Origin of the sequence: Streptomyces sp. NPDC101152, assembly GCF_044768275.1 — a bacterium.
Taxonomy (GTDB): Bacteria; Actinomycetota; Actinomycetes; order Streptomycetales; family Streptomycetaceae; genus Streptomyces.
On sequence record NZ_JBIWPO010000043.1, the window covers coordinates 1 to 55,634 of the forward strand.

The 55,634-nt window shown below is 68.6% G+C and carries 53 protein-coding genes and 5 pseudogenes (1 of these 58 running past the window's edge); 32 read left to right on the forward strand and 26 right to left on the reverse strand.

All coding sequences use genetic code 11. The annotated features are described in order from the left end of the window. Window positions 1-215 precede the first annotated feature (215 nt). The 4 genes from ACIRVK_RS35255 to ACIRVK_RS35270 form a co-directional block, all read right to left on the reverse strand. On the reverse strand, window positions 216-2,972 hold the full coding sequence (locus tag ACIRVK_RS35255; RefSeq protein ID WP_404254444.1) for a SpoIIE family protein phosphatase: 2,757 nt from the start codon (window positions 2,970-2,972) through the stop codon (window positions 216-218). 142 nt (window positions 2,973-3,114) lie between these two features. Continuing rightward, a protein-coding gene (locus ACIRVK_RS35260) for an IS5 family transposase (RefSeq protein WP_404254445.1) occupies window positions 3,115-3,932 on the reverse strand; the annotation gives its coding sequence in 2 pieces (ribosomal slippage) (window positions 3,115-3,590 and window positions 3,590-3,932; 819 coding nt in all). Window positions 3,933-4,422: 490 nt separating this feature from the next. Next, window positions 4,423-5,292, reverse strand: a complete 870-nt coding sequence (locus tag ACIRVK_RS35265) for a PhzF family phenazine biosynthesis protein (RefSeq protein WP_404254447.1) — start codon at window positions 5,290-5,292, stop codon at window positions 4,423-4,425. Between the two features lie 66 nt (window positions 5,293-5,358). Next, window positions 5,359-5,655, reverse strand: coding sequence for a winged helix-turn-helix transcriptional regulator (locus ACIRVK_RS35270; protein ID WP_404254547.1), 297 nt, complete (start codon window positions 5,653-5,655; stop codon window positions 5,359-5,361). Between the two features lie 139 nt (window positions 5,656-5,794). On the opposite strand from ACIRVK_RS35270, the gene ACIRVK_RS35275 reads away from it, so the two are divergent. Then, window positions 5,795-6,379, forward strand: a complete 585-nt coding sequence (locus tag ACIRVK_RS35275; protein WP_404254449.1) for a carboxymuconolactone decarboxylase family protein — start codon at window positions 5,795-5,797, stop codon at window positions 6,377-6,379. Window positions 6,380-6,516: 137 nt separating this feature from the next. Here ACIRVK_RS35275 and ACIRVK_RS35280 read toward each other — a convergent pair whose 3' ends face one another. The 6 genes from ACIRVK_RS35280 to ACIRVK_RS35305 form a co-directional block, all read right to left on the reverse strand. Beyond that, window positions 6,517-6,669 carry a hypothetical protein gene (locus ACIRVK_RS35280; protein WP_404254451.1) on the reverse strand — a complete coding sequence of 51 codons (153 nt, stop codon included), beginning with the start codon at window positions 6,667-6,669 and terminating at the stop codon, window positions 6,517-6,519. Window positions 6,670-6,914: 245 nt separating this feature from the next. Further along, a complete protein-coding gene (locus tag ACIRVK_RS35285; protein WP_404254453.1) occupies window positions 6,915-7,616 on the reverse strand; it encodes an alpha/beta fold hydrolase in 702 nt (233 codons plus the stop codon). 117 nt (window positions 7,617-7,733) lie between these two features. Then, entirely contained in the window at window positions 7,734-8,345 is a 612-nt protein-coding gene (locus ACIRVK_RS35290; protein WP_404254549.1) for a DsbA family protein, read from the reverse strand. A gap of 209 nt (window positions 8,346-8,554) precedes the next feature. Then, window positions 8,555-8,941 carry a VOC family protein gene (locus ACIRVK_RS35295; protein WP_404254455.1) on the reverse strand — a complete coding sequence of 129 codons (387 nt, stop codon included), beginning with the start codon at window positions 8,939-8,941 and terminating at the stop codon, window positions 8,555-8,557. Window positions 8,942-9,081: 140 nt separating this feature from the next. Next, on the reverse strand, window positions 9,082-9,432 hold the full coding sequence (locus ACIRVK_RS35300) for an antibiotic biosynthesis monooxygenase family protein (RefSeq protein WP_404254457.1): 351 nt from the start codon (window positions 9,430-9,432) through the stop codon (window positions 9,082-9,084). A 181-nt stretch (window positions 9,433-9,613) separates the two neighbouring features. After that, window positions 9,614-10,060 (reverse strand): anthrone oxygenase family protein, encoded by a 447-nt coding sequence (locus ACIRVK_RS35305; RefSeq protein WP_404254459.1) that lies wholly within the window; start codon window positions 10,058-10,060, stop codon window positions 9,614-9,616. A 91-nt stretch (window positions 10,061-10,151) separates the two neighbouring features. Here ACIRVK_RS35305 and ACIRVK_RS35310 point away from each other — a divergent pair, with 91 nt between their 5' ends. Continuing rightward, entirely contained in the window at window positions 10,152-10,730 is a 579-nt protein-coding gene (locus ACIRVK_RS35310) for a TetR/AcrR family transcriptional regulator (protein WP_404254461.1), read from the forward strand. A gap of 569 nt (window positions 10,731-11,299) precedes the next feature. Here the strand turns inward: ACIRVK_RS35310 and ACIRVK_RS35315 are convergent. Next, on the reverse strand, window positions 11,300-11,692 hold the full coding sequence (locus tag ACIRVK_RS35315; RefSeq protein WP_404254463.1) for an ester cyclase: 393 nt from the start codon (window positions 11,690-11,692) through the stop codon (window positions 11,300-11,302). Window positions 11,693-11,989: 297 nt separating this feature from the next. Next, on the reverse strand, window positions 11,990-12,211 hold the full coding sequence (locus tag ACIRVK_RS35320) for a hypothetical protein (protein ID WP_404254464.1): 222 nt from the start codon (window positions 12,209-12,211) through the stop codon (window positions 11,990-11,992). 109 nt (window positions 12,212-12,320) lie between these two features. On the opposite strand from ACIRVK_RS35320, the pseudogene ACIRVK_RS35325 reads away from it, so the two are divergent. Beyond that, window positions 12,321-12,488, forward strand: a pseudogene (locus ACIRVK_RS35325) (IS5/IS1182 family transposase); the annotation flags it as partial. A gap of 136 nt (window positions 12,489-12,624) precedes the next feature. Here the strand turns inward: ACIRVK_RS35325 and ACIRVK_RS35330 are convergent. Next, entirely contained in the window at window positions 12,625-14,310 is a 1,686-nt protein-coding gene (locus ACIRVK_RS35330; protein WP_404254465.1) for a PucR family transcriptional regulator, read from the reverse strand. Window positions 14,311-14,535: 225 nt separating this feature from the next. Here ACIRVK_RS35330 and ACIRVK_RS35335 point away from each other — a divergent pair, with 225 nt between their 5' ends. The 3 genes from ACIRVK_RS35335 (at window position 14,536) to ACIRVK_RS35345 (ending at window position 18,306) form a co-directional block, all read left to right on the forward strand. Beyond that, the gene (locus tag ACIRVK_RS35335; protein WP_404254466.1) at window positions 14,536-15,804 is read left to right on the forward strand and encodes an aspartate aminotransferase family protein; all 1,269 of its coding nucleotides are present in this window, start codon (window positions 14,536-14,538) and stop codon (window positions 15,802-15,804) included. Window positions 15,805-16,289: 485 nt separating this feature from the next. Continuing rightward, window positions 16,290-17,177, forward strand: coding sequence for a LysR family transcriptional regulator (locus ACIRVK_RS35340; protein WP_404254467.1), 888 nt, complete (start codon window positions 16,290-16,292; stop codon window positions 17,175-17,177). A gap of 70 nt (window positions 17,178-17,247) precedes the next feature. Further along, entirely contained in the window at window positions 17,248-18,306 is a 1,059-nt protein-coding gene (locus ACIRVK_RS35345) for a tartrate dehydrogenase (RefSeq protein WP_404254469.1), read from the forward strand. A gap of 163 nt (window positions 18,307-18,469) precedes the next feature. Here ACIRVK_RS35345 and ACIRVK_RS35350 read toward each other — a convergent pair whose 3' ends face one another. Next, window positions 18,470-20,092 (reverse strand): PucR family transcriptional regulator, encoded by a 1,623-nt coding sequence (locus ACIRVK_RS35350; protein ID WP_404254471.1) that lies wholly within the window; start codon window positions 20,090-20,092, stop codon window positions 18,470-18,472. A 278-nt stretch (window positions 20,093-20,370) separates the two neighbouring features. On the opposite strand from ACIRVK_RS35350, the gene solA reads away from it, so the two are divergent. The 9 genes from solA to ACIRVK_RS35395 all read left to right on the forward strand — a co-directional run bounded on the left by solA (window position 20,371) and on the right by ACIRVK_RS35395 (window position 29,304). Further along, window positions 20,371-21,507, forward strand: a complete 1,137-nt coding sequence (gene solA / locus ACIRVK_RS35355) for an N-methyl-L-tryptophan oxidase (protein WP_404254473.1) — start codon at window positions 20,371-20,373, stop codon at window positions 21,505-21,507. 118 nt (window positions 21,508-21,625) lie between these two features. After that, window positions 21,626-22,306 (forward strand): haloacid dehalogenase type II, encoded by a 681-nt coding sequence (locus tag ACIRVK_RS35360; RefSeq protein ID WP_404254475.1) that lies wholly within the window; start codon window positions 21,626-21,628, stop codon window positions 22,304-22,306. Window positions 22,307-22,396: 90 nt separating this feature from the next. Continuing rightward, complete coding sequence (locus ACIRVK_RS35365) at window positions 22,397-23,416, forward strand: ABC transporter substrate-binding protein (protein ID WP_404254477.1); 1,020 nt, start codon at window positions 22,397-22,399, stop codon at window positions 23,414-23,416. A 1-nt stretch (window position 23,417) separates the two neighbouring features. Next, entirely contained in the window at window positions 23,418-24,377 is a 960-nt protein-coding gene (locus ACIRVK_RS35370) for an amino acid ABC transporter permease (RefSeq protein WP_404254479.1), read from the forward strand. Beyond that, entirely contained in the window at window positions 24,374-25,141 is a 768-nt protein-coding gene (locus ACIRVK_RS35375; RefSeq protein ID WP_404254481.1) for an amino acid ABC transporter ATP-binding protein, read from the forward strand. The genes ACIRVK_RS35370 and ACIRVK_RS35375 overlap by 4 nt, the downstream gene beginning before the upstream one ends. Window positions 25,142-25,299: 158 nt before the next feature. Next, complete coding sequence (locus ACIRVK_RS35380; protein WP_404254483.1) at window positions 25,300-26,580, forward strand: NAD(P)/FAD-dependent oxidoreductase; 1,281 nt, start codon at window positions 25,300-25,302, stop codon at window positions 26,578-26,580. A gap of 41 nt (window positions 26,581-26,621) precedes the next feature. Further along, the gene (locus ACIRVK_RS35385; RefSeq protein WP_404254485.1) at window positions 26,622-28,073 is read left to right on the forward strand and encodes an NAD-dependent succinate-semialdehyde dehydrogenase; all 1,452 of its coding nucleotides are present in this window, start codon (window positions 26,622-26,624) and stop codon (window positions 28,071-28,073) included. Window position 28,074: 1 nt separating this feature from the next. Next, on the forward strand, window positions 28,075-29,058 hold the full coding sequence (locus ACIRVK_RS35390) for a D-2-hydroxyacid dehydrogenase (RefSeq protein ID WP_404254487.1): 984 nt from the start codon (window positions 28,075-28,077) through the stop codon (window positions 29,056-29,058). A gap of 48 nt (window positions 29,059-29,106) precedes the next feature. Continuing rightward, the gene (locus ACIRVK_RS35395) at window positions 29,107-29,304 is read left to right on the forward strand and encodes a hypothetical protein (RefSeq protein ID WP_404254489.1); all 198 of its coding nucleotides are present in this window, start codon (window positions 29,107-29,109) and stop codon (window positions 29,302-29,304) included. 18 nt (window positions 29,305-29,322) lie between these two features. On the opposite strand, the gene ACIRVK_RS35400 is transcribed toward ACIRVK_RS35395, so the two are convergent. After that, window positions 29,323-30,255: an RICIN domain-containing protein gene (locus ACIRVK_RS35400; RefSeq protein ID WP_404254491.1), complete on the reverse strand. Its 933-nt coding sequence runs from the start codon at window positions 30,253-30,255 to the stop codon at window positions 29,323-29,325. 175 nt (window positions 30,256-30,430) lie between these two features. Here ACIRVK_RS35400 and ACIRVK_RS35405 point away from each other — a divergent pair. Continuing rightward, window positions 30,431-30,550: pseudogene (locus tag ACIRVK_RS35405) on the forward strand (IS5/IS1182 family transposase); the annotation flags it as partial. A 70-nt stretch (window positions 30,551-30,620) separates the two neighbouring features. After that, window positions 30,621-31,040 carry a hypothetical protein gene (locus ACIRVK_RS35410; protein ID WP_404254493.1) on the forward strand — a complete coding sequence of 140 codons (420 nt, stop codon included), beginning with the start codon at window positions 30,621-30,623 and terminating at the stop codon, window positions 31,038-31,040. A gap of 354 nt (window positions 31,041-31,394) precedes the next feature. Here ACIRVK_RS35410 and ACIRVK_RS35415 read toward each other — a convergent pair whose 3' ends face one another. Further along, window positions 31,395-32,753 (reverse strand): alpha/beta hydrolase, encoded by a 1,359-nt coding sequence (locus tag ACIRVK_RS35415; RefSeq protein WP_404254495.1) that lies wholly within the window; start codon window positions 32,751-32,753, stop codon window positions 31,395-31,397. Window positions 32,754-32,971: 218 nt separating this feature from the next. Between ACIRVK_RS35415 and ACIRVK_RS35420 the strand changes: the two genes are divergently transcribed. Both ACIRVK_RS35420 and ACIRVK_RS35425 read left to right on the forward strand, forming a co-directional pair. Further along, window positions 32,972-33,379 carry a hypothetical protein gene (locus tag ACIRVK_RS35420; protein ID WP_404254497.1) on the forward strand — a complete coding sequence of 136 codons (408 nt, stop codon included), beginning with the start codon at window positions 32,972-32,974 and terminating at the stop codon, window positions 33,377-33,379. Between the two features lie 15 nt (window positions 33,380-33,394). Next, complete coding sequence (locus ACIRVK_RS35425; RefSeq protein WP_404254551.1) at window positions 33,395-33,877, forward strand: DUF6248 family natural product biosynthesis protein; 483 nt, start codon at window positions 33,395-33,397, stop codon at window positions 33,875-33,877. A gap of 151 nt (window positions 33,878-34,028) precedes the next feature. On the opposite strand, the gene ACIRVK_RS35430 is transcribed toward ACIRVK_RS35425, so the two are convergent. Continuing rightward, window positions 34,029-34,523 carry a TetR/AcrR family transcriptional regulator gene (locus tag ACIRVK_RS35430; protein WP_404254553.1) on the reverse strand — a complete coding sequence of 165 codons (495 nt, stop codon included), beginning with the start codon at window positions 34,521-34,523 and terminating at the stop codon, window positions 34,029-34,031. 142 nt (window positions 34,524-34,665) lie between these two features. Between ACIRVK_RS35430 and ACIRVK_RS35435 the strand changes: the two genes are divergently transcribed. Together ACIRVK_RS35435 and ACIRVK_RS35440 are read left to right on the forward strand one after the other, a co-directional pair. Beyond that, the gene (locus ACIRVK_RS35435; protein ID WP_404254499.1) at window positions 34,666-35,637 is read left to right on the forward strand and encodes an SDR family NAD(P)-dependent oxidoreductase; all 972 of its coding nucleotides are present in this window, start codon (window positions 34,666-34,668) and stop codon (window positions 35,635-35,637) included. Between the two features lie 550 nt (window positions 35,638-36,187). After that, window positions 36,188-36,337 (forward strand): hypothetical protein, encoded by a 150-nt coding sequence (locus ACIRVK_RS35440; protein ID WP_404254501.1) that lies wholly within the window; start codon window positions 36,188-36,190, stop codon window positions 36,335-36,337. A gap of 353 nt (window positions 36,338-36,690) precedes the next feature. Here ACIRVK_RS35440 and ACIRVK_RS35445 read toward each other — a convergent pair whose 3' ends face one another. The 5 genes and pseudogenes from ACIRVK_RS35445 to ACIRVK_RS35465 form a co-directional block, all read right to left on the reverse strand. Then, a complete protein-coding gene (locus tag ACIRVK_RS35445; protein ID WP_404254503.1) occupies window positions 36,691-37,062 on the reverse strand; it encodes a toxin Doc in 372 nt (123 codons plus the stop codon). A 1-nt stretch (window position 37,063) separates the two neighbouring features. Further along, window positions 37,064-37,321 (reverse strand): YlcI/YnfO family protein, encoded by a 258-nt coding sequence (locus ACIRVK_RS35450; RefSeq protein WP_404254505.1) that lies wholly within the window; start codon window positions 37,319-37,321, stop codon window positions 37,064-37,066. Between the two features lie 879 nt (window positions 37,322-38,200). Next, window positions 38,201-39,521, reverse strand: a pseudogene (locus ACIRVK_RS35455) (IS1380 family transposase); the annotation flags it as partial. Window positions 39,522-39,617: 96 nt separating this feature from the next. Continuing rightward, window positions 39,618-40,109, reverse strand: a complete 492-nt coding sequence (locus tag ACIRVK_RS35460; protein WP_404254507.1) for a GNAT family N-acetyltransferase — start codon at window positions 40,107-40,109, stop codon at window positions 39,618-39,620. Window positions 40,110-40,723: 614 nt separating this feature from the next. After that, window positions 40,724-41,767, reverse strand: a complete 1,044-nt coding sequence (locus ACIRVK_RS35465) for an NAD-dependent epimerase/dehydratase family protein (protein ID WP_404254509.1) — start codon at window positions 41,765-41,767, stop codon at window positions 40,724-40,726. A gap of 44 nt (window positions 41,768-41,811) precedes the next feature. Here ACIRVK_RS35465 and ACIRVK_RS35470 point away from each other — a divergent pair, with 44 nt between their 5' ends. Continuing rightward, complete coding sequence (locus tag ACIRVK_RS35470; protein WP_404254511.1) at window positions 41,812-42,468, forward strand: TetR/AcrR family transcriptional regulator; 657 nt, start codon at window positions 41,812-41,814, stop codon at window positions 42,466-42,468. Between the two features lie 107 nt (window positions 42,469-42,575). On the opposite strand, the gene ACIRVK_RS35475 is transcribed toward ACIRVK_RS35470, so the two are convergent. Both ACIRVK_RS35475 and ACIRVK_RS35480 read right to left on the reverse strand, forming a co-directional pair. Then, window positions 42,576-43,013 carry a hypothetical protein gene (locus ACIRVK_RS35475; RefSeq protein ID WP_404254513.1) on the reverse strand — a complete coding sequence of 146 codons (438 nt, stop codon included), beginning with the start codon at window positions 43,011-43,013 and terminating at the stop codon, window positions 42,576-42,578. Next, on the reverse strand, window positions 43,003-43,578 hold the full coding sequence (locus ACIRVK_RS35480; protein WP_404254515.1) for a hypothetical protein: 576 nt from the start codon (window positions 43,576-43,578) through the stop codon (window positions 43,003-43,005). Before ACIRVK_RS35480 ends, ACIRVK_RS35475 begins: the two co-directional genes overlap by 11 nt. 143 nt (window positions 43,579-43,721) lie before the next feature. Between ACIRVK_RS35480 and ACIRVK_RS35485 the strand changes: the two genes are divergently transcribed. Continuing rightward, window positions 43,722-44,933, forward strand: a complete 1,212-nt coding sequence (locus ACIRVK_RS35485; RefSeq protein ID WP_404254555.1) for an MFS transporter — start codon at window positions 43,722-43,724, stop codon at window positions 44,931-44,933. 18 nt (window positions 44,934-44,951) lie between these two features. On the opposite strand, the gene ACIRVK_RS35490 is transcribed toward ACIRVK_RS35485, so the two are convergent. Beyond that, the gene (locus ACIRVK_RS35490) at window positions 44,952-45,389 is read right to left on the reverse strand and encodes a hypothetical protein (RefSeq protein WP_404254517.1); all 438 of its coding nucleotides are present in this window, start codon (window positions 45,387-45,389) and stop codon (window positions 44,952-44,954) included. An 805-nt stretch (window positions 45,390-46,194) separates the two neighbouring features. Between ACIRVK_RS35490 and ACIRVK_RS35495 the strand changes: the two genes are divergently transcribed. The 9 genes and pseudogenes from ACIRVK_RS35495 (at window position 46,195) to ACIRVK_RS35535 (ending at window position 54,807) form a co-directional block, all read left to right on the forward strand. Then, window positions 46,195-47,985, forward strand: a complete 1,791-nt coding sequence (locus tag ACIRVK_RS35495; protein ID WP_404254519.1) for a diguanylate cyclase domain-containing protein — start codon at window positions 46,195-46,197, stop codon at window positions 47,983-47,985. Between the two features lie 72 nt (window positions 47,986-48,057). Further along, window positions 48,058-48,225, forward strand: a complete 168-nt coding sequence (locus ACIRVK_RS35500) for a hypothetical protein (RefSeq protein WP_404254521.1) — start codon at window positions 48,058-48,060, stop codon at window positions 48,223-48,225. A gap of 522 nt (window positions 48,226-48,747) precedes the next feature. Beyond that, window positions 48,748-49,351 (forward strand): annotated as a pseudogene (locus tag ACIRVK_RS35505) (GntR family transcriptional regulator). Between the two features lie 35 nt (window positions 49,352-49,386). Beyond that, a complete protein-coding gene (locus ACIRVK_RS35510; protein ID WP_404254557.1) occupies window positions 49,387-49,614 on the forward strand; it encodes a cellulose binding domain-containing protein in 228 nt (75 codons plus the stop codon). Window positions 49,615-50,046: 432 nt separating this feature from the next. Next, the gene (locus ACIRVK_RS35515) at window positions 50,047-51,240 is read left to right on the forward strand and encodes a glycoside hydrolase family 3 N-terminal domain-containing protein (RefSeq protein ID WP_404254523.1); all 1,194 of its coding nucleotides are present in this window, start codon (window positions 50,047-50,049) and stop codon (window positions 51,238-51,240) included. Between the two features lie 345 nt (window positions 51,241-51,585). Further along, the gene (locus ACIRVK_RS35520) at window positions 51,586-53,178 is read left to right on the forward strand and encodes a hypothetical protein (RefSeq protein WP_404254525.1); all 1,593 of its coding nucleotides are present in this window, start codon (window positions 51,586-51,588) and stop codon (window positions 53,176-53,178) included. Between the two features lie 306 nt (window positions 53,179-53,484). After that, window positions 53,485-53,715: a hypothetical protein gene (locus ACIRVK_RS35525; RefSeq protein ID WP_404254527.1), complete on the forward strand. Its 231-nt coding sequence runs from the start codon at window positions 53,485-53,487 to the stop codon at window positions 53,713-53,715. Between the two features lie 125 nt (window positions 53,716-53,840). Beyond that, window positions 53,841-54,458, forward strand: a pseudogene (locus tag ACIRVK_RS35530) (DDE-type integrase/transposase/recombinase); the annotation flags it as partial. 58 nt (window positions 54,459-54,516) lie between these two features. Continuing rightward, window positions 54,517-54,807 carry an integrase core domain-containing protein gene (locus ACIRVK_RS35535; RefSeq protein WP_404254529.1) on the forward strand — a complete coding sequence of 97 codons (291 nt, stop codon included), beginning with the start codon at window positions 54,517-54,519 and terminating at the stop codon, window positions 54,805-54,807. A gap of 313 nt (window positions 54,808-55,120) precedes the next feature. Here the strand turns inward: ACIRVK_RS35535 and ACIRVK_RS35540 are convergent, their stop codons facing one another. Then, window positions 55,121-55,634: the 3' end of a hypothetical protein gene (locus ACIRVK_RS35540; protein ID WP_404254531.1), read on the reverse strand. The gene runs 788 nt beyond the window's last position; the window shows 514 of its 1,302 coding nt (coding positions 789-1,302); its start codon lies beyond the right edge, outside the window; its stop codon occupies window positions 55,121-55,123.

Genomic DNA, 55,634 nt, shown 5'->3' on the forward strand with positions numbered 1-55,634 from the left:
CAGCGCCATCCCGAACTCATTGACGGCTGCCTCACCGAGACCGGACTGACCATCACTTCACACCAACCGAACCCAACCTGAAAAGCTCAGTAACGGCAAGGGACGTTGGTACGCCCAGCAGTCTTACGCCAGCTCCACAGACCTGACATCCCGCCAGCCCGGCGGTAGCCCCGGCCAGCTTGGTTATCGCCGACCGGGCGCCATATCCGCAACAGTCAGACCTCGGTCCCGGGGAGGCACTGTGCGGCCCAGATGACCTTGCCGCGCGCCGTGTAACGGGTGCCCCAGCGGTCGGCCAGCTGGGCGACCAGGAACAGACCGCGGCCGCCTTCGTCATCGGCGACTGCTTGGCGCAGGTGGGGCGAAGTACTGCTGGCGTCGGAGACTTCGCAGATCAGGCTGCTGTCAAAGATCAGCCGAACCCTGATGGGTTCGGTGGCGTAGCGGATGGCGTTGGTGATCAGCTCACTGAGAATCAACTCTGTGACGAAGCCCGCCTCCTCCAGACCCCATTCGGCAAGCTGTCGACTGACATCGGCACGTGCCACCGCCACAGCGGAGAAGTCGGCCGGAATGTCCCATCCGACGATCCGGTCAGGCGCCATGATGCGGGTGCGGGCGACGAGCAGAGCGATGTCGTCGTTCTGATGGGCGGGCAGCAGGGCGGCGAGTGCGGCATCGCAGGTCTCCTCCGGGCTGCGGCCGGGATGGGCCAGCGTACTGCTGAGGAGGTCCAGCCCAGCGGCGATGTCGCGGTTCGTGCCCTCGATGAGGCCGTCGGTGTAGAGCACCAGGCTCGTTCCGGCAGCCAGGTGCAGGTCGATGGTCTCGAAGGGCAATCCGCCCAGGCCCAGCGGCGGGCCGGCGGGCAGTTCCGGGTGTTCGACGGTGCCGTCGGGATGGACCAAGGCAGGCAGTGGGTGCCCCGCGCGGGCGAGGGTACAGATACCGGTAGTCGAATCGTAGATCGCGTACAGACAGGTGGCACCCACGACGGCGGGCTCGCTCTGGGCGGCGGCGCCCTCCTCGTCGATACGGAGGACGAGCCCGTCGAGGTGGCTGAGAAGTTCGTCCGGCGGCATGTCGAGTGCGGAGAAGTTGAGGACGGCGGTGCGCAGCCGGGCCATGGTGACGGCGGCATGCAGGCCATGGCCGACCACGTCGCCGACCACGAGCGCGACACGTGCACCGGGCAATGGGATCATGTCGAACCAGTCCCCGCCGACCCCGGCCTCAGCGGGCAGGTAGCGGGAGGCGGTGTGGAGGGCGTTCTGCTCAGGCAGGCCGCGTGGCAGCAGGCTGCGCTGGAGAGTAACGGCCAGCGTGTGGTCGCGGGTGAACCGGCGGGCGTTGTCGATGCATACGGCAGCGCGGGCCGCCAACTCCTCCGCGAGCGACAGGTCGTCCTCCTCGAACGGATCGCTCTCCCCGGCGCGCCAGAAGTTCGCGATCCCCATCAGGACGCCGCGGGCCTTGAGCGGCACGATGATGAGCGAGTGGAACCCGTCGTCCAACAAGGCCTGGACGCGCTCCGGATCCTGAGTGTGCCAGGTGCTGTCGGCCGCCAGATCAGGCACCAGGACCGCCTGCCCGCCGAAGCCGATCGCCTGCGAGGTCAGGGAGGAGAAGGTGAGCGGCTCGTCCACGGGGAAGAGGTGATGATCCGTCCTGGTCCCGGCGAGCGCCACCCGGCACAGCACCGCTGCCTCCTCGCTCACCGGGGTCAGCGGTTCCTCGCCGCGCAGTACCGGCTCCGAGAGGTCGACGGTCGCGAAGTCGGCGAGCCGGGGCACAGCCATTTCGGTGAGCTCCTCGGCGGTGCGCCGCACGTCGAGGGTGGTCCCGATGGCCAGGCTGGCCTCGTACATCAGCCGCAGCCGACCGCGCGCCACCTCGGCTTTTCCGGCGAGGGCGAGCAGTTCGGTGGAATCCCGGAGCGTGGCCACGCTGCCAGAGGAGCCGCCATGCTGGTCGGGAAGCCGGCTGTTGACAGCCAGCAGACGGTTGCCGACTGGGATCACCTCGTCGGTTGTGACCCGGCCGGAGACCAGTAGTTCAGCGATACGCGGATCGAGACCGAGCTGGGCGACGGGCTGGCCCTCGACGTCCTCGGTCAGGTTGAGCAGACGGCGCGCCTCATCGTTGATGAGCAGCAAGTGCCCGTCCTCACCCACAATCACCACACCCTCGCGCACCGCGTGCAGCACGGCGTCGTGGTGCTCGTACATCTGCGTCATCTCAGCCGGCCCGAGGCCATGGGTCTGGCGACGCAGCCGTTTGCTCACCAGCGCCGTACCGCCGGTCGCCAGGCCCAGCGCCGCAGTACCTGCCCCCAGCATCACCGGCAGCTGTCGACCGACGGCACTGCTTACCTGGCTGACCTGAAGCCCGGCGGAGACCATACCGACCACTGCGCCGTTCGCGTCCTTCACTGGTACAACCGCCTGTACGTCGTGACCGAGGGGCCCACCGGTGACCTCCTCGACGGTGACTCGACCGTGGAGCGACGGCCCGATCGTGCCGACGAAGTGCTTCCCGATCGCCCACCGGAGAGGATGCGTGTACCGGATGCCGTCCCGGTTCATGACCACGATGAACCTGACCCCGGCCTGCTTTCGCGCAGCCTCGGTGAGTGGCTGAAGCACCGCGGTGGGGTGAGGGCCTTGCATTGCGGCCACCAGGCCGGGGCTGTGGGCGAACGCGGAGGCTGTGGCGAGCGACCGGTCGCGCGCTCCCTGGAAGCGGTCACTACGTGCCATGAGAAGTAGCGTGACCACGGAGGCGACCACGAGTAGGAGCACGACAAGGACCTGGAGCAGGAACAACTGCCCGGCGACGCTGCGGATGCCCGCCACCGAACGCTGCCGCCGCCGTGATGGCTCTTGTGTGGCCGACGGAGACCGTTGCCGCTGGCGGTCGTCGCCTCTCCGGTGCCGGATCGGCCGGAGGTATTGACTCTTCAACCGGGCCATACTTGATTTTAACCGTCTTATCTAGTTATTTTACATATGATGCAATTAGCTCTGAAAAGGGATGGCGGATCGGTCAGATCACCGCAGGGCGCGGTGATTTTAGGAACTTCTCGCAACGTCGTCGACGCACTTAGAGGGTGTCTCACGTGGTGAGCTTTGCGAGTTTCTTGTAGCAGGTCAGGGCGGCGGCCAGGCCGAGGAAGGCGAGGAAGTGAGAGCCCTTTCGCTCGTATCGGACGGTGAGACGTCGGTAGCCGAACAGCCAGGCGATTGACCTCTCGATCTTCCAGCGGTGCTGGCCGAGTCGTTCGCCGGACTCGATTCCTGGCCGGGCGATGCGCGGGACCAGTCCCTGTTCACGCAGCCAGGAGAGGTGGTGGGCGGAGAAGTACGCCTTATCGGCACGGAGTTTGACTGGACGGCGCCGACGAGGTCCACGCCGGGAGCGGATGGCGGGTATGCCGCGGATCAGCGGTTTGAGGGCGAGGCTGTCGTGCACGTTCGCGCCGGACACGGCGACGGCGAGGGGGATGCCCTGGGCTTCGGACAGCACATGCAGCTTGCTGCCCTTCTTGCCGCGATCGACCGGGTTCGGCCCGGTCAGCGAACCCCCCTTTTCGCCCGCACCGACGCGGCATCCACGATCGCCGAGGTCCAGTCGATCTCGCCCTGGGCGCCGAGTTCGTCCAGGACCGCCCGGTGCAGTTGGCGCCATAACCCCGCCTCGGTCCACGCTGTGAACCGGCGGTGTGCCGTCGCGGGCGACACCCCGAACGTCTCCGGCAGATACCGCCAGGCACATCCGCTGGTCAGCACGTATACCACCGCCGTGAACACGGCACGCTCGTCCAGCGGCGCGGTCCCGCCGCCCTGTGGACGGGAGTTGAACGACGGCAGCAGCGGGGCGACCAGTTCCCACAGGCCGTCAGGAACCAGCCTCTGCGACAGATCAGCACCCACGAAGAGACATCATGCCGCAGCTCGCACCATCACCACATGAGACAAGCTCTTAACCGAACGGGAGGACAAGAACAGCGTCGCTATCGACTCCAACGAAAGTTTCGGCGGTCAGGGAGGGTTGAGCGACGGCGTCGGCCGCCTGTCTCCAGTGTGGCGTACCGGAGGCGGCCAGAAGGACGTCCGTCACTCCTGGGCATGACGCGGCCGCGAGGACGCACGCCTGTGCAGGGGTCAGGCCCGGCCGGATGAGGTCGGCGAGCTCCTGGTCGACCATGCCGGGCAGCTCGCCGCCGTGCAGCGGCGCGGACGCCGGCACCCGCAGTCCCGCGCCGACGGCGGCCGGAAGCGGGCCCCGGCCGTCTAGACTAGGGCCTGGACGGCCGGCGTCATCATCACCAGGGTGGGAGCCGCTTTCGTCGCTTGTTGCTGCGGGAGGACAAGGCGGCTGACGATCGCCTGACGTGCCCGCCGCTGATGAGCTCCGGACCGTTCATGGCAGGCGGATGCTGCGTGTGACTTCCGCGGCGCCGCCCAAGTGGACCCGCGGCCCCGACGGGTCGGGGTGTGCGATGGCAGTGATCGTGGAGGGACTGCCGAGGGAGTCACCCATGTCGACCGCGATGTTGCTGATGCCCTGGCCGGCAAGGTGCGCAGCGAGGCAGGCGGTGCTGTTGGCGTTGGCGATGTCTTCCGCGACGCCGATCGACGGGGCGAACATGCGGGCTGCGACGCGGCCGGTGGACGCCGGCACCGAGTAGGCGTAGCAGCCCAGGAAACCGAGACGGTCGCAGGCGGCACGGAGTCGCTCGAAGTCCGGGCTGAGGGTGGTGAGAGCGGACCGCGTGGTAAGGGGAACCAGCAACCGCGACCGCCCCACTGAGGCGACGCGGGTACCGGGAGCGAGTGTGCCCGAGGTGACACCGAGTGCGGGCAGGACAAGGTCGCACTCGATCGCTGTGGGCCTACGGAGGTCCACGGGACCGGGGTCGAAGGCGGCATGGACATGCGCCTTCTCACGTACGGACCAACCAGGGAAGACACGTCCTGACGCATGGATGGTGGCTCGATTCTCCTGGCTCCCGGCGCGCTCGGCCAGGAAGGCCAGAGCGGCAACCGTCCCATGACCGCACGCGGGCAGTTCTCCCTCGGCGGTGAAGAAGCGGAGGGAAACGATCGGGCCGCGTCGTCGGCTGCCGTGCACCGACACGAAAACGGCGTGCGACGTTCCCGTCCGAACCGGCACACGACGGCGTTCATCGTCACTCAACGACGCCTCGTCCAGTACCGCGGTGGGACTACCGCCCTGGCCGTCGCGCATGCACGCGCGGACGATCGTGACGGGCAGGCCGTGCCTACTCATCGCAGTGCCGTGACCCCCTTGTGCCGGACCGGCGTCTGCTTCCCCCGTCCACCGCCAGCTCCACCTTCATGCCTCCGCAGGATTCTGATCGTCCTGTTCCTGCGCCTGTGCCCAGGTGATCGCCCATTCGTTGAGCGGTCGGAGGGCGTGGATGAGTGCTGCACCCAGGCGAGTGAGCTCGTAGCCGTCGACCGAGGGAGCGATGATCCCGTTTGTCGTGAGTTCACGAAGCCGCTGGTAGAGGACGCTGGATGAGAGTCCTTCGCACCTCGCCAGCAGCGTGCGGGCGCCGAGCGGACCCGCACGCAGCTCCCAGAGAATGCGCAGCGCCCACCGACGGCCGAAGAGGTCCATCGCGGCCATGATCGGACGACCGGTCGTCGATCCACGAACCGGTGTTCCTGGGCGCGGTGTCGGCATGACCCTCCTTGCGTTTCGTTATTCGAAACACTAACATCCGTGCCGTGTTTCGAATTTCGAAACAACCTCAACGGGAGCGCCGATGTCGCGAATAGCCCTGCTGGAACCGCCGTACGCCGACGAGGCCGGCGCGCTGCTCGCGCGCATGATGCCCGGGGACGTCTCGCCGATCGGGCTGTTCCGGATGTTCGCCAGAAACCTCCCGATGGCCGGCGCCATGCACGGATGGGGGCGCTATGAGCTGGGCCGACAGCTAACCCTGACCATGAGGGAACGCGAGATCGCCATCGACCGGACATGCGTGCGGTGCGGCTGCGAGTACGAGTGGGGCGTGCACATGATGACGTTCGCCGAGCGGGTCGGGCTCACCCGCGAGGAGGCGGCATCCCTGGTGCACGGCGGCCCCGCTGACGAGTGCTGGACGTCCGAGCGGGAACGGCTGCTCATCCTCGCCGTCGACGCGCTGCACGAGCGTTCCGACATCGACGACTCGCTGTGGACCCAACTCGTGTCGGTCTTCGACGAGCTCCAGCTGCTCGATCTGCTTCTGCTGTGCGGGTGGTACCACGCCGTCAGCTTCGCCGCGCGCGCCACGCGCGTGCCGCACGAGCCCGGTGCGCCTCGCTTCGCCGACCTCCTCCCCATCACGACCGCGACCAAACGGTGAACACTACCCGGGAGCACTCCGAGGCGCAGCAACCAACCCCCTCCCTGATGTTCATCACCCTGGCCGCGGCGGCAGGCGCCAGCCTCGGGGCACCGCTCATCACCAGCGTGGCGACAAGATTCCACGCACTCACCGTATTACCGCTGCCGTTCGCGTGGCTGCTTGTCGGCAGGGCCGCCCGAGGCGTCGGACTCGGTCTGACGGCGCTGATGAGGGGCGTGGCCCGTGACCATCTTCCCGAGGGGCCGCAGCGCGGCCACGATCGCCCTGATCTCGATGGTCTCCGTCATCGGGGTCGGCTACCCCCTCACCGGCCTAGTCACCGAGTCCGGCGGGGCGGGGTGCGCGCTACCTACGGCCTCGGCCTGTTCGTCACCGCCATTGCCTTCCTGGCCGCCTGGCGCTTCATGTCCGTAGCTCCCGAAGGCCGCTCCGCTCACGTGGACCGAGCGGGCGCACTCGTCCTGGCGGGTGGACTGCTCCTCGCGCTCGCGCAACCCAGACGAGTCTATGGGCGAGCACGACCGCGCCTAGACTAGGACCTGTTGGAGGAGGCCCGCGCGACGGCGTTGGCGAGGACGTCGGCTACCTCGTCGGCGTGCGACAGGTGCGGGGAGTGCCCGGAGGGAACACGAACACTGTGGGCGGCACGCGCGGCCCACTGTTCCTGTACCGCGGGCGGCAGTGCCGGATCCTCGGTGGCCACGACATACGTCAGGGGAACGTCGGTCGGCGCGGCGCCCAGCTTCTCGGTGAAGGCGCGCATGCCCTGCCAGTTGAGGCGTTTGACGGCCTCGGCGGTCAGGGCGGGATCGACACCGCTGAAGATGGCCTCCTCGGCGTCTCCCGCCTTGACGGCCAGGCCGTCGGGCGAGCGGTTCCAGGTGGGCGGGAAGTCGCCGCCCATCCACTCGATCATTGAGGTGCCCGCTTCGAGGGCGAAGGCGGCGATGTAGACGAGCTCCGCGACCTGGTCCAACTCTGCGGCGGCCCAGGTCGCCGGTACTCCTCCGTAGGAGTGCGCGGCGAGCACCACAGGTCCGTCGGCAGCCGCGACAGCGGCGCGCACAACCTCGACGTCCTCGGCCAGCCCCTGGGTGGCCGCACTGTCGGGACTGCTGCTGGGCAGTTGGACGGCCCGGGAGGTGATGCCACGGGCGCTGAGCCTCTCACGCAGGGGTTCGAAGATCCACGGGGTGTGCATCGCTCCGTGCACGAGAACGACATTGGGGTTCATCTGAGCTGTCCTCAAGTAGCGGGGGGTCAGTCGGTCATGGCGTCGTGGACGGGGGCGGGGGCGGTGTCCACGAACTGCTCATGGTTGGTACTCGTTGCGTGGATGGGGATTACGCAGTCAGGAGAGGGCGGCGAGTCGCCGGTCGACCTCGTCGGCCGTGGCGTGGCCGTGAGCCAGGACGGCCACGCGGTCGCCGTCGACGGCGAGCAGGGTGGGGAAGCCGGTGACGTCCAGCTCGGCACAGCGGCGGAAGTCGTCCGCCGCCGCGTCGTACGCCTCGGGGGACTCGAAGGCGGAAACGACGGCGTCGGCGTCAAGGCCAGCCTCTTCGGCGATCTTCCGGTACGTGGCGGACTCGGACAGGCTGAGGCCGTCGACGTAGAAGGCGCGCTGGAGGGCGCCGGCCAGCTCGGCCGCCCGGTCGGGGGCCACCCGGCGCAGGGCGGTGACGCCGCGCGCGGCGGCCTCGGAGTCCATCACGAACGAGCCGTCTGCGATCAGCCGGTCGTATCCCTCGCCGAACTCGGCGCCGGTGAGTTCGGCGATCTGGGCGTTGGCGCCCTGGACGTAGCCGAACTCTCGGATCGGGACCCGGCGCGAGCCGGTGAACAGGCCGCCGGAGATGACCTCCACTGGTATGTCCGGGTGGCGGGAGACGGCCTCGCGCAGGGTCGGGGAGAACCCGTGCGACCAGCCGCAGTAGGCGTCGAAGGCGTAGACGAGCTGCATCGAGAACCTCGGCATCGGGGTGGGGTGCTCGCCTGGTGCGAGCGGTTCACCGAGGACAACAGTATCTGACCAGTCAGGCATTCCTCACTTCGGCTGTCAGACGATTCATCCTGGTCCAACCGTCGGCACAGCTCTTGACTTCCTCTCCTCCCGCGCTGCGACCGTTCCAGGCAGTCCTTAAGCCGTGATCCGCTGGGCCGCCATCGGCCTCACGACCCAGCGCCGCCGCGGGTGAGGATTTCCATGAGGTGTCCGTCGGGGTCGTGGAAGTAGGTGCCCCTGCGGCCCTCGGTGTGCTTACTGTGATAGATCTGCCCGATCTCTTGGCATGCGGGATCACCGAAGTGGGTGATCCCGCCGTGCTGGATGCGGGCGAGGGCGGCATCGAACTCCTGCTCGCTGACCATGAACGCGTAGTGGTGCGGCTCGAAGTCGTCCAGCTGGTCGTAGTCCAGGCTGACCCGGTTGGCCAGCGTGACCGGTGTGAAGTGCGCCACCGGCGGATCGACACTCAGACCGAGGATGTCGGCCACGAACTGCGCCGAGGCCTGCGGGTCACGGGCGGGGACGATGGTGTGAATCAGTTCCACGGTCATAGCGAATCCTGTTTCAGGGGCGGGCTTACGCGTGGTGGGTGCTCGGCGGCCTTGGCGACCCGGCATGGTGGGTGGATGCGTGACTGCCCGGGGAGGGCAGGGCTTCTCCGGCCCGCCCTCCCCCGGCTACAGCTGCCGTGTCATACGTCGATCTGCTCGAAGATGTGCGGGTAGGACACGACGTCGTCGGGAGACTCGGCCACCATGCACTGGAACTCCGGCCTGCCGAACGCCGTGGCGAGCGCCTCGGTCGACTCCCAGACCGCGACGTTCATCAGAAGCTGACTGCCCGCCGTTCCCCTGTGCATCTGCAGGGAGACGAATCCCGGCTGAGCCTTCATGAACTCGGCCTGCCTGTGAAAGAGGGCGAGGAAGGCTTCGGTCCTCTCCTTCGGGACGACGAAGGTGTTGGCCAGGACGATGGGCCCGGTCTTCTCCTTGAACTGCGCGAACATCGGCGTATTCGGGTCGAGACTCTGCAGCTTGGTCATTTTCGGTACTTCCTGTCGCTAGCGGTCAGTGGTGTCACTGGCGCCCCGCGTCGCGGGGATGCCGGCGGAGTTCGAGGGTGTTGGTCTCCGGGTCCTGGATGTGGAGGGCGGTGGCGGTGCCTCACTTCGGGCGCACGGCCGAGCGGTTGCGGCCAGCGCCCGGGCGGGTGAGCCCGTGGGCTCAGGTGAGGGCGGTGACCAGCAGGGCGAAGGCGGCGATGATGACGGCGACGCGGGCGTAGTGCCATCGCTCCCAGCGGTGCAGCTGCTCCTTCCAGTCGGCGGGACGGTTCTCGGGGGTCCATGTCTTGTTCCGGTTGTTGATCGGGACGAGCAGCAGGATCGACATGATCACGCTGAGGAGCAGCAACGCGCCGGCGGTGACGACGAGGCCGGTGCCGTGGTCGTGCCGTCCGGCGATGGCCCAGATGCCGGCGAGGACGAGCGAGCCGATGTACCAGACCGGCATCACGGCGCCGAGCATCCGGCCCCCGTGGGCGTGGCCGAGTTGGCGACTGTCCTCCGGAAGGGCGTTGAGGATCGGGTTCATGACGAAGAGGACGGAGAACTCCACCCCCACCATCACGCCGACGAGCACGGTGGTGACGACCTCGAGTGCGCTGAGCATGATGACCTCTCCCGTGATCTAGCGTCGCTAGGTGATGAGGCAACGCTAGCTCTGCTGCCGCTCTCTTGTCTAGCGATGCTAGGATCGAATCATGTCGGTACAGGAACGCAAGCAGCGCGAACGGGCGGAGCGCGAGCGCCTCATCGTGGCGACGGCCCGCGAACTCGCCGAGCAGCAGGGCTGGGACGCGGTCACCACCCGCCGGCTCGCCGAGCGCATCGAATACAGCCAGCCCGTCCTCTACAGCCACTTCCGCGGCAAGCGCGAGATCATCGGTGCCGTAGCCCTCCAGGGCGCCACCGAGCTGGCCGCGGCGGTACGGGCCGCGACCACCGCCGCGGACCGCCCGCGCGCCCGGGTGTACGCCCTCGCCCGCGCCTACCTCGACTTCGCCGTGCGCAACCCGGCGGTCTACGACGCCCTCTTCCAGCTCGACGGGGGTCTCGCGTACGCGCAGGAGGACACGCCGGAACCTCTCAAGGACGCCTTCGCCGCGCTGCTGGAGTGCCTCGGCGAGGTCGCCGGGGACGGTGTCGAGCCGGGGCTGTTCACCGAGGTGTTCTGGGCGTCCCTGCACGGGGTGGCGACCCTGACCCGGTCGGGACGGCTGCCGCCCGAGTACGCCGAGCAGAGGGTGGAGCTGCTGGTGGACCGGCTCGCCGTCGTCTGACACACCGTCCCGGCAGGCACACAGCCGGGACCCTCGGGCCCCGCCGCTGCCTGCCTGCGGCATCGCTTCCGGCCACGCGCGCCCACACCGCGCAACCGCAGACCGCCGGGCCCCGTACCCCAGACGAGCCCCGACCCCGCAAGCTGCTGACGGCGGCGCGCTGCCTGCTGTCCAGCTGCGCGGTCTGGGCGAGGGTGCCGTCCGGGAGCCGGATGACGAGGTAGGCGGGGCGGGCCGGGGAGCCCGCGATCGCCACGATCTCCGTGTCCACCGTGTGGACATGCCACTGGTGAAGCGTCGGTATTCGAGAGTTGCAGTATTCGCCGTAGAGCGAGCAGTTCCGTACCCGGCTCGGTCACGTCAGCGGTGACAAGGTGTAAAGCTCTCGCCGAACGGGCGCTGTCTGCGCGAAGACGCCGGAGCAAGACGAAGACGGGCCTCTTGCGGTGAACCCGCGCCGGCCGCCCGCGCTCCGGTGCGGACCTTCGCCCTCTGCCACCGCGCCGTACGGCCCCCTCCCGGCAGCGGCAATCCCGCGCAGCAGAAGGCTCACCCGGCGCTTACAAGGTTTATGGCGCCGGTACGGCACCGATCTGCTGCATCACCCCGAGGAGATCGGGCTGGCCCCGTTCGCCGACGATCCGGCCGTCGGCCAGGTAGTAGAAGTTCATGGCCTGCACCGAGATCTTGTTAGCGCTCGCCGGGATCCCGAAGAATTCACCGACGTGGGTTCCCCGCATGGTGAACCGCGCGGCCACGGTGTCGCCTTCGGTGATCTTCTCCTCCAGCGTCCACTGGACGTCGGGGAAGGCACAGCGCATCATCCCGAGGACTTCCGAGTACCCATCGGGCCCCCGCAGTGGTTCCGGGTGGCTTGGCGCATGGAACACCGCGTCCGGAGAAATGACCTCGCGGGCGAGATCGTCGTTGCCCGTGTTGATGAACTCGACGAAACGGTTCATAACTGACTCGGTGGATTGCGATGGCATCTTGCTGTGCCTCTCCAGAGACGTTTGCCGGCACTGACCGGCCGCGTATAGCCAGTCAGCTGTGAGATGCGGCGGCGCAGCTCGTGTCCAGGCAGGGGTCCCTCGGCGATGAAGCCGAGTATCGATCCATGCAGGGGAATTGCTGGTCATCTTTCCCCTGGTGCTCCACCGGCCGGAGCCGCTCCAACGGCCGGGGGCAACTGCGATGAGGCGCGTCGGCCCGGCTCTTGACTTGTTCAATCGAGCAACTGGCGTGGCAGGATCACCAGGTCATAGAGGAGTCCCGCGGCGGCCACAGCCGCGTAAGGCGCGCAGCACGTCCGGGCGGGGGTCAGCCAGTCGGATCCACCTCAGCCGCACCTGGCGGCGGATGCCCGCCAGGAACTCGCCGCCGAGCAGCGCCCGCAGCCGGGCCGGCTCCGGGGCGATACCCGGCGCGGTCAGATCGGTCCAGCCGACGACGGCGCCGATCGGATCCGTGCAGGCTGCCATGGCCAGGAGCTTTGAGGTCTGCCCCTGTACTGTGACGGTCTGCACGGGAGCCGTGGCCACGACTACTCCGGCGCGGGCGGCAGGCTCAGAGCTCCCAGACCACGGCTGCCAGAAGCTGTCCAACGCAGCACTGGCCGCGGTGCGCGCCCCGGTCGAGCACGGCTTCACGCACTTGAAGAACTGGCGCGTCCTGGGCAAGGTCCGCACGGATCCGAAGTGGGCAACCGCGCTGGTGCGGGCCCTGCCGGTCCTCACGAACAAGGAAGTTGCCCGATGACCGACGATCTTGTCGCTGGACCATCGCCCCGGACCTGGCCGAGCATCCCGACGCCCACGCACACCAGATCATCCGACCTGCAGTTTTCACGATGCACACTGCTCGTTGTGGGCCCGGACTGCTTCGTCCTTCCGGCTCACCTGGCCCGTAGGACGTCGAGCGCTGTGAGTGCCACGTGTAGTTCGGCGCGGTGTTCGCCGGACTCGAGATCGCAGTCGAGTATCCGCTCGATGCTGCGCAGACGTTGGTAGACGGTCTCGCGGGACAGACAGCCGGAGCGGGCTGCCAGGGTCTTGTTGCCTGCCGCGTCGAGGTAGTGGCGCAAGGTCGTCAGCAAGTCCGTTCCGTGGCGGGCGTCATGGTCGAGGAGCCGGCTGAGCCGGCGCTCGGTGAAGTCCTGGATCCGGGTGTCCTCCCTGAGCGCGAAGAGCAGGCGGCGCAGGCCGATGTCGGACGGCTTGTGGTAAGAGCGTCCCGGCGGGAGCGGCTGGCCGGGCTCGGTGGCTTCGGTGACGCGCGTCGCCTCCCGAAAGGATCGGGCGACATCGAAGAGGTCCGTCGCCTCGCTACCTGCGCTGACGGTGGCCCCCGGCGCCACCTCGCGTACGGTGCGGCTCAGGTGTTCCACCACGGGTGGGCAGGGCCGGCCAGGGCGCAGGGGCAGCAGGATGCCGAGGCGCGTGGGGCCGAGGGCGCCGACGAGGGCCTGTGTCCCTTGCTTCTTCAGCTCTTCGCAGAGGAGTGCCTCGCATTTCGTCGCGTCGGTCTCCTGAGGGAGGTCCGCGAGCACGGCCGCGAAGCTGCAGTCCTTGGTGGGCAGACCCAGTGCGGCGACCCGGGCCTCGGCGTCCGCAGGAGAGTGGTGACGTTGTCCGACGAGGTCGCGCAGGAGATTGCGCTGTGCGGTGCGTTCCCAGGGCACGGGCTGGATGACGCGGGCGATGGTGAGGGCCATCGCAGCTCTCTCCAGGACCGTCACGACCGTGGGGCCGAATGCCGAGGGGGTGGGCTGGCCCGAAGGGGCGGGCAGCATGACCACCCGGCCCCAGCTCTCGCCCTGGTACTCCACGGATGTCACAAGCCAGCCGTCCGGTCCGGACACGGATGCGTGACCGGCGGGAGGTGCCGCTCGTGAGCGCCGTTCCCAGTCGCTGAGCGCTGTCTCGACCGTGCCTGCGGAGGGCGCGCAGATCAGTGCCTGGTGGGCCAGGTTCTCCAGTACGACGGTGTGACCGCTCATCTCAGCGGCGGCACGTACGACCTCTTCGAGCACAGCGCCGCGCAGGGTGAGGACGGTGAACGCCTCGTGAATGCGCTGGGTCCGGCGCATCTCCTCGACCTGGTTGCCGAGGATGAGAGCGTGGACGACCTGGGTGACCTCAAGGAAGTTGACGTCCTTCGCCAGGGTCACGAGGGGGAGCCCGCGGGCCTGGCAGGCATGGACCAGGGCGTCCGGCGGGCGGTGGTAACGGCGGACCAGTTCGATGACCAAGGCCGCCGCGCCGATGTCGGCGAGTTCGTTGACGTAGCGGCGTACACCGGTCGGCTCCTCGGGGAGGGGCATACCGGTGGTCAGTACGAGCTCGCCGCCCTTGAGGAAGGAGGCAGGGTCGGTCAGCTCGGTCATGTGAACCCAGCGGACGGGGCGGTCGAGCAGGTCTGCGCCGGTGAGGACCTGCGGCTGTCCGGCGGACAGGACGGGCAGGGCCAGAACGTCGGCCACGGTGAGTGGATGGCCGACGGTGGGCATGTCCGGCCCTGTCAAGGAGGGATCAAGACCGTCGGTGACGGGCCTCGCAGTCGTGTGGTGTTTCTCGCGCATGGGACCTCCCTTGGTGCTCCGTCACCCTGACAAGCCTCACTGACCTGCGCAAGAGCTCTGAAAGGGCCGCTGTGAGCAGGGTGAGCGGGGCATGGTGCCCGGTGCGGCTGACACAACGTCCAGATGCCGCGGCGCGGCCGGACAGATCGGGCGTTGGCGTCATCGAGGAACGTGGAGATGCTCGACCGGACCGGAGCCAGACCGACGATCCGCCGGGAGACGAACATGACTGCACTGTCACCGCACCTTCGCCAGGCCACGCCCGTGGTGGCGGTCCGGGGAGAGGGCGTCCACCTCTACGGTGATGACGGCCGCCGCTACCTCGACTTCACCGCCGGCATTGGCGTGACCAGCACCGGGCACTGCCACCCCAAGGTCGTGGCGGCTGCCCGGGAACAGGTGGGCACCCTCGTCCACGGCCAGTACACGACAGTCATGCACCAGCCCCTTCAGCGCCTTGTCGGCAAGCTGGGCGAGGTCCTTCCCGAGGGGCTCGACAGCCTGTTCTTCACCAACTCCGGCAGCGAGGCGGTGGAGGCGGCGCTGCGGCTGGCCCGGCAGGCCACCGGTCGGCCGAACATCCTGGTCTGTCACGGTGGCTTCCACGGCCGTACGGTGGCCGCCGCCTCGATGACGACCTCCGGCACCCGCTTCCGGTCGGGCTTCTCCCCGTTGATGAGCGGTGTCGTCGTCACTCCCTTCCCTTCGGCCTTCCGCTACGGCTGGGACGAGGAGACCGCGACACGATTCGCCCTGCAGGAGCTGGACTACACACTCCAGACGATCTCCTCACCTGCTGACACGGCCGCCGTCATCGTCGAGCCGGTGCTCGGCGAGGGGGGTTACGTGCCAGCGACCCGCGCCTTTCTGGAGGGCCTGCGGGAGCGGGCCGACCGGCACGGCTTTCTGCTGATCTTCGACGAGGTGCAGACCGGAGTGGGCCGCACCGGCCGGTTCTGGGGACACGAGCACTTCGACGTCACACCCGACATCCTCGTCACTGCGAAGGGCCTGGCCAGCGGCTTCCCGCTGGCAGGCATCGCCGCCTCCGAGGCGCTGATGGCCAAGGCGTGGCCGGGATCGCAGGGCGGTACGTACGGCGCCAACGCCGTCGCCTGCGCCGCAGCCTGCGCCACTCTCGACATCGTCCACGACGAGAAGCTCGTCGAGAACGCCGAAGCGATGGGCAAGCGCCTTCGCCAGGGCCTGGAGGCGGTGGCCGACCGGACCGCAGGCATCGGCGACGTACGCGGCCTCGGCCTCATGCTCGCCACCGAGTTCGTCACCGAGGACGGCAGTCCGGACCCCGAGACCGCCGCCCGCGTGCAGCGTGCCGCCGTCAACCAGGGCCTGCTGCTGCTTCTGTGCGGCGCCTGGAACCAGGTGGTGCGGATGATCCCGGCCCTGGTGATCGACGAGACGGCGGTGGACCACGGACTCCAGGCATGGGCGGCCGCGGTGGAGGCCGGCACATCGGGAGCGGCGCGGCGATGACGCGGTCGGGCCGGGGTGCCGTCCCTCGCGTCTTGAGTCAGGAGCTTGCGGAAGTCGCGCATGTGAGCGGCCAGGTTCTCCGGCGCTGCTGTAGGTCCAACAGCTAGGTGGCACGGGCCATTACCGCGTCCGCGCCGTCGCAGTCGCAGTCGACATACCACCAGGCACGTCCCTCGGGGCGGGCCCGCATGGTGGCGACGATCGCCTCGTCCATGCCCATCACCGCGGTGAGAAGGGCGCAGCGCCTGCAGCATGGCGCTCATTGAACGCTGATCTACTGTCGGTTTTCGGACCTCCGCCGGGAGACGGCTGTGACTCAGCACCTCAGCCGGCCATTGAGCGCCTCGATCAGCTGTGACCGCGCTTCGGTGACAGCAACGGTCAGTGCATCGGGGGTCCGTGCTTCGTCGAGACTGTCCTTCACGCAACCGGGGTCGGGACCAATCGAGTCGTCGGCTGCTTTATTGAGGGGCAGAGTGTGCGTAATGGACATTCGGCAGCTGGAGTACTTCCTTGCGATCGTTGATCGTGGGGGGTTCAACCGTGCGGCCTCGGCTCTGTACGTGTCGCAACCGTCGCTGTCGCAGGCCGTGCGTGCACTGGAGCGTGATCTCGGATCCGAGTTGTTCCATCGCATCGGGCGTAGGGCAGTGCTGACGGAGGCCGGAAGGGCTCTGATCGAGCCTGCCCGGGAGGCCGTGAGGAGTTTGGAGACGGCGCGGGCGAGTGTTGTGGCGGTGCACGAGTTGCGTGAGGGGCGCCTGGACGTGGCATCCGTGCCGTCGCAGGCGGTGGAGCCGCTGACGCGTCTGGTGAGTACCTTCACCCACCGGTATCCCGGCGTCTCCGTGGCCATCAAAGCGGCGTTCACCGCGCGTGAGGTGACCGACATGGTGCGTACGGGTGCCGTGGAACTGGGGCTCTTGGCATCCACCGGGCCGTTCTCCGACAAGGAGGTCGTCTCCCACGCGCTGGAGCGGCAGCGCTTCGTGCTGATGGTGCCGGCCGACGGCCCGTTCGCTGGTCGGACGGCGGTGGAGTGCCAAGAACTCGCAGGACAGCGGCTGATCGTCGGACAGCCGGGTACCGGGATGCGCGCCTACGTCGACGCGCTGCGGGAACAGGGCATCGAGTTCACCATCGCCGCCGAGACGGAGCACCGGGTGTCGCTCATGCCCCTGGTGCTGGCCGGGGTCGGGCTCGCGGTGGTCATGGATTCCTGGCGGGACCTCGCCCGGCAGCTGGGCGCCCGCGTCCTGGACATCGAGCCGGAGACCACCTTGGACATCGCTCTCGTCAGCCGCCGCGGCAGCCTGTCGCCGGCGGCTGCCGCGTTCGTCACGGCCGCCCTCTCGGCCGCCGACAGCTGGTAGGCGCCGCTTATAAGGGATATCCGCTTTGCGTCTTGGACGCCCCGCGGACCGCCTTGCTGCAATCGTTGGCATGACGACCAACCACCGCATTGCCCTGATCCCCGGCGACGGCATCGGCGCCGAGGTACTGCCCCCAGCACAGCAGGTGCTCGACGTTCTCGGCCGCCGACACGGGTTCAGGCTGTCCTACACGTCGTACGACTGGTCGTGCGAGCGGTACCTGCGGGAGGGCGCGATGATGCCCGCCGACGGCATCGACCAGCTGCGCGACAAGGACGCGATCCTGCTGGGCGCCGTCGGCTACCCGGGGGTGCCGGACCATGTCTCGCTGTGGGGGTTGCTGATCCCGATCCGGCGCAGCTTCCGCCAGTACGTCAACCTCCGGCCCGTCCGGGTCTTCGAAGGCATCGACAGTCCGGTGCGCGGCGCGCAACCGGGCGAGGTCGACCTCGTCGTCGTGCGGGAGAACGCCGAGGGCGAGTACAGCGAGATCGGTGGACGGCTGAACCAGGGCACGCCCGAGGAGCTGGCCGTCCAGGAAGCGGTGTTCACCCGGGCCGGGGTCACCCGTATCGCCGACTACGCGTTCTCGCTCGCCGCCCGCCGCCGAGGGAAGCTCACCTCCGCAACCAAGTCCAACGGCATCATTCACACCATGCCGTTCTGGGACGAGCTGATCGCCGAGCGGGCCGCCGAGCACCCCGGCGTCACCTGGGACCAGGAGCACATCGACGCGCTGGCGGCCAAGTTCGTCCTGGACCCCGCCCGCTTCGACGTCGTCGTCGCCTCCAACCTCTTCGGCGACATCCTCAGCGACCTCGCGGCCGCGGTCGCCGGATCGATCGGCGTCGCCCCGGCGGCCAACCTCAACCCCGAGGGCGAGTTTCCCTCGATGTTCGAGCCGGTACACGGCTCAGCGCCCGACATCGCAGGTCAGGGCATCGCCAACCCGTTGGGCGCAATCTGGTCCGCGGCCATGATGCTCGACCACCTCGGCCATCCAGCCGCGGCCAAGGACATCACGGACGCGATCGCGTCGGTCCTGGCCAAGACCGATACCCGCACCCGCGACCTGGGCGGAACCGCGACCACAGCCGAGTTCACCGACAGGCTGATTGAGTTCCTCTGAACCATGTTGTTCCGCGGTGGGCGGCAGGGACGAGGCCGTCCACCGGTCACTCCTGTGCGCCCTGGCCATGAGGCCGAACTTGACGTCGGACAGGACGCACGTACACAAGGCGTCTCCTCGGGCACCGGTCGCCGCAAGGCGACGCGGGTGGCCGACGTTCTCGTCACACGCCGGGAACAGTTGCTTCTCCCGCATCCAGAACCAGCACCGCGACGTGCAGGTTCGTGCGCTCCAGACCTGATTCCAGGTCGCAGCCGAGGAGCCGTTCGATGGTGTGCAGACGCTGGTAGTACGCCTGCCGGGACATGCCGGCGCGTTTCGCCGCGACCGACTTGTTCCCGGCCGCCGCCAGATAGGCGCGCAGTGCCGGGAGCAGGTCGCCGTTGTTGCGGTCGTCGTGCTCGATGAGGCGGGTCAGTTGCCGTTCCGCGTACCGCTGAAGACGGGTGTCCTCCCGAAGGACGCCCAGCAACTCCGGCAGCCGGACGTCGGCGGGGACGTAGAACCACTGCTCCGGGGAGGCCGGTGTGATGGCCTCGGCCGTCTGCTCCGCCTCCTGCCACGACCGGGCGATCCCGCCGAGGTCGGTCACCCCGGGGCCGACGGCGACGACGGCCCGCGGTCCGAGCTCTTCTCGGGCCAGGCGGCCGATCCGCTCGGCGACCGGCTGCCAGGCGCTCGCCTGCGCCAGAGCCATGAGGACGCCGATCCGGCCCGGGGCCGTCTCGCCGACCAGGGCGCGGACACCGGTGTGCGTCAGCGCCTTCGCGATGCGTTCGTCGAGGTGCTCCCCCTCGGCGCCGGTGTACGGGTGGCGGATGACCACGGCGAACAGGCGGTGTCCGAGGGTGGGCAGTCCCAGTGCCTCGGCGCGGGCGCGGGCGTCCGCGGGGGAGCGGAAACGCCGTTCGTACAGGTCCCGCAGTACGGAGCGGTGGGCCCGGCGCTCCCACCAGGCCTGCCCCGCCAGACGCGCCATGGTCAGCGCGATCGCGGCACGTTCCAGCACCAGGACGTGCTCCGGGTCGGGCTCGGCGCTCAGCCGGTCCTCCAGCAGGACCAACCGCCCCCACGGGCCGTGGTGGTCCTGCACCGGCGCGATCAGCCACCCCTCCGGGCCGCTCGGCGTGATCCTTTCCGGCGTCGGGGCGGCCCGTGAGCGCCGTGACCAGGCCGACACCACCGGCTCGTACGGCCGGCCGAGCAGCTCGCACACCAGGACCCGGTGGGTGAGATCCTCCAGCACCACGGGGGTTCCGGTGAGCTCCGCGGTGGTGTGCACCAGTTCCTCGGGATCCGCGCCCCGCAGCGTCAGGGCCGTGAAGATGTCCTGGATGTCCCGCCCACGGCGCAGCAGGGCTCCCTGGGCGTCGAGGATGAGCGCGTGCACCGTCTGCGTTACGTCGATGAACCGGACGCCACGGGCCAGCTCGACCAGCGGCACGTCACGAGCGCGGCACGCCGCCACCAGTTCGTGAGGCACCTTCTGGTACCGGTAGCCGAGCTCTACGACCAGGCCGGCCGCGCCGACGTCCGCGAACTGGTCGACGTAGCCGCGCAGCTCGGAGGCGTTCTCGGGATGCGGCACACCGGTCGTCAGGATCAGCTCGCCGCCCTCAAGGAAGTCCGCGGGGTTGAGCAGCTCGGTGACATGCACCCAGCGCACCGGGCTGTCCAGCCGTGACTCGCCCGCCAGCACGCGAGGCATCCCTTCGGCGAGCACGGGCAGGCGCAGTACCTCCCCGAGCGTGGGGAAGTGCCCGGTTGCGTGACGTCTGGGCGGCATAGGTGGTGCTTTCATCCGAGGGGAATCGGGCTCACCTTCGCATCGGCCACTCATCGTGACAAGAGGCGGCCCGTCATTCGGGCAGTCCGGTCGTCCGCCGTGACAGACCGTCTCAAGAAGGCCCCGAGGCGGAACACAGTGTGGGTTGCCCTGCGGGTTCACCCGGGCGGAGAGTGAACGCCATCCTCAGCAGGAGGCGAACCGGAAAGGTCCGCACGGTGTCCGCACAGTGCTGGGGCCCCACTGCCACCCACCACACCATCGAGAGGAGCGACCTCATGCGCATCCCGAAGCGCGTCGCCGTGATCGGTGCCGGCAGCATGGGCAGCCAGGCCATGTGGCGACTGGCCGCCCGCGGAGCCGAGGTCATCGGCTACGACCGGTACGCACCGGGTCACGACCGAGGCGCGGCCGGGGGCGAGAGCCGGATCTACCGGGCCGCCCACCTCGGCGAGCCCGCGTACATTCCGCTGCTGCGGCTGGCAGACCGGATGTGGGAGCAGCTCCAGGCGGAGACGGGCCGGTCGTTGCGACGCCGCAGTGGCAGCCTCGTGATGGGAGAGACCGCCTCCCCGTCCATGCGCCTCCTCCTGTCCACCAGCGCCGCGCACGGGCTGGATCACGAGGTCCTGGACCGGGAGGAACTCGGCCGCCGCTACCCGCAGCACCGGCTCCCGGACGGACACACCGCTGTCCTCGACCGGTTGGGCGCCGTCATCAGGCCGGAGGCGGCGATTCAGGCCGCCGCCGGCCGTGCCGAGCACCTGGGCGCCCGGTTGCACCGCTACACCACGGTGCGCGAGCTCGTCTCCGCGGCGGGCGGCGGGGTGCAGATCATCACCGACCTGGGCACGGACCACGTGGACGCCGCCGTGGTGACCGTGGGCCCCTGGATCAACACCCTGCTCTCGGACCTCCCCCGGACCGTCGACGTCCGCCGGGTGGTCTGCTCCTGGCACCTGCCCACCCGCCACGACTGGTTCGCGGGCGGCGCCCCTTCCTTCGTGCGCGCCGCACCCCACGACTGCTTCGGAATCCCGTCGCCCGACGGCATCTCCGTCAAGCTCGGTCTCTCCTTCAAATACCATGCGCCGGTGCCCGAGCCCGATCGGCTCGACCGTACCGTCCGTCCCGAGGAACTCGGTGTCTTCCGCGAGCTCATCGGTGAACTCATGCCCGACCTGAACCCCGATCCCATCAGGATGTCGGCCTACATGGAGGGCTACACGGAGTCCGGAAACCCGATCGTCGGTCATCTCCCCGGCGAGGACGACATCATCGTCATGGCCGGGTTCTCCGGCAGCGGCTTCAAGTTCTCGCCCGCGATGGGAGAGATCGCCGCCGACCTTGCGCTCGACGGCACCACGGAACACCCTGTCGACTTCCTCGCTCCGGCAGGAGTCGGCGCCGCCTGACCCCCGGCGGTTGCCGACGTCATCACCCTCACTTCCGGCATTTCTGTCGTGAGCATGCTCAAAGCAGGTCCGCGCCGGCCCCGACCAGTTCCCCGACGCAAGAAAGTGGAGTACCTCCATGCCCATTCCCTCGTTCCAGTTCCGCCCCAAGTACGTCTCGTTCGACTGCTACGGGACGTTGATCGAGTGGCCGATGACCCCCATCACGCGTGAACTCGTCGGCGACCAGATCCCCGCCGAGCAGTGGGACCAGTTCGTCAAGGAGTTCCGCGGATACCGCTACGACTCGGTCCTCGACAAGTACTACCCCTACGAGCAGACGCTGCAGGCCGCCTTCGAGCGGGTCTGCCGCAAGTGGGGCGTCAAGGCGGCCCCGGACGCGGGCAAGCGGCTCGCCGACGGCGTGCGCAGCTGGGGCCCGCACGCAGATGTGCCGGCACCACTGAAGAAGATGGGCGAGAACTACAAGCTGGTGATCCTCTCCAACGCCGACGACTCCTTCCTCGCGGAAAGCGTGCCGCGGCTGGGCGCCGACTTCCACGCCGTCTTCACCGCCGAGCAGGCCGGCTACTACAAGCCCCGCTACGCCGCGTTCGAGTACATGCTCGACCAACTCGACGCGTCCCCCGAGGACTTCGTGCACGTCTCCTCGCACACCCGCTACGACCTGATGCCGATGCACGACATGGGCTTCCGCAACCTCGTCCTGCTGGACCGCGGCTGCGACCCGGTCACCCACGGCTACGACTACGTGACCGTCAAGTCCCTGGACGAGCTCAACCAGATGCTCGGCATCTGACGCGCGACGCGCACCCGCCCCCCGTCCGATCCGCACGTCGTCCCCGCATCACGGACTCCCCGTATCCCCGTATCCCCAGGAGGCACCGCCATGGAAACCAACCGGACAAGCCGCAGAAACGTATTCCGCACCGCAGGCGCCGTGGCCGCCGCGATGCAGGTCAACAGACACCTGAGCATCCCGATCGTCACCACCGCCCTGGCCCTCGCGCTCGCCGCGTGCGGGGCAACTGGCACCGCGCAGAACGCGGCGGCGAAGAGCACGACGCAGGGCGGGGGATCCGGCGCGTCGGCCGAGCACACCGACGACATCTCGGTGGGCGTGACGCCGGACCAGAACGCGGTGAAGCTGCTGCCCGCGGCGGTGAAGGCCAAGGGCACGCTCTCGGTGGCCATGGACCTGGCCTATCCGCCCACCACGTTCATGGCATCGGACAACAAGACCCCGATCGGGTTCAACCCGGACATGGCCCGGCTGATCGCCGCCAAGCTCGGCCTGAAACTCCAGATCAACAACGTCAAGTTCGACACCATCATCACCGGACTGCAGGCCGACCGGTACGACTTCACCGCGTCCACCATGGGCGCCACCAGCGACCGGCTGAAGGTGCTCGACATGGTCGACTACGTCAACTCCGGGACCGGAGTGTCCGTCCCCTACGGCAACCCGCAGAAGCTGGGCACCCACACGCTGTGCGGGCACCGCGTCGCCGTCCCCTCCGGCAGCACCGCGGAGCTCCAGTGGCTGCCCCAGCTGTCCAAGCAGGACTGTACGAGCAAGGGCAAGCCGGCCATCAAGTCTGTGTCCCTGCCCAGCGTGAACGACGCTCTGACCCAGCTGGTCTCCAAGCGGATCGACGCGGTGATGTACGACTTCATCTCGCTCGAGTGGGCGGCCGCGCAGCAGCCCAAGACCTTCGACGTCCTCAAGCCCCTGGTGGCCACCAAGCCCGCGACCGTCGCGCTGAAGAAGGACTCGCCGCTGACCCCCGCGGTGAAGTCTGCCATCCAGTCGATCATCGACGACCCCAAGTACACCCAGGCGCTGGGCCGCTGGGGTCTCAAGGACCTCGGGATCAAGACCGCGGCCATGGCCGTCCCGCAGGACTGACATGTCCACGGATCTGATCGGTACGAAGACCAGGAGCCGACCGGTGTCACCACTGCGGGCCGAAGAAAAGAAGCGGATCACGCCGAAACGACCGCGCGACTACGTCGCCTGGGCCGTCGCGATCGCGATCGTCGCCGGTCTGGTGTGGACCGCGGTGACGAACGAGAACTATCGCTGGCCGGTGGTGTTCAGCTACTTCACCACCGAGACCATCCTCAACGGCCTGCTGATCACGCTCCTCCTGACCGTGGCGAGCATGGCCCTGGGCACGCTGCTCGGGCTGGTGCTGGCGGTGATGCGCATGTCGCACCAGCGGCCCGTCTCCGGGCTCGCCCAGCTCTACATCACCTTCTTCCGCGGCACCCCGGTGCTCGTGCAGCTGGTCTTCTGGTTCAACATCGCGGCGCTGTACCCGCACCTCTCGATCGGCATCCCGTTCACCGACATCTCCACGCCGGTGAACGTGAACGCGATCATGACGCCGATGACCGCGGCCATCGTCGGGTTGACGCTCAACCAGGCCGCTTACATGTCCGAGATCATCCGCGGCGGGTTCGCATCGGTAAGTCGCGGACAGCACGAGGCGGCGGAGTCCCTGGGCATGTCGGCCTTCACCAAGCTCCGGCATGTGATCATCCCGCAGACCATGCCGGCGGTCATCCCGGCCACCGGCAACCAGGTGATCGGCATGCTCAAGGAGACCTCGCTGGTGAGCGTGCTCGGCGTCGCCGACCTGCTGAACAGCGCACAGTCGATCTACGCCCGCAACTACCAGACGATCCCGCTGCTGATCGTGGCCAGCCTCTGGTACCTGATCATGACGCTGGTGCTGAGCGTGCCGCAGTCCATGATCGAGCGCCGGTTCTCCCGCTCCACCCGGGCACGGCTGACCCCGGCCGCCACCGCGGCCGAGCCGGGGGCGGGCCAGCCGGTTCCCACCACGAGGGAGTCCCTGCTGTGAACGCCGACGGAACGATCGTCGCACGCAAGCTGTGCAAGAGCTTCGGACGTCACCAGGTCCTGCACGACATCGACCTGACCGTCGCGGCAGGCGAGATCTCCTGCATCATCGGGCCGAGCGGATCGGGCAAATCCACCCTGCTGCGGTGCATCAACGGTCTGGAGACCGTCGACCGCGGAGTCCTGCGGGTCAACGGAGAGGACTTCGGCTACGTCGAGAAGGACGACGCCTACCACGCCGTCCGCCCGCAGCGGCTGGCCGAGCAGCGTGCCCGCATCGGCATGGTGTTCCAGCAGTTCAACCTGTTCCCGAACATGACCGCCGAAAGCAATGTCATGTCCGGACCGGTGCTGGTGCAGAAGAAGGACCGTACCGCCTGCCGGGAGCAGGCACAGGAGCTGCTGGCCAAGGTCGGCCTCAAGGGCTGCGGCCACAAGTACCCCTCTCAACTCTCCGGCGGTCAGCAGCAGCGCGTGGCCATCGCCCGCGCGCTGGCGATGGAACCCACCATCATGCTGTTCGACGAACCCACCAGCGCGCTGGACCCCGAGCGTGTGGGTGAAGTACTCGCCGTCATGCGCGACCTCGCCGGCAACGGAATGACCATGCTGCTCGTCACCCACGAGATGGGCTTCGCCCGCGAGGTCGCCGACGAAGTGCTCTTCATGGACGAAGGCATCGCAGTCGAGCGCGGCGACGCCCGCGAAGTGCTGGCCAACCCCCGTGAGAAACGCACCCAGGCCTTCCTCGAAAGGGTCCTGTAGAAGCGGCTCGGACTGACGTGACGTCCGCACCCTGCAGGTCCCGGTCCTCAACGCCCTCCAGTAAGACGTCGATCCGACCGTCGCTGACATCGCCGTCGACCGGGCCCCTGGTGCTGCCCGGCCGCGCCTCCTTCGAAACTCCCCGCTAAGGACCCGACATGAAGACGATTCCCTACTGGATAGAAACCGCCGGGGCGTTTCCCGACCGATCCGGTAAGCCGCTGACCGAGGACACCGACCTGGTGGTCGTCGGCGCCGGCCTGACGGGTCTGTCCACCGCCCTGCACTCCGCCCGCAAGGGCGCCCGCGTCACCCTCGTCGAAAAGGGCCAGGTCGGCTCCGGTGCCTCCACCCGCAACGGCGGCATGGCCAACCTGGGCTTCACCATCGGCGTGGGCCAGGCCATCCGCCGGTACGGACTCGAACGGGCCCGCGAGATCTACAACTCCTACGGCGAGGCCGTGGACACCGTCGAGCGGCTCGTGAACGAGGAGTCCATCGACTGCCAGTTCCGCCGCGTCGGACGCCTGGGCGTAGCCTCCCGCCCTGCCCACTTCGAGAGTAAGAAGGCCCAACAGCGCGACCTGGCCAGGTACTTCGGACACGAGACCACTCTGATCGGTAAGTCCGAGCTGCGTTCCGAGATCGGCTCCGACGCCTACCACGGCGGCCTGCTCGACCCGTTCAGCGCGGCCCTGCACGTCGGCCGCTTCGTGCGCGGCATGGCCGAGGCGTGCGAGCGCACCGGTGTCGAGATCCACGAGCGCAACGCGGCCATCGGCGTGCGGCGTACCGCCGCCGGCCGGTTCGAGGTCAGCACCGAGCGCGGTGTCATCCGTGCCGGGCAGGTCATGATGGCCACCGACGCCTACACCGACAAGAACTTCCCGTGGCTGCGCCGACAGCAGGTCTGCGTGGGCAGCTTCATCATCGTCACCGAGCCGCTCGGCGAGGAGCTCGCCCGGGACATCATCCCCAAGGCCCGCCTCATCGTCGACTCCAACAAGGTCTGCCACTACTTCCGGCTCACCCCGGACAACCGGCTGCTGTTCGGCGGCCGCGCCCGTTTCGCCCCGTCCGACCCCACCTCGGACAAGAAGAGCGGCGCCGTCCTGTTCCGCGAGATGTGCGCGATCTTCCCCCAACTCTCCCGCACCAAAATCGAGTACGTGTGGGGCGGCTCCGTCGGCTTCGCCATGGACCGCATCGTGCACGCCGGGCAGACCGAGGACGGCGTCCACTACTCGATGGGATACGCCGGCCACGGCGTGCAGATGGCCACCCACATGGGGCAGGTCATGGCCGAGGTGATGGACGGCCACCCCGAGGTCAGCCCCGTCCGCGACATCGCCCCGCCTCACATCCCTCTCTACAACGGCACTGCCTGGTTCCTGCCCTTCGCGGGCGCCTACTACAAGACGCTCGACCGCATCCGCTGACCGGTCGGCAGCCTCTCTACACCTACAAGGAGACACCCACGATGACTGTCGTCCGTGATGTTCCCAAGCAGCTGTTCATCGGCGGCGATTGGCAGGACGCGGAGTCCGGCCGGACCCTGTCCGTCGACAACCCGGCCACCGGCGAGGAACTGTGCCAGGTCGCCGACGGCTCACCCGCCGACGGCCGCCGTGCGGCCGAGGCGGCGGTCGCCGCGCAGGCCGCCTGGGCCGCCACCCCGCCGCGCGTGCGCAGCGAGATCCTGCGCCGCGCCTACGACATCATCATCGCGCGCACCGAGGACCTCGCGCTGCTGATGACCCTGGAGATGGGCAAGCCCCTGGCCGAGGCGCGTGCCGAAGTGGCGTACGGCGCGGAGTTCTTCCGCTGGTTCTCCGAGGAGGCCGTCCGTATCGACGGCGGCATGATGACCGCCCCCGACGGCAGGAACCGTCTGCTGGTCGCCCGTCAGCCCGTCGGCCCCTGTCTCCTCATCACTCCCTGGAACTTCCCCCTGGCGATGGGCACCCGCAAGATCGGCCCCGCCATCGCCGCCGGCTGCACCATCGTCCTCAAACCCGCCCCCCAGACCCCCCTGACCAGCCTCGCACTGGCGGAGATCCTCACCGAAGCGGGCCTGCCGGCCGGCGTGCTGAACATCGTCACCACCACCGACGCCGCCGGCGTCGTCGAACCCCTCCTGCGCGGCGGGAAGATCCGCAAGCTCTCCTTCACCGGCTCCACCCAGGTCGGGCGGATCCTGCTGGCCCAGTGCGCCGACACCGTCATCCGCACCTCCATGGAACTGGGCGGCAACGCCCCCCTCATCGTCTTCGACGACGCCGACCTCGAGACCGCCGTCGAGGGCACCATGGTCGCCAAGATGCGCAACATGGGCGAGTCCTGCTGCGCGGCCAACCGCATCCTCGTCCACACTTCAGTCGCCGACGAGTTCGCCCAGCGCCTCACCGCCCGCATGGCTGCCCTCACCGTCGGGCCCGGCACCGAACCCGGCACCGACGTCGGCCCCCTCATCGACCTCGCCGGCCGCAGCAAGGCCCACGACCTGGTGCGGGACGCCGTCAAGCGCGGTGCCACCGCCCTGACCGGCGGTGAACTCCCCGAGGGGCCGGGCTGCTTCTACCCGCCCACCGTCCTCACCGGCATCGCCCCCGACTCCGCGATCATCGACAACGAGATCTTCGGCCCCGTCGCCGCGATCCGCACCTTCGAGACCGAGGACGAGGCTGTCGCCGCCGCCAACGACACCGAATTCGGCCTGGCGGCCTACCTGTTCACCCAGAACCTCGACCGTGCCCTGCGGGTCGCCGAAGGCCTCGAAAGCGGCATGATCGGCATCAACACCGGACTGGTCTCCAACCCCGCCGCGCCCTTCGGCGGCGTCAAGCAGTCCGGCCTGGGCCGCGAAGGCGGACTCGTCGGCATAGACGAGTTCCTGGAGTACAAGTACATGGCCGTCCCTGTCGGAGCCTGACATGCGCGAGCGACTCGTCGTCCTCTACCGCGGCAACCGGCCCCCCGCCACCGCACGCATCGAGAGCCTCGCGGACACCGTCTACGCCACGGAGGAGGAACTGCCCTACCTCCTGCCCGGCGCCGACGTCCTCCTGGCCTGGGTGACCATCACCCCGGCCATCCGGCAGGCGTGGCCCGACGATCCGCACAAGGCGCCCCGCTGGGTCCACGCGTCCTCCGCCGGCGTGGACTCCTTCCTGTTCCCCGCCCTGGTGGACGATCCGCACGTCGTCCTGACCAACGCCCGCGGGGTCTACGAACAGCCGACCGCCGAGTACGTCCTGGGCCTGATCCTCGCCCTCGCCAAGGACTTCCCCGGCACATGGGAGCACCAGCGGCGCCGCGAGTGGCGTCCGCGCCCCAGTGACGGCATCACCGGACGCACTGCGCTGGTCTGGGGGACGGGACCGATCGGCCGGGCCATCGCCCGGCTGTTGCGCGCCGTCGGGATGCGGGTGAGCGGTGCGGGCCGCACGTCCCGCACGGACGATCCCGACTTCGGCACCGTTCACGGTGCGACGACCCTGCGCTCCGCCCTGGCAGAAGCAGACTACGTCGTCCTGGCCGCCCCCCTCACCCAGGACACCCGGGGCATGGTCGACGCCCCCGCGCTCGCCGCCATGAAGCCGGGGGCGCGGCTGATCAACGTAGGCCGGGGCGGACTCGTCGACGAGGAAGTGCTGGTCGACCACCTCGCCGCCGGACGGCTCGCCGGCGCGGCCCTGGACGTGTTCGCCCAGGAACCGCTGCCTGCCGAATCACCCCTGTGGAACATGCCCGGCGTGATCATCTCCCCGCACACGGCCGGCGAGACCACCAGCGAGCGGGACGCGCTCATCGAGGTGTTCCTCGACAACATCGCCCGCCACCTCGAGGGCCGACCGCTGCGCAACGTGGTGGACAAGCGGCGCGGATACGTGGTCGACGACACGCGCCCAGCCTGAAGGCGAGCAGCACGCGCCCCGACCGGTGACTCCTACCGGTCGGGGCGCGTGCTACTCGCTTTTCTCTCTCCGACCTGCGGCACCTGGCTGGACACGGACTCCGAGCAGCATGGATGGGACCAGACGGTAGCCGCCCGGTCCCGACTCGCCCTGTTGCGCGTCACCGACGTCCAACGTGACGCCGACGGCAACCCGGACCAGGTCACCGCCGACGCCGTCGTATGGGTGCGTCTCCACACCGACTAGTGCCGCGACAGGCGTCGCTCACGAACCGGTGTGCTCCGGGCCGCGACCCCACATCTGGTCGAGGTGTCCGTTGCAGGGGTACAGGACCAGCTGGACGCTCCCGGCCCTGGAGCTTGCGGGCACGCCCAGGCAACTGCCCAGCCCGGCCTTGGCATTCTCCAGGACGTAGAACCCGGGATATCCCCAGGCCGCCGCACTGACGGGCAGCCACATCTCGTCCCGGTTCTGTGCGTTGCAGACCCTGCTGACGATCTTCGTCGAGTCGGCGGTCGCCCCAGCGGCGGTTCCCAGACAGCGGTTGCGGGCCCGGAAGTTCTTGATGAGGCCCAGTTCTCCCTTCAGATTCGGCACACTCGAACCCGGCAGCCAGGGCATGTACCACCCCTGGTCCTCATGGGAGCGGCACTGGAACTGGACCACAGATGCGTTGATCTGCCCGTTGCCGCCGACGATCCCCACGCAGAGCCCGGAGTTGCCGTTGACCAACTGGTTCGCCCTGTGCGGTTCGCTGGCGATCGCCTTCGTGCCGCAGGACTCGTGAGCTTTGCCACCCTTGATGGCCTGCATACAGACGTAGATCCACTTCTCGTTGTCGTTCCAGCTGGAGGCCGTCGCGGTGGCGCGAGCGGTCGCGACACAGGTGCGAGCGTTCTCGGTGCGCACCGGTTTCTGGTCCAGGTCCAGGTACGAGACATTGACGGTGATCGAGTCGGCGAGCCCTCGCGTGCAGGTGACCGGGATCGAGAAGTTGTTCCGCACGCCGCTGACGCTGTCGGTGCTGATGCTGAAGGTGCAGGAGACCGTGCCCGCCGCCGCTGTGCCGCCTCTCGCCGACGCGGTAGCGGCGGACGACTGGGCGTCGGCCGGTGCCGTCACGGTCAGGGCGAGGACGGCCGCGGCGAAGGCGGCTGAGGCGAGTCCCCGCCACGCTTGCTTTCGCGTGAATCCCATGGTTGCTCCTGGGCGGTAGGGATGGTCGGTTGCGGACCGGGCTGCGTCGGCCGGCGACAAGGAGAAGCAGGGCCCACAGATCACCTGAAGCGTTTTCGAACAGCGAACGTGTTCGACGTGGTCGAGTGTTGTTCGCGCAGGTCGGACGAGCCAGGCCTGCTTCCTGGTCGGTCACCCCGGTGAGCCACTTGGACGGTCCCGGAGCGGCTTGACCTGCAAGATCCACGTCGCCGGTGAGGGCGGATGCCGTCCCATGGCTCCCCTGGTCACACCAGGTCAGTTCGGTGACGCACCGTCACGACCGCTGTGATCCGCTTATGGCTCGCCCGTGATCCACAGGGCACCCACGGTTCTAAAGTCTCTTCGTGGACAACAACGCCTGGTTCGAAGTTGAAGACCCGGAGGAGTGCGACGAGGAGCCCTGGGACTTCGACGAGGCTGCACTCACCTTCCTCACAGCCCTGCGCACCCGGGCCGCCACCTGGCGGGTGCCGTGGGCTCCCAGTAACGTCTCACGGCCCGAGGACGACTCGTCGCTTCTCGTCTGGGTCTCCCTCCTCGATGAGGAGCGCTCACTGATACTCGGCGAGTGGGCCGTGCACTTTTATGGCGCGCACGTACAGGCAGGGAAAGTCTCCGACCAGCTCTTCAACCTCCACGAGTCACCCGAGCGCGGGTACTTCGAGGCCTCAGGCACGGCAGTCGAGCTCGCCCTACGGTGCGCCGACTGGTTCGAAAGCCTATTGAACCGCCCTGTCGTTCGTGCCGAATGGCGTTCCATCTGACACCACTTGTCGCTCAGTCGTGACAGCACCCGGTGTTGTCGGAGAGTGATATCGCCGAACTTCGACACCGCTTGGTGTCTTGCGGCAGGAGGATCGGTGTGCGTCGTGTGGTGCGGGGGTCGCCGGATGCCGCGCATCCAAGGTCGATCCGTACGCGGCGTTCCGCCGTGATGTGCGGGGCCTGTCGAACCGGGTCCGGCAGGCACTAGGAAGTCGGTTTCCGCGCGGTGAAGGCTGCGTTGGCACTGGTGTGGCCGGAGCCGAGCAGCCGGAAACTGGATCGCCGGTGCAACCGCCGACCGGTGGTGAGCGATGACCGGTCGGCGGTGCGTCTTGTCCGGCTTGCCCGGGACATCACTGACGAGCCGGCACCACCCGCGTCGTCGCGGTCACGTCCGGCAGAGGCTGTTTGCCGGTCAGTACCGACAGCCCGTCCCGGTCGCCGTAGAGCTCATAGCGGTAGAACGCGGTCGCGTAGGCGGTGAGCGCGTCCTGCTGCCGGCCGGGGGTCAGTTCCTGGGCCGGGCAGGTGCTGTCGTCCCTTCCGAACAGGGACGGCGGTGTCCATGCCGTGTTGTAGTAGTTGTGGTTCGCGTCGTTCAGCGACACCGAGTAGTCCGTCGTGGTGTTCAGTCCGGTGACGTCGTCGAGGTATTCCTGGCCCGCCTCGCCGACCGCGTGGTCACAGGTGCCGGTGACCACCGTGAACGGCAGCTTGGTGATGAGCGTGTCGCTGTGGTCGTACTCCGGGACGTCGAACTTGACCGGCGCCAGCCCCAGGACCGCGCGGACACGCACACCGGCCGGCCATTCACCGCGGTGCTTGTCCGACGCCTGCCACATGACGCCCTTCCCGCCGCGTGAGTGCCCCAGGGTGCCGACGCGGGTCATGTCGACATGGCCGGTGAAGTCCGGCGCAACCGGTCGTCCGGACGGATCGACGAAGCGCCCTGCCAGCGGGCCGCCCCCGTCGGCGGCCAGCTGCTGCCACAGCCGCAGGTGCTCGTTGATCAGCCGGGCACGGTCGCCGTAGTCGTAGGACGTCTGGTTGATGCCGTCCACGCTGATCGACACCACGACGAAGCCGCGGGTGGCCAGCGCGGCGCCCAGATAGTCGTAGCCACGGTAACTCGGGTACGGGTGCGAGCCGACCGGACAGGGCCAGGTGGCGGCATCCTCGGCATCGCAGGCCAGCCACGACCCGTGCGCCATGACGATCAGGGGGAGCCGGCCGGTCAGGCGCCGCGGATAGTGCACCACCGCGCGCAGTTCGCTGACGGTGCCGGTCTGGGGATCCGTGAACGCCGTGTCACCCAGATCGTATCCGGCAACCGCGACCGAGCCGCCACTGTCCTGTGCCGTGGCGGGCACTTGTGCACCCACCGCCAGCACGGCGGTAACGAGCAGTAGCGCGGCCGCCAGCCGGAGCATAGTTCGAACTTGTAACCTCATATCCTGCTTGACGTGTTGCGCGCCGCAGCCGTTGCATTGGCGTGTTGGGACGCCACCCCGACCCCGAGCAGAAGGTTGACCACGCAGGAGCAGTTCGACGCGTTCGCCGACGAAGTGGCGCGAGAGCTGGGTACGCACCGGGGGACAGCCGAACTCACCGACTACCACCGCGGTTCGGGACGGCTCATCGTCGACGGCGACGGCCGCGCCCTGCGCCTGACCCAGCCCGACGCCCGCCACCCGGACCGCCTGAAGATCCATGCCGCCCTGTCGGACGGGACCAAGATGATCGCACCGTCGATCGGGGTTACCGCCTGCAGCGCCCGGCACGTGGCCCGCGAGATCACCCGGCGGCTGTATCCGCTGCACGCCGACGCCGCGCAGCAGGCCGCCGAACTCGCCGCGCGTCAGCAGGCGGAGGAGAGCGGCCGCCGCGCCGTCGCCGAAGCCGCTACGGCCGAGGCCGCTGCTTATGGGCTGTGGCCCCCGACGTCCCGATGGACGCCGCGGCGACCTTGGCCGAGTCGCTGCCGTGGCTGGAGCGGATCCATGCCCTGGGCGTTCCGGTCGCGTTCGCCGCCCAGGACGACAGCGAGCACGGTCTCGTCCCCTGGGGCTCGAACGACGTGCTGTTCCTCGCCGGCAGCACCGAGTGGAAGACCTCACCAGCCGCCCACCGGCTGGCCGTTGAGGCCCGGGAGCGCGGCCTGGCCGTCCACATGGGCCGCGTCAACTCCCGCCGGCGACTGCGCATCGCGCAGGCCTTCGGCTGCACCAGCTGTGACGGCCCCTACCTCGCCTTCGGGCCCGACACCAACCTTCCCCGCCTCCTGGCCTGGATGAACGAACTCCACGCCGCCCCCACCCTGTTCGGAGACGAAGCATGACGACCCGCCTGCGCCATATCGGCGCCGCGATCATGGGCATCCTCGACCCCATGCCCTCCACCGTGCCCTCCCCCGATGACCGAAGAGGAAGGCGCCTGGGTCCGCGCGCACGCCTGGACCAAGGGACTGCGCAAGATCGACGACGCCTACCCCCACGGGTTCCACCGCTGGTGCTCCTGCGAGCGCGGTATCTGCCCCGGCTGTATCTCCGGGCACCACGACCGGTGCGTCAGCGCCAGCGGCCCCCGTGTCGACAAGCACGCCGACACCGTCACCGACGCCCAGGGGTTCTTCGTCGCCGTGATCCGGTACGGGCCGGGCCAGCGACCCTGCCCGTTGCTCTGCCCCTGGCCTCACCCGGCGCCCGTCCAAGAGACCGCCGAACCGGGCAAATCCGAGCAACCCCCTGCTGCCCAGCGCCGTCCCCGCTCAGCTACCTGCGCAGATCCCCCTCTTCGCGAGCGGCTCGCAGGAGTATGGGACGGGGAGGCACCGTGATGTCCCCGGTACAGGAGGCCCTGCCGTTCGAGGACTTGTCTGAGGTACCGACCGCGTCGCCCTGGTGCCAGCGGTGGCGCGACCGGCGGCATTCGTGGTCGCATGTTCGCGACGGAGGCTTCGACGCCCGCCGTGGAGGCCGGGAGCGTTTTCAGCGCACCAGGAGACCGATAGCGACCGCCAGCCGTTTGAGGTAGAACTCCCGTGATGCAGCCTGATGCTTGAGGCCGATCGATGCGCTGATCATCGTCTGTGCGACAGGGAGGGCCGCCTCTCGTCCTGACTCGACGGCGATCGCGTCTGTGATCAGTTCCTCGAAACGTCGCGGCGCGGTCTCAACGATCTCTCCGAGGAGGTCGGGGTTGTCCTCGATAACCGTCGCGACATCGCGCGTCAGCGGGCCGATGTAGCGGCCCGCCCACTGGTCGAACGCTTCCACGAGGCGCTCTGAAAGGGGGCGGCCGCTGTCGGCCAAGACCTGTTCGACCGCGGCGATGTCGCGGCCCAAGGCCTGGGTGACCGCGGCACGGAACAGCGTCTCCTTCGAGGAAAAAAGGAAGTAGAGCCCGGGCCGGGAGATGCGCGCCGCCCGCGCCACCTCCTCCATCGAGGTCTTCCGGTAACCGAATCGCGCGAATGTGGCCATGGCGGACTCCAGAACCATGGTTCGGCGGTCGGTATCAGCGACTGTCGACGGCAGGTGGTCAGTGTCGGGACTGCTCATGGAACGAGCATACGAGCGAGAATCGAACTATACAAATTAAGTCTAGTGCGTATAGTCGGCTGCCATGGACACTCGCAAACTCATCTGCACGCCCTTCACCTCCTCCACCACCGCCGACGAGGTGCTGCGGGACATCGACCTCACCGGCTTCCGTGCGATCGTGACAGGAGCCTCCTCCGGACTCGGGATCGAGACGGCTCGTGCGCTGACCGCTGCCGGGGCGGAAGTGACGCTCGCCGTCCGGAACACGACGGCGGGTGACGCCGTCGCCGAGACGATCGGAAAGTCGACCGGAGGGATCCGGCCCCGGGTCGTCCGGCTCGACCTCGCCGACAGGGCCACCGTCACACGCTTCATCGACGCGTGGGTCGGCCCGCTTCACCTGCTGATCAACAATGCGGGCGTGGTGACCGGTGGCCTCGAACGAACGCATGAGGGCTGGGAGCTGCAATTCGCCACGAACCATCTCGGCCACTTCGCGCTGGCCACCGGCCTTCACCACGCCCTGGCCCGGGGAGCGGCCGACCGCGACGGAGCACGCATCGTCTCGGTCAGTTCGACGGCGCACATGCGGTCCGGCATCGACTTCGACGACCTCCACTTCGAGCGCCGCAGCTACGACCCGCAGATCGCCTACGCCCAGTCGAAAACCGCGAACTCCCTCTTCGCCGTCGAGGCGACCCGCCTCTGGGCGGACGACGGCATCGTCGCCAATGCGGTGAACCCCGGCGGCATCGCGACGGGACTGCAGCGGAACTTCACACCGGAACAAAAGGCGTCGCTCGACGCAGCCGAGGCTGCCGGAGTCTTCACATACAAAACGGTCGAGCAGGGGGCCGCCACCAGTATCGTCGCGGCCGTCGCCGCCGAGTTCGCTCACTCCGGAGGCCACTACCTCGACGATGCACAAGAGGCCTACACCGTGCCGAACGACGCCGACCTCGCGCAGCACCCACACGGTGTCAAGGAATGGGCGCTCGACCCCACCACCGCCAGGCGCCTGTGGACCCTCTCGACCGACCTGCTCCGCGCCTGACCGGGTGTGTCCAATAGACGGCTGATCCAGCGGCGTCCCGGTTGAGGAAGTCCGGTGCGCTGCCCGGCTCCTCAAGCCTCTCCCCGCCTTCGGCGACCCACGTTATGTCACTCTGTGTGTGTACTTGGCCGCGAGCAAGTGGCGGGGTGAACGGTTCTTACTGGTCACCCCCCAGCGCGAGTTCCTGGGCTCCCGCCAACTACGTCACGATTCGTAGTAACGGCTTGAAGCAGGGAAACCACTCCGAAAAATGTGACTCACATCACATTACTGACTGTGTGCATTCGACAGCGGGCCGAAGCGGCTGGGTGTGCGGTCCTTACCGGTCAGGTCAGCCCAGTCATCACTTCCTGGGCGCTGACAGCTAGCCACGATTCGTAGCGGCGGCTTGAAGATCCATAACGGCACACGACATTTCAATCCGCACCACGTGTGGTCCCATGGAGCCAGCGATGCGGCCCAGCCCAGTAGCGACCTCTCGGGCATACCGCGGTCTCGACAGTTCGAGACGGGCGCCTGCCCCCACCGGCAGGAGGAAGGGTGGTATCGCATGGGGCAGCGTAAGAACCGGTCCAACACGCGCTGGTCATGGTGGCGGCAGGTCAGCGTCATCGTGATCGCGTTCATGACGGCGACGTACTGGACGCTGCGCGCGGTGCAGGCGGCGATCGATCTGCACAACACGGTCGCCCCCTGGTGAAGCGAACACCAGGGGACTGACGGCAGGTGGAAGGCGTGGGCCCTCGAAGGTTGCAGCTGGCGGGGGCCCCGCTGAAAGGCGAATACGCCTCGCCCACCATGCCACGCTTCCGTTCCTGGCCACTACCTCGTGCGGGTCACGGTGAGTGCCATGTACTGACCGAGCAGCACCCTTGTGCCGACTGGCCCGTCGGTCGGAAGTGACAACGCGCTCCGGAGTCCCGAGCAGCCCCCGGACACAACCGAGCGGCACCGAGTAACGGCCTCCGTTGCGACCGGTCCTGCAACCACGCAGCACCAGCAGCAGCTCCCCGGACGAGGGAGCAGTCCGGGGAGCTGCGCATCAGGACGAGATCAGATCCGCCAGGAGCGAATGCGATCGGCTGCGGCATACCCGTCGGCCCGACCGGCGTCGATGTCCCGGGCGAGGTCGATCAGCGCGCCGTACGGCGGGTCGACAGCCTCGCCCGCAGCGTCCATGTACGCCGTGACGATCGCGGCGCCGTACAGCGCGTTGCGGGCCGGGAGGGGGCGCAGCCGGATGATGGCGTGCATCAGGGCCGCCGCGCGCCAGCCGCTGTCGACGGTCACTCCGACCTGCGGGGTGTTGACCCGGTGTCGGGCGACGGCCGCTACCAGGTTGGAGAAGTCGTGCACCGAAGGCTGCTTCGGCAGCACTTCCGCCTGGCGCTCCAGCAGCCAGCGGATATCGATGTGGAGCTCCACCTCAGGCCGCCCGCCCCGGGACCTCGGCAGCATCGAGACGGGAGGGGGCATCGTCGGGGAACGCCGCGTCGAACGCGTCCGCGTTGTCGGCGACGAACTGGCGGAAGACGTCCGCGGCGCCGTCGAGGCGGGGGTCGCGGACCGCGTTGCGCGCGGCCTCCGTGATGAGTGCGGTGACCGTGGTGCCCTCGGTCTCGGCACGCTCTTGAAGCTGGGCGTGGAGGTCCTCGGGGACCCGGATCGTCACTGACTTCGACATGCTCCGACCGTACAGCAGGACGTACAGCACGGGAAGGGATGTGACGGGACTGCACCCGGACGAGGAGGCATTCCGCGCCGCACGCGAGGGGCCGATGACGCAGCTCAACAGTGACACAGATGGTCACGACGACCTGGGCAAACGGGGGGTTGATGACACAGATCGGCGCCGATGGGCTTGCGCGGATTTCGGCGCCGGGCGGGTGAACACGGCGCGTTCCGCTCGCTTCAGGGCATCGAGGATCTTGCTCTTGGTCCGCGTCGCGGCTGTCGGCTGCATGCCGTTGCTGTCGATCATTCATCAGGATTCCTCTGTGGATACCCCCGCCTTCAGGCGGAGGAGGAAACGGACTCCTGCGGAGCAGGGCAGGGAAAGCCGATGCGCCGCCAGGGCGGATCGGCGTTCACCGCCAACCACCCGCAGGTGAGTGGTAGTTTGTATGGCGCCCGGTCGGCGATAACCAAGCTGACCGGGCCTACCGCCGGGCTGGCGGGATGTCAGGTCTGTGGAGCTGGCGTAAGACTGCTGGGCGTACCAACGTCCCTTGCCGTTAGTTCGGGGCAGCTGCTGTCTGAGAAACAGAAAGCTCAACCCGCGAGGGAAGAATCTCCCTGCTTCAGCTGGGGGAGAAGTCAACCAGCCAACGCCTATTCCCCTGTGGACAGATGACGCCGGGAGCCGGGAAGGATGGGGGCAGCGATCAATTTGTGACTTTGATCGTTAGCCTCCTTGTTTCGCTTCGGGTGGCTGAGTCGGTCTGAGCGGGATGCTGTGGTGGGTTCGGTTGCCTGTCGCGCGTGGGGCATGGTCGGGGCCCGACGCGCGGGTCGGGTGCTCCGGGATTCCTCGGGGTCGTGGGTGGACAGGGACGGTCGCAGTTCAGGTGGCTGGCCGGGGCAGATCCGCAAGGCGGGTGAATGCGCTGGCCAGCTCGTTTCGCCAGGGCCAAGTGGCGGAGATCCGTAGGCGGAGGCGGCGGCCTCCGCGGGTGATGCGGGCGGCGGTGTGCAGGAGCCGGTAGCGGAGCTTCTTCGGCTCAGTGGTGGCCAACTCGCCTTCCAGCAGCAGCACTTGCGTCCAGGCCAGCAGGTCGGCGCCGGTCAGTGCCAGTTCGAGCCAGGCGGCATTGATCTGGAAGTGGCGGGAGGGGAAACGGCCGAGGCCGGTGGACTTGCCGCTGCGGATGCGGTCTTCGACGCGGGCGTGTGCGCGATGGCGGACCTCCAGGTGCTGCACGGAGCCCTGCTTGTAGGGGCTGTCGGTGAGGAAGACCTGGTGGCGCATGCCCTCGTCCAGTCGAACAGCGAGAGCTGGGCACCGGGGTGCGGGCGTTCGCGCCGGACGATGACCCGAGTGCCGTCCGGGTAGTCGGCCAGGTCGATCATGCCGGTCGCTCGGCGACTTCCGCGCCCTCGCGCAAGGTGCCGTCCTGTTCGAGTGCGGGATGCCAGACCTGCTCGGGCAGGGCTCGGATCGCGCGGCGGACCGGCTCGGTGACGGCGTATCCGACGGAGAAGCAGGTGAGGATCCCGCGTGAGTGAAGGCTACGTATGTGGTGCAGGAACGCTTTCGCTCCTCCGGTACTGTCCGCGCGGATGAGGACCGCGCCGTGGCGGTGGGCGTCGGGGATCTGGACAAGTGCCTGGTCGAGGACGGTGATGTGGTCGGCGGCGGTGTTGGCACCGGCGTTGCCGGGTCTGAGGACGGCGGCCAGGGCTTCGCCGGTGTTGTCCAGGAAGCACAGCAGCGGGTGGTAGCCGAAGCCGCGCTTATAGGTCGCCGCTGCCTGCTCTTTCTCGGAGTGGCAGGTGACCAGGGTGGCGTCGAGGTCCAGGACAAGACCAGGCAGGTCACGTCCGCCAGCGCGGGCTGCGGGTATTCCTGCCCTGGTCTCGGCAGCTTGCAGCCATGCGATCTCCCGGGCGGTGGCCCTGGCCGAGCGCAGGCGTACGAGTGCAGATGGGTCGATGCCGGCCAGCAGGCGCCAGGCGGTCGCAGTGGAGGCGACGGGGCCGAACACCTCCGCCTGGTCGCGCAGCAGAGCCAGGTCCGCTATCGCCTCGCCGCCGTCGGCGAGCATGACCGCGAGATCTGCCGCGATCCGGCCGGGGTCGTGCCCGGTGCCACGCGGTCGCAGCTCACGCAATGCGTCTGTGAAGGCGCTGGTCAGGCCAGTGGCATCGGAGAGATCGGCCAGCATCGCCGGGTCATGCCGGCGCTCTCGCGGAGCGGGGTCGACGCGTCTGGTGAGCGACCGGCGCCCCGTGATGGTGTCGTGGGCAGGACATCCGGGACGTCACGAGTCCAGGTCGTTGAACATGACATGCAGTCCGACGGGGCCCAGCGTCGGATGCCGGAACGCGCCGGGAACCGTGCCGATCAGGGTGAACCCGAGACGCTCGTACAGCCTCAGTGCCGGTGCGTTGGAGGCCGCGACGGCGTTGAACTGCACTCCGGCGAATTCGCGGCTCCGCGCCCAGTCCAGCAGATACTCGCCCAACGCCTGGCCGACACCCCGACCGCGTGCTTCTGGCGCGACCATGAAGTTTCCGCTGGCGCTGTGCGCGCCCGGGCCCGGACGATTGGCGTACATGTTCGACGTGCCGAGGACGCGCTGATCTTCCACTGCCACCACCGCGTGACCTGGCGGCCGTACCACCCACAAGTCGCGCGCCTGCGCCTCAGACTGCAGCGGGTCGTAGCAGAAGGTGTCCCCCTTGCGGATGATCTGCTCGATGATCGGCCACACCTGCGGCCAGTCGCTCTCCTCGAACTCCCGGATCTCCATCCGGCTCAGGCTAACCAACGCTGCTTTGGGTTCCCAGCGGTTATGGCGCGCACCGACCCCGCACCCCCGCGGCACCACCGCCTGCTGTTCCTGTCCGTATGCCTGTGGTGGCACCCGTACTGGGAGACAGCGCCCGAGGTGCCGGCAGCGCGCTCTGAGCTGCGCCACAAGGCCCGCGTCCACGGAGGCGTCCAGGCCACTGGTGGCGCGCGGATAGTGGTGCCCGATCGAACGCGGCCCAGGACGCCCCATGTGCGCGTCCCGGCTCTCCGGCTTGGTCGCCGGGCCAACTAGCTCGGTCACCGGGCGGCACTCGAAGCGCGAGACCGGATTCCTCGATCGAGTGAACCTGTTCCAAGGTCACTGGGGGCCAGGAACGCAGGTGAGGTGGCCGTGACCGCGGCACGATGACGTCTGCCGGTTCTCTCGCCCATTGCGAGCTGTTGCTTGCGATGTCAATCGATCACGTTTCATCTGCCGTTCCCGCGTACCAACAGGCTTGGAAAACGGTCAGCGCTTATCCCTGTTCCTGAAGGGAGCAGCCCGACCGATGACCGCCTCGTCCGCACTCCAGGGCGCTGGTGCTCTGCACACGGCGTGGTTCTAGGGCGGCCTCAGATGAGTCCGCGCTCGGCGAGGCTGCGGCCGGTTTCCTCGATCGTGGCGGGGATCGAGTGGAGCGGGCGGGCCAGGAGCGCCTCGGCGGGGTCGTGGTCGAAGCGCTGCGCCGAGCCGATGAGCCACCGGTTGTCGCGCAGCTGAGGTTCGAACACGCTCGCGACCCAGGTGAGCCATGTCGGCATCGCCCGAGTGGGGATTTTCCCGCTCGCCTCGGGAAGCCTCTCGCGGAGCACCGTGGCGACGTCGATGAGCGAAGAGGGGTCGGTCGCCACGATCGTGCGATGTGCACCCGCCGTTTCGGAGGTCATGGCCTCGATGTGCGCGTCGGCGACGTCTCGCACGTGTACCCACGGGAGTCGCAGGTCTGGGACCATCGGCAGCGCGCCGGCCATGATCTGCTGGATCGCCGAGACCGAGGTTCCGGGGTCGTCGGAGAGGAGGGGCCCGATGACCGCGCCCGGGTTGATGACGGCGAGCCGGTCGCGCGCGCCGCGTCGGTCGGCGATGTCCCACGCTGCGCGCTCGGCCCGGACCTTCGAAACCACGTAGGCACTGAGGCCGCGGCGGTCGAGTGGGGTCCAGTCGGATGCCGTGAAGACGTGATCCCTGCGCGCCGGGGCGTACTGCACCGCCGCGAGAGACGAGGTGACGACCACGCGCTCCACGCCTGCATCGAGCGCCGCATCGATTGCCCGCGTCGTGCCCTGTACGGCGGGTCGGATCAAGTCCTGCGGGTCCTTCGGCTTCGTCGTGACGAAGGGGGAAGCGACGTGCAGGACAAACCGACAGCCCGCGGTCGCGGCCGCCCATCCCTCGTCCGACAGCAGATCGAGCTGCAGGATCTCCAACAACGTGTCGTCTGCGCCTGCCTGTGCCATCGCGGCGCTGACCTCGGCGGCGCGGGCCGGAGACCGCACCGACCCGCGGACCGCGTATCCGCGCCGCAGCAGCTCTGCCGCTGTGTGACCGCCGATGAACCCCGAGACACCCGTGACAAGGACCGTGTCCGTCATATCTACCTCGTTTGATCGCCCCATCTTGACAGTGAGCAGTTTACGGACGGTCTACTCACTGTCAAGATATGGACTTGATGATGACCGAAGAGCCGAGGCCCGGCGATCGTTACCACCATGGCAATCTGCGCGCGGCGCTGCTCGACAGCGCGCTGGAAGTGCTGTCCGAGAGCGGTGTCGCCGGGTTCAGCATGCGCGAGGCCGCGCGGCGGGCGGGAGTGTCGCAGTCCGCCCCCAAGCACCACTTCGGCGATGCACGCGGGCTGCTCGGCGCGCTCGCCACGCGCGCCTACCGCCAGCTCTGCGACCGGCTGGAGGCGGTGGAGGTCGTCGGGCGCGATGTGCCGGAGCGGGTCGCGGCGCTCTCGGCCGAATATGTTGCGTTCGCCCGGGACAACCGCGCGCTGTTCGACCTCATGTGGCGGATGACCCAGTTCGACTTCAACGATCCAGACCTGGTCGAGCAGAAGCACCGGGCGCTCCGCGCCCTGGACCGTGGCCTGCGCGGCCAGGATGCGCAGCTACCGGACAGTACGGACCCCGCACTGGTGCCTAGCTACGCAGTGTGGTCACTCGTACACGGTTATACAAGCCTCGCACTGGAAGGCGCGATCGACGAAGACACAACAGATCCGTTGACGAGCGACTTGCTCCCCGCGATGCTGCGGCTCCTCGATGTGTCCCCGACCGACCGTGACCAGAAGACCGTCACAGCTAAGCCTTGACCCCCCGTCGAACTCATCCCCGCGACCGTCCAGCTCGCCGACGACCCTGCGGCGACCACGCCCGGGCGCCAGATGTGACTGCCTGCTCGGGCCTCACGACTTCAAGCTCACCCCCTTGGTCCTTTTGGGCTTGCCTCGGTGATACCCCTGGCAGGGAGGATCCGGACGGGGCTGCGCTGCGTGTTGTTGTCGGTGCGCCGGTCCAGCTCGGTGCGGAGTTCGTGGATGACCTGGGCATAGACGGCGACGCGCTCGCGAAGCCGGTCGTTGTCCTCCCGCAGGGCCTGGGCGGCGGCTTCGGCGTCGGCTGCGCGGGCGTGCAGATGCTGGAACGCGGGTGGGATGCCGTTCGCTTCGGACTTTCGGCGGACGAATTCTTCTTTGGGGTCGACGTGCTTGTGCGTGAGGACCCAGCGTTTGACGCCTGCCTCGGCGGCGAGTTGCAGCGTGGTGAGCGCCCCGGTGGACCGGGTTGGACGGCCGTCGAGGAGCCGTTGGATCGCTGCGGTGATGGCGTCGCGTTCGTCGTCGTGGTCAGTGGCCATCGTGGGGTTCTCCGGTCGAGTCGTGGGCGGTGACGATGCGTTCCAGGCGGTCGAGTTCGTGCTGTTCGCGGGCGTGGCGGAAGGCGGGAGCCAGCGGGTCGTCGACGAGCGGTCGTAGCCGCTCGATCTGGACGAGGACGTGTTCGATGTCGTGATCGGTCCGCGCGATGTTGACGCAGTTCGGGCGGCAGTCGTCGAGGTCGGGGGTGCGGCGGGTGCTGTCCTCCTCGCTGCGCAGGCGGCAGGCTGCCCGTTTGGGGTCCAGGACGCAAGTCATGCCCTTGCCGGGGAAGATCTGCAGGTCGGGGTTGGCGAGCATGGTGTGGGCGTGCCGCTTGGTGCGCAGGACTCGGCCGGCGAAGCGAGTGGCGGCCTGGCCGCGGTGCCGGTAGGTCTCGGCTACCGGGCCGCTGACCTGCTCGCCTTCACGCAGGCGCTGGTGTGCGTCGGCGAGGGTGTCCAGCCGGGCCAGCCAGTCCTCGAAGGCGAGGTCGTCGGGGAAGCCCGAGGCGTAGTTCCCTAACGGTGTAGTCGGGTATTGGAACTGCCTGAATACCTGTCGCATAGGGGGCTCTCCGCGAGGCTTGCTGGGCCCAGGTCGCTCTGTGGGTGCTGTCTTGTGAGTGTCGTGTTTGGAGGGTGCCGCGGGGGCGATGTCAGAGGCAGCGCCTATGGTCAGCGTCCATGGCTTCACAACTCGATACCGGCATGCCAGCACCTGCCCGGCGGCCAGCACTTCCGCGAACGTATCTGCTTTGGCTCGCGGGAACCCGTGCGTCGCTCGTGGGCGATGCGGCCATGTACTTCGCCCTCGGTTGGGCGGCCACTGCTCATGGTGGTGCGATGGCCGCCTTGGTCCTCACCGCCATCACGCTTCCGCGCACGGTTCTGTTGCTGCTGGGTGGTGCCGTCGGTGATCGGTTCGGCGCCCGTCGGGTGATGATCGTCGGGGATTCCGTGATGTTCGCGGCCTCGCTTCTGCTCGCCGTAGTGAGCCTTCGCTTGGGGACATCGTCTTGGCTCCTTGTGGTGGTTGCGTCGCTGATCGGCACGGTTGACGCGTTTTATCTGCCCGCGACGGGGTCCATGCCCCGCCAGTTGGTGGGCAAGGAACAGCTCCCCCGGGCTCTCGCCATGCGGCAGGCCGGCGGGCAGATAGCCTCCTTACTCGGGGCGCCGCTTGGCGGCGTACTCGTCGCAACGGGTGGACTGTCCTTCACTGCCGCTGTTGACGCGCTCACCTTTGCGGTCGTCCTGGTGGTACTCCTCCGCGTCAGGCCGGCCTTCGATGTCGAGCGGTCCTCGCATCAAGAGAGTCTTCTGGCGGGGGCGGTGGGTGGGGTGCAGCTCGCCGTGAAGGATCCGGTGCTGCGGCCGGCATTGCTGCTGACGGGTGCTGCCGCGGGTTTTCTCCTGCCGGTGGTGTCGCTGCTGAACCCGCTGCTGGCCAGGGAGCACGGCTGGGGTGCTGGGGCGGCCGGTCTGGTGACCGGTGGCCAGGCTGTTGGCATGGTCGTCGTGTCGCTGCTGGTCACGCGGCGGGGTGCCATGCGTCGGATCGGGGCCGGGTCGGCGCTGGGTCTGTGTGGTGCGGCGCTGGGGATTGCAGCGCTGGCCATGGCTCCGGCCACCGGCGTGGCGGTGGCCGGAGGGATTGTGGTTGGCGCGGGCTCGGGGATGTTTGCCTGCCATATCGGCCCATTGGTGCTGACGAGTATCCCGGAGACGCACTTGTCCAGGATGCAGGCACTGCTCACGCTCGTTCAGAGCCTGGCCCTGCTGGTGGCCAACAACGTCCTCGGCGTACTCGCTGATGCCGAGACGGCCACGATCGCCGCGGCAGTGTGTGCGGTGGCGGTCTGCGGTGCGGGGGTCGTTGGCCTGGCCTCGAAGCCGCTCCGCGACCTGCAGCGGGACTGAGTGCGGGAGGTGTCTTGTTCACTGCTCAGTTCGACGGCTGACGTCGGCGGCGTAGGCAGCCCAGTCCCCGCCTGATGCCTGTTGCCACTGGACGGCGACTTTGATGTGGACGCCGAGCATTCTCGCGAGGATCGCGGCGGGGACTTCGGTGGCGAGGGTGAACAGCGCGGTGGAGCGGTCCTGTTTGGGCCGGATCCCGATCTTGTGGAGGCGCTGGCCGATCCGGTCGTCGCCGAGGGGGCGTCCCGGCTGGCCTCCGGGGAAAAGCCAGGGAGCGTCTTCCGGGGTGCCGATCTTGGCCTTGCCGCGGCGGGTCGCGACGAGCTCGCGGACCAGGGTGGCCAGCGGCGCGGGGAGGATGACTGGCGAGGTGCCGAACATTGCATCAGGCGGGCAGCCACCATCCACGACCTCATGCGCCGCCTGGACTGCCTCGCCGGCCGCGTTCACCGGCACCGCCCCGCCCCACCCGGCGAGGAACCCGGCCCCGATGAATGGTGGCTCAAACACCTGGCCGCCGAGCTCGACATGACGACCTCCACCCTCTACGCCTGGATCAACCGCGGATGGATCACCGTCCGCCGGCAGAGCTGCTGGCCACACAGGCTCATCGCCCACGCCGACCAGCGAGAGCTCGCCGAACCACGCGAACGCCGGACACCTCCGCCAGGCTGGTACAGCCGCCGAATCTGGACCGACACTGCAGGGACCGCAGAGCAACAGACTCCATGAGTGCACTGTGCTTGACAGATCTCTACCGCCCACCGCTTCGGGATCGGCGTGAATCACCTGGTCCCGGGCGGGCATTGGACGATTTCGAGGTCGACAGCGAGGGTGGCGGCGTGCTCGCTCGATTACCCAATCGCGGGGCTCGAGGGGTACCGAGGCGGGGAGTTGTCATTATTTCAGGTGAATGTACCAGCGCCAGCTACGTAGTTCAGAACGACTCGTCCTACCCTCATACTCCGCGCGGCAGTGTCGGACGGATATGCGTCCGTACTTCCGGCCTTGACCATCATCGGGGGTTCATATGATCCATCGGTGGACCGGTCGAGACGGTGCTGACCACACCGCTCGCACCGCCTGGCGTGAGGCGGCCGCTCTGGCCGTCGTAGTGGGGGCCGGCCTTACCGGGGCAATCGTCGTGCCGGCCGCAGTCGGTGTGTCTGTGGCGCACGGAGCAGCGGCTCTCTCCCTGCTCGCGCGCGCCTGGACCACTGCGGGAAAGATACGTCTTCGCCTCACTCTGTGCGCCGTTTCGGTGGTCGCAGGCGATTTGCACTACGTCCTGCTGAATCATCTCGAAGCCTGGGAGAACCGCTCCGCGGATGTTCTCGAGTCGGTGGCCCGCCCGTTGGCGGCCGCCGGAATCGTCGCGTGCCTCGGGGGTGCTGTCGCCGCGCTGGTGATGGCCGCGGCGGAGAACGGCACGATGCCGACCCGACTACGACGTCTGCTCGACGGTTGGCTGATCGCCAGCTGCCTGCTCGCCCTCGGCCGGGTGCTTCTGCTGCATCAGGCCGACCCGATGACTGATTCATCCGTGTCACTCCTCGAGCTCAGTCGCGCGGTGGCGGACATCGTGGTGCTGGGACTGCTGGTGGCCCTGCGGTTCTGTCGAAGCCAGACCGAGCGCAAAGCGGCCACGGTGGCCGCCCTGGCGCTCGCTTTGCTGACTGTGAGCGACTCGCTGCGCATCGTGGCGCCCCACCCGGATGCCTCGCCCAACCTCACCGCGGCCACCGCCTGTTCGGTGACCGGGCTGCTCCTCGTCGCCGTGTCGCCGTGGCTGCCGGGCGGTGTCAGCGCGGTGGGCTTCGACCAGCGGACGATGCCTGTCATCGGAGTGGTGGCGGCGTTCGTCCCCCTGGCCGTCAGCGGGCTTGCCATCGCGGCCCAAGCCGCCGTCGACGGCTCCGTCGACGGCGTACTGATGTGCCTGTCTGCGTCGATGCTGCTCGCGCTCGCCATCCGGCAGGGCGCCACGCATGCCGACCATCTGCGCATCACACAGGAGACCACTGCCCGCGAGGATCACTACCGCACGCTGGTCGACGGCACGTCCGACGTGATCACGATCGTCTCCCTCGACGGGCGTGTGCTGTACGTCAGCCCGGCGTGCCTCCAGGTCTTCGGCTACCAGCCAGGGGAGTTCGTAGGCTCTCGTATGCCCCTGATCTGCCATCCGGAGGACATCGAGACACTGATGCGAGCCATCGCCACGGTACGCGAGGAAGCCGCGTCGGACATGCGAGGGCGCAGCCACCGCGTGTCCTGCCGAGTGCGGGACGCCGACGGACGGTGGCGGCACGTCGAGTCGACGATCAGCCATCACCCGCAGGGTATGATCTTCATCATCCGCGACGTGAGCGACCGCGTCGCACGGCAGGCCCAACTCGAGCACCTCGCCTTCCACGACGCGCTGACCGGCCTCCCCAACCGGGCCCTGTTCACCGACCGAGTCGCCCATGCGCTGCGGAAGCGGATCGCGGGCGCCGCCCCACCCGTGGTCCTCTTCCTAGACCTGGACGGCTTCAAAGCCGTCAACGACACAGCCGGACACGCGACCGGCGACGCCCTGCTGGCCCATGCCGCCCAGCGACTCCTGGCGTCGGTACGCGCGGGCGACACCGTCGCCCGACTCGGAGGTGACGAATTCGCGGCACTCTTGGAATGGGACACGGAAACGGACCACCTGAGCGCGTGGGACATCGCCCAGCGGATCCTCGCCACGCTGGCCCAGCCCTACCGGCTCGGCAGCACGGAGGCCAGGGTCTCGGCCTCCGTCGGCATGGCGGTGGCCAGCCTGGGCGTCACACCGCAGGAACTGCTCCACCGCGCCGACCTTGCCATGTACGAGGCCAAGGCCGCAGGGAAAGGCCGGATCCGCATGCACGCGCACGACACACTGGTGTACGAGAACACGGTTGCGGACGGATACCGCACCCCGGAGCGCCAACAGCCCATGCCGCACGGCTGCGTCGACGAAACGGACGTCGCCGATCCGGGCCCGCTGCGATCGGCGGGTGCCCTCACTTCTCGACACTGTTGACGCGATAGGGCAAAGCGAACGCTGAGGCGTGGCAATGGCGCTCACCCGCTGTGCAGCCGATGCGGGCGCTCGTTGCCGACGACATCCATCGAGAAGGCCGTCACCCGCGACATCCAGCCGGGCAGCGTCATCCTCCAGCACGACGGCGGCGGCGAACGCTCCCAGACCGTACGGGCCGTCACCGAGTACCTGCCCCGCCTCCTGGACGAGGGGTACACCTTCGTACGACCGCGCCGCTGATCCGCAGCCCTCCCGTCTCCCACGGCCGGGAACCCGCGAGAACGGCTCTGCACGCTCGGCCCTTGCCCCTTGTTCCGGCGTGCGAATTATGGATCCCGACAATCGGCGCAGCCCATGAACAAGGCAGCTCACCGGACAGACTCCGCGCCGTCGCCCCGATGTGGCATGAGACGCTCTCGGCTCATCGGTGAGCACATGCCGCACCGCAGACCGTGCAGGCACGCATCAGGCGTGTCGCCTCTCCATCGTGTCCTCGGTCGGCTCGCTGAGGTTTGCCGCCCCCTGAAATAGGGCGGGCGAACGCAGCCCGGGGCGCCGCCGAGCGTAGCGAGGGCGGCGTCGACGCGGCGAGCGTGGGTGATCGTCCAGGCGGCAAGGGCACTCGGCAAAGGCGACGAGAAGCCCCTCGGCCGCCACAGGACGCTGTCCCCTTCCCCTCCTGTCAGCCGGTGTGGTCATTCAGGATGTGGCGGGCCTTGCGTTCCACGAGGACGGGCACGTGGGCCCGGATCGAGGAAGCAGATGCTCTCGGAGCACGTCTACGCACACCTGCGGGACGCGATCATGCGCGGGGACTACGCCCCCGGGATCGCCCTCAAACCACAGGAACTCGCCAAGGAACAGGGTGTAAGCCTGGCAGTCGTGCGCGAGGCGCTCGTGCGGGTGGTCGGCGACAGCCTCGCCGACCGGCTGCCCAACCGCGGCTTCGCCGTCCCGGCCTTCTCCGACCGCCGCTGGCAGGAGATCATGGAGGCCCGCCGGACCATCGAACCGGTCATGCTGCGCATGTCCATCCAGCGCGGCGACGTGGACTGGGAGGCCCGCGTACGAGCTGCCCACCACCGCCTGTCCCGCTGCCCACCGGCTCTTCCACCGCACGCTGCTGGAAGGCTGCGGCAACCCCGTCCTGCTGGATACCTTCGACCGGATGTGGACCGCGAGCGAGCTGGCTCGCCGCTGGTCGGCGCACCGCGTCCCCGACCGGGACCACGTTGGCGAGCACCGCCAGCTGGAGGAGGCGGCGCTGGCTCGCCAAGCCGCCCCTGCGGTTGAGCTGCTGAGCCAGCACCTCACCCTGACCGCCGCCGGGTTGACCGGCTGCACCCTCCACGAACCGTCACCCTGACCAACCTGGGCCCGGACCCGATCGACGGCTGGAGCCTGGACTTCGACTGGCCGGCCGCCGGGCAGTCCGTGGCCGGAGCGTGGAACGCCAAGGTCACCGACAACGGCGGGCATGTCCATGCGACCGGCTCGGACGGGAACACGCGTCTGGCGGCCAACGGCGCCTCGACCGTCTCGTTCGGTTTCACGGGCGCGAACACCGGGCCCAATCCGGCTCCGACGGTCTTCCGCCTGAATGGAACGGTCTGCACCACAGAACCCTGATCGCACACCTCCGGCGAGGCCGCTCGGCTCGACCCGACGCGGGCGGACGCGTCGGGCACGGGCGAGCGCGCTCGGACGCGAGGAGGAGATCGGCGCCGCCCAAGAGGCCCGGCGGCGCCGAACCGTCGACGACGCAGCCGACGGTTTCGAACATCTGCCATAGCGGCGGCCCTACAGCTGGCCGGCCGGATTTCCACCCGCCCGGAAACGCGCGATCCTGGTGATAAGTCGACCGCGGGCCGACGAACCAGTGCGGCCGGCGACCGTCTCACGTCCCGTGAAGCCCGCCTCATTCCCATACGGCCCTCGGTGCGACAGGGACCGTCATGTCTTCCGAAAGGAGGCCGGGCGATGAATCTCCGACCGCACCGTGACCGCACAGACGCGACGGCACCGGCTCGGCTCCCCGGCCGGGCCAGGACCACACGCAGAATGAGCACCGCTGCCGCCGTGGCGGTGGTGCTCCTGGCGAGCTGTGGGACGGGTGCGCCCAGGACGGCCGCGCACTCCAGCGGACCCGGCGCACCCCTCGCCCCGTCCGCCGCGCCCTCCCTCTCCCGGTCGTCGCTCCCTCCGGACCTCACCGCCGCTGCCGGAGCGTGTACGAACAGCACGAAGCTGGCCGGGTGGTCGAACAGCAGGCTGGCCATGCTGACGATCGCCGTCCCGGTGTCGGAGACCTCGGTGTCCGGCGTCGCCTCCGAGGTGGGCGCCGGTGCGGGCGGCGTGGTGCTGTTCGGCAGCAAGGCACCGTCCGACCTCGGTTCCCGGCTGACCGCCCTGAAGTCCCATGTGCCCGGCCACCTGGGCCTGTTGGTGATGACCGACGAGGAGGGCGGCGGCATCCAGCGCATGGCGAACCTCGTCGGATCCCTGCCCTGGGCCGCGTACATGGGCACGCACTGGACCCCGGCCCAGATCCAGCAGAACGTCGCGAGGGTCGCCGCCAGGATGTCGGCCGCGCAGGTGAACATGAACCTCGCGCCGGTGGTCGACGTCGACGGCAGTAACACGCCCCCGAGTAAGACAAACCCCGACGGATGGCGGTCCTTCAGCGGCGACACCGCAGTGGTCTCCAAGGCCGGTGTCGCGTACATGAACGGCATGCGCGCGGGTGGTGTGATCCCGGTCGTCAAGCACTTCCCGGGCCTCGGCGGCTCCAGCTACAACTCCGACTTCGGCCCCGCCCGCACCCTGCCCTGGCCCACCCTGCAGAAGGTGGGCATCCCGCCGTTCACGGCGGCCATCAAGGCCGGTGCCCCGGCCATCATGGTCTCCAACAACGTCGTGCCGGGCCTGGGCACCGAGCCGGCGAGTCTGTCACCCACCGCCATCACCTCCGAGCTGCGCGGCAAGCTGGGCTTCAAGGGGCTGGTGGTCACCGACTCGCTCAGCGCCAAGGCGATCTCCGCCGCGGGCTTCAGCATCCCCACCGCCGCCGTCCAGGCTCTGCGCTCCGGTGCCGACATGGTCATGTTCGACCTGGGAGGCAATGTCGGCTCCCAGACGACCTCGATCGCCTCGGCGATCACCAGTGCGGTGGCGGGCGGTCACCTCGCCCGCAGCCGCCTCATCGACGCGGCGGGGCACGTCCTGGCCGTCCGGCATGTGAATCTCTGCTCCTGAATCTCTCCTCCCGCGTCTGTGCTCCCGCACCTCCGCTCCTGAGCGCGAGTGGGCAGCCCTCGCGTCCACCCACCCACCGGCGCCCCGGCACGACCGGCACCGGGCTCGCCCCGGCCGTTCGGTCAGGCCGAACTCCCGCTCGTTCAAGGTTCGGCAATGACCGGTGCGAACGTTGAATATCCCCTGGGCTCGGCCCGTACCGCGAGTGGATCCGTCGTACCGGGCGATCGGGTTGGTTGTCCCTCCGTCCCGCTGAGAAGGGTCCGCACCGTCATGACCGTCGTGCGCCCGCGCGGCCGTGGGTCACCCCCACGGGGGGAGGGACGCACAGTGAGGAGCAACTCAGTGGCCCGCAACAACTTGACACAGTCGTCGCGTACCTCGCGGCGGGAGCACGCCCGGCGCTGGAAGCGGTCGAAGGTGTCACTCGCGATGATCGGCGGGCCGATGATTCTCGCCGTCGTCGCGGGGTCGGTGTTCGCGGCGGAAAGCCGTGATCGGCACAGCCCGCCGAACAACCCGAAGACCCTCGCGCAGCCCGCGGCGGCCGTCGCACCGAATCCGGACTGCACGCTGCTGGTACCGGACAACCCGCTCAGCGCCGCCGGCCTGGCCACTCCGTACCAGCTCGTCGCAACCGATGCGGCCAAGGGAGCCTGCCACGAGGCCAATGCCGAGCAGTCGGCGTTCGTGGAAGCCGCGATCGTCGCCCCGAACGGCAAGCTGACCGTCTACAACCCCCTGGTGATCGACAAGGGAACGAGACCGGCCGCGCCCCCCGCCCGGCCCTCGGTGCCGCGCGGTTCGACCGTGGGCATCTGGTTCGGCTACAACAACGCCAACCTGACCTTGCGGGCAAGCGGCCGTACGAACAGTCTGGCCCAGGGCAAGTGCGTCAACGGCCTGCAGGGCTCGGTCTTCGGCCAGTTCGCGCACTGCAACGCACCGGCCTTCTTCCAGGCCGCCAACGCGCAGATCGCCAAGGGGAAGATCCGGATTCCGGCGCTCGGGAAGGCCCAGGACGGCCTGCCCTGCCCGACCACGCGGGACTTCTCCGTCGTGGACCAGGACGAGAGCGACAACGTGGTGACCCACTACATCGCCGACGCGCGCGGGCGTATCGCCCAGAACAACGCCGCGGGCAGGGCCGCCGTCAAGAAGGCCGCTCGGCTGGACAACCGCGGCGACCGCCACCACCGGCACAACGGCAAGGCCAAGTCGGCGACCGCCGTCGCCTTCAAGGACCTGGCCAACGGCAGCGACAACCTGTTGCTGACCCAGTTCATGGACCCGGCTCTTGGCTGCAAGCCGTTCACCGCGCCCGACCAGTCGAGCGACAACCAGGCCGCATCCGCCCTCGCGCTGGACGAACTGTCCGCCGCGGCAGGCCAGAAGGCGCCGGTCGCGCTCGTCCCGCAGACCGACCCGATGACGCTCGTCAACGGCGCTGCCAGCGTCGCGAAGACCAACGCGTACCGCGCCGGAGTCGACCAGCCCGCGGTCCGTGGCGCCAACGCCGACGGAGCGGCCTTCTGCACCAACCTCTTCCGCAACCCGGCCGGCATCCAGCGCGTCTTCAAGGACAAGGCGCTCTTCCAGAAGGCGCCCTCGCCGGACCCGGCCATGGCGCCGAACCTCTTCGGCTTCCTCGCCGCACGCGCCAACCAGACGTTCACCAACCTGGGCTGCGACAAGCTTCTCGGCACCGCCGACCCCGTCACCCTCACCACGAACGCCGCCGGCCTGGTCACCGACGCGACACTGACGGCGCCCGGCCGGACGTCTCCCTCGGCCAGCGCCTCCCCGTCCGCGTCGCAGAGCACCCCGGCGGCCGGCACCGGCGCACGTCCGAGTACGGCCCCCAGCAAGACGGCCGGCGCCTCCGCCTCCCCGTCCCCGACCGCACAGCCTTCCCGCAAAGGCCACAGCAACGGCTGATGACCGGCCGGCCCGCCCTCGGCGGGCTGGCCGCACAGCGCGTGATCAGCACTCCCCTACACCCGGCGGAGTAGTCACATGCCCACCCCCGCAGGATGACCCCGGCCCTGCCATGGACGATGCTGTGGGCTGTGACTGCTTGGGCGGGTCGTTTGAGGCCGCGACCAGTTTACCGAGGCTCCGAGTGAACGCCCTCATCACCGAGCGGGCCGATCAGCCATCCGTTGTCTGGCCCCGGGCGGCTGGCGCAGATGAAGCTGGTCGGTACCTGGTGCCACCCGGCCGCGCCGGTCCAATTCCACCCAGGTGGCCTGGATCCCGCGCCTGCCGCGCGAGACCGAAATCACCGAGGCCCAGTTCGATGACGCTTTCAGGTACGGTGACGACGGCTCCTTCGCCGACCTGGTGGAGGAGCTTATGGTGGCTGATGGGATCCGCGCGGAGGCGGCAGCCCGGTCGGCGCGACTAGCCCTCGGTTTCGACTCTGCCTCGAAGCTGCCACAGCTGCTCGACGTGTACCGCGCCGTCTCCCGGTAGCCGGTCGACCCGGGGGCGCCAGAGGCTACAACACCCCGTGTGGCGGCTACGACCGTGGTATGCCCCGGATCTGATGGAGTCGGGTTGCTGGACAATTGACCGTCCAGCAGCCTTCGGAGGCCGTGATGCCCCGCAGCTATCCGCCCGGATTCCGCCGCAAGGTTCTCGATCTCGTCGCATCCGGAAGGAAGGTCGCCGAGGCCGCCCGGCTCCTCGGCATCAGCGACCAGACGATCCATGTCGGGCGTCGCCAGCACCTCATCGATACAGGGCAGTTGCCCGATACGAACAGCAGCGACCTGTCCGAGCTCGCTGCAGCCCGCAAGCGTATCGCCGAGCTGGAGGCCGAGTTGGCCATCCACCGGCGGGCTGCCGAACTGCTGGGCGAGGCGACGCCCCCAAAAGACGGCTCGAAGCCATCCGCACTGATGCAGCGCGCCGGCCTGCACGGCCTGCCCGGCAACCGGCGCCCCCGCGCCAAGCACGTGACCCCATCCGTCACCGACCTGGTGGAGCGGAACTTCACCCGTCACGCCCGGGACCAGTCATGGGTCACAGACAACACCGAGCACCCCACCTGGGAAGGCAAGGTGTACCGCGCGGTCGTCCTGGACACGTTCTCGCGGCACGTGGTGGGCTGGCCGATCGACGCCTCGCCCACTGCGGCGTTGACCACCAACGCCCTGGCCATGGCCATCAGCAACCGCTCCCCGCAGCCCGGTGGCACCATCATCCACTCCGATCACGGAGTGCAGGGCGGATTCAAACGGTCATTGCAGCACCTCGTCCCCGGAGGTGTTGATGGGCAGGCCAGCAGGGTGGATGGCGGCGTTCACCCAGCGCGCGAGGGCCTCCGGCCTGCTGCCCTCGATGGGCTCCATCGGGGACTGCGTGGACAACGCGACGATGGAGTCCTTCTGGGCCCGGGTCCAGGTCGAACTGCTCAACCGCAGACGGTGGCGGACGCGTCTGGAGCTGTCCACCGCGCTCTTCGAGTACCTGGAAATCTTCCACAACCGACAGCACAGGCACTCCGCGCTGGGCATGCTCAGCCCGGTGGAGTACGAACTCCGCACCCCGCCAGTAGCCTGAAACCAAGCAACTCGACTCCACCCAACTCGGGACAGTCCGCGGACTCCACGAATCCGGGGTCAGCTTACCGGTACTGGGCCTAGCCCGGCTCCCCGCGCGGTCCCCTTGGCGTCACAGTACGCCGCGAGTGCTGGCGGGACGGAGGCGGTGATCCCGGTGAAGTTGGCGAATCCCGCATCCGCCGCACTCGCAAAGCGGTCAGGGTTCACTCCCGACCAGCAAACGCACGACAAGGGACGCACGGGCTTCGACTGGTGCATCCGGGACCTGCGCACTGCCATCCAGTGACGATCAACAGTTCTGGGATGGTTTGTTAGGGCTTACCGGGCTTCAGGTCGCCGATCACCCCGATCCTGATGCCCAGCCACGGATAGGTGTGGTTGTAGAACACGTTGTCCTGCGGCTGCAGTCCAACAGCTGAGGGCCACATCTGGTAGGCAGATGCGTTGGAGATTCCGCCGTGGAGCCGCCGCCAGACCCGGAGGGAACTCTGCCCCGAAGGGGGCGCTGTGATCGTGTCGGTCCACTCGACGGCGTTGCCGCCCTGGTCAAGAGTGCCCCACGGCGATTCGGTCCTCGCCTGGCCGACGGTGCTGAGGCTTCCCTGGTAGGTCTTGGCATAGATGGTCGGGTCGAATCCGAAAGGATTGACGGTCGCACACGCATCGGGCCTCACCTGGTTCGGGCACCAGCTCGGAGCTGGTTTGTCGTCTGCGTGGTACGAAGCCAAAGGCTGCGTTGCAGCGTTGGAGACGTCGCCGGTGCCCGGGTTGAGGACGGTGGGGCTGGGAGCGGTCGCCTCTCCGTCACCGAAGACTCCCGGGTTG

Coding starts and splice junctions, on each gene's coding strand:
- ACIRVK_RS35255 (WP_404254444.1), bottom strand. CDS start 2,972: ATGGCCCGGTTGAAGAGTCAATACCTCCGGCCGATCCGGCACCGGAGA.
- ACIRVK_RS35265 (WP_404254447.1), bottom strand. CDS start 5,292: ATGAGTAGGCACGGCCTGCCCGTCACGATCGTCCGCGCGTGCATGCGC.
- ACIRVK_RS35270 (WP_404254547.1), bottom strand. CDS start 5,655: ATGGCCGCGATGGACCTCTTCGGCCGTCGGTGGGCGCTGCGCATTCTC.
- ACIRVK_RS35275 (WP_404254449.1), top strand. CDS start 5,795: ATGTCGCGAATAGCCCTGCTGGAACCGCCGTACGCCGACGAGGCCGGC.
- ACIRVK_RS35280 (WP_404254451.1), bottom strand. CDS start 6,669: ATGACGGAGACCATCGAGATCAGGGCGATCGTGGCCGCGCTGCGGCCC.
- ACIRVK_RS35285 (WP_404254453.1), bottom strand. CDS start 7,616: ATGAACCCCAATGTCGTTCTCGTGCACGGAGCGATGCACACCCCGTGG.
- ACIRVK_RS35290 (WP_404254549.1), bottom strand. CDS start 8,345: ATGCAGCTCGTCTACGCCTTCGACGCCTACTGCGGCTGGTCGCACGGG.
- ACIRVK_RS35295 (WP_404254455.1), bottom strand. CDS start 8,941: ATGACCGTGGAACTGATTCACACCATCGTCCCCGCCCGTGACCCGCAG.
- ACIRVK_RS35300 (WP_404254457.1), bottom strand. CDS start 9,432: ATGACCAAGCTGCAGAGTCTCGACCCGAATACGCCGATGTTCGCGCAG.
- ACIRVK_RS35305 (WP_404254459.1), bottom strand. CDS start 10,060: ATGCTCAGCGCACTCGAGGTCGTCACCACCGTGCTCGTCGGCGTGATG.
- ACIRVK_RS35310 (WP_404254461.1), top strand. CDS start 10,152: ATGTCGGTACAGGAACGCAAGCAGCGCGAACGGGCGGAGCGCGAGCGC.
- ACIRVK_RS35315 (WP_404254463.1), bottom strand. CDS start 11,692: ATGAACCGTTTCGTCGAGTTCATCAACACGGGCAACGACGATCTCGCC.
- ACIRVK_RS35320 (WP_404254464.1), bottom strand. CDS start 12,211: ATGGCAGCCTGCACGGATCCGATCGGCGCCGTCGTCGGCTGGACCGAT.
- ACIRVK_RS35330 (WP_404254465.1), bottom strand. CDS start 14,310: ATGCGCGAGAAACACCACACGACTGCGAGGCCCGTCACCGACGGTCTT.
- ACIRVK_RS35335 (WP_404254466.1), top strand. CDS start 14,536: ATGACTGCACTGTCACCGCACCTTCGCCAGGCCACGCCCGTGGTGGCG.
- ACIRVK_RS35340 (WP_404254467.1), top strand. CDS start 16,290: ATGGACATTCGGCAGCTGGAGTACTTCCTTGCGATCGTTGATCGTGGG.
- ACIRVK_RS35345 (WP_404254469.1), top strand. CDS start 17,248: ATGACGACCAACCACCGCATTGCCCTGATCCCCGGCGACGGCATCGGC.
- ACIRVK_RS35350 (WP_404254471.1), bottom strand. CDS start 20,092: ATGCCGCCCAGACGTCACGCAACCGGGCACTTCCCCACGCTCGGGGAG.
- solA (WP_404254473.1), top strand. CDS start 20,371: ATGCGCATCCCGAAGCGCGTCGCCGTGATCGGTGCCGGCAGCATGGGC.
- ACIRVK_RS35360 (WP_404254475.1), top strand. CDS start 21,626: ATGCCCATTCCCTCGTTCCAGTTCCGCCCCAAGTACGTCTCGTTCGAC.
- ACIRVK_RS35365 (WP_404254477.1), top strand. CDS start 22,397: ATGGAAACCAACCGGACAAGCCGCAGAAACGTATTCCGCACCGCAGGC.
- ACIRVK_RS35370 (WP_404254479.1), top strand. CDS start 23,418: ATGTCCACGGATCTGATCGGTACGAAGACCAGGAGCCGACCGGTGTCA.
- ACIRVK_RS35380 (WP_404254483.1), top strand. CDS start 25,300: ATGAAGACGATTCCCTACTGGATAGAAACCGCCGGGGCGTTTCCCGAC.
- ACIRVK_RS35385 (WP_404254485.1), top strand. CDS start 26,622: ATGACTGTCGTCCGTGATGTTCCCAAGCAGCTGTTCATCGGCGGCGAT.
- ACIRVK_RS35390 (WP_404254487.1), top strand. CDS start 28,075: ATGCGCGAGCGACTCGTCGTCCTCTACCGCGGCAACCGGCCCCCCGCC.
- ACIRVK_RS35400 (WP_404254491.1), bottom strand. CDS start 30,255: ATGGGATTCACGCGAAAGCAAGCGTGGCGGGGACTCGCCTCAGCCGCC.
- ACIRVK_RS35415 (WP_404254495.1), bottom strand. CDS start 32,753: ATGGATCTTCAGGCGGTCCGGGTGGCGGGCGTCGGGCTGGGTCAGGCG.
- ACIRVK_RS35430 (WP_404254553.1), bottom strand. CDS start 34,523: ATGGCCACATTCGCGCGATTCGGTTACCGGAAGACCTCGATGGAGGAG.
- ACIRVK_RS35435 (WP_404254499.1), top strand. CDS start 34,666: ATGGACACTCGCAAACTCATCTGCACGCCCTTCACCTCCTCCACCACC.
- ACIRVK_RS35440 (WP_404254501.1), top strand. CDS start 36,188: ATGGGGCAGCGTAAGAACCGGTCCAACACGCGCTGGTCATGGTGGCGG.
- ACIRVK_RS35450 (WP_404254505.1), bottom strand. CDS start 37,321: ATGTCGAAGTCAGTGACGATCCGGGTCCCCGAGGACCTCCACGCCCAG.
- ACIRVK_RS35460 (WP_404254507.1), bottom strand. CDS start 40,109: ATGGAGATCCGGGAGTTCGAGGAGAGCGACTGGCCGCAGGTGTGGCCG.
- ACIRVK_RS35465 (WP_404254509.1), bottom strand. CDS start 41,767: ATGGGGCGATCAAACGAGGTAGATATGACGGACACGGTCCTTGTCACG.
- ACIRVK_RS35470 (WP_404254511.1), top strand. CDS start 41,812: ATGGACTTGATGATGACCGAAGAGCCGAGGCCCGGCGATCGTTACCAC.
- ACIRVK_RS35475 (WP_404254513.1), bottom strand. CDS start 43,013: ATGGCCACTGACCACGACGACGAACGCGACGCCATCACCGCAGCGATC.
- ACIRVK_RS35480 (WP_404254515.1), bottom strand. CDS start 43,578: ATGCGACAGGTATTCAGGCAGTTCCAATACCCGACTACACCGTTAGGG.
- ACIRVK_RS35485 (WP_404254555.1), top strand. CDS start 43,722: ATGCCAGCACCTGCCCGGCGGCCAGCACTTCCGCGAACGTATCTGCTT.
- ACIRVK_RS35515 (WP_404254523.1), top strand. CDS start 50,047: ATGAGCACCGCTGCCGCCGTGGCGGTGGTGCTCCTGGCGAGCTGTGGG.
- ACIRVK_RS35535 (WP_404254529.1), top strand. CDS start 54,517: ATGGGCAGGCCAGCAGGGTGGATGGCGGCGTTCACCCAGCGCGCGAGG.